General features: G+C 31.4%; 51 protein-coding genes. 21 read left to right on the top strand and 30 right to left on the bottom strand.

What is annotated here, in order from left to right; genetic code table 11:
• Window positions 1–187, top strand: a 187-nt coding sequence (locus tag IEW75_RS15755; protein WP_229714397.1) for an Fjoh_0651 family PID-CTERM protein, incomplete at its 5' end; no start/stop codon positions are given.
• Between the two features lie 96 nt (window positions 188–283).
• Window positions 284–652 carry a hypothetical protein gene (locus tag IEW75_RS04880; protein ID WP_134247211.1) on the top strand — a complete coding sequence of 123 codons (369 nt, stop codon included), beginning with the start codon at window positions 284–286 and terminating at the stop codon, window positions 650–652.
• A 5-nt stretch (window positions 653–657) separates the two neighbouring features.
• On the opposite strand, the gene IEW75_RS04875 is transcribed toward IEW75_RS04880, so the two are convergent.
• Window positions 658–1,977 carry a dipeptidase gene (locus tag IEW75_RS04875; protein WP_134247212.1) on the bottom strand — a complete coding sequence of 440 codons (1,320 nt, stop codon included), beginning with the start codon at window positions 1,975–1,977 and terminating at the stop codon, window positions 658–660.
• 259 nt (window positions 1,978–2,236) lie between these two features.
• Between IEW75_RS04875 and IEW75_RS04870 the strand changes: the two genes are divergently transcribed.
• The 3 genes from IEW75_RS04870 to IEW75_RS04860 are packed head-to-tail and all read left to right on the top strand — an operon-like array spanning window position 2,237 to window position 5,675.
• Window positions 2,237–4,057 carry a cation:proton antiporter gene (locus IEW75_RS04870; RefSeq protein WP_134247213.1) on the top strand — a complete coding sequence of 607 codons (1,821 nt, stop codon included), beginning with the start codon at window positions 2,237–2,239 and terminating at the stop codon, window positions 4,055–4,057.
• 23 nt (window positions 4,058–4,080) lie between these two features.
• Window positions 4,081–4,683, top strand: a complete 603-nt coding sequence (locus tag IEW75_RS04865) for an alpha-ketoglutarate-dependent dioxygenase AlkB family protein (protein WP_134247214.1) — start codon at window positions 4,081–4,083, stop codon at window positions 4,681–4,683.
• Window positions 4,680–5,675, top strand: a complete 996-nt coding sequence (locus IEW75_RS04860) for a Gfo/Idh/MocA family protein (protein WP_134247215.1) — start codon at window positions 4,680–4,682, stop codon at window positions 5,673–5,675. Before IEW75_RS04865 ends, IEW75_RS04860 begins: the two co-directional genes overlap by 4 nt.
• A gap of 25 nt (window positions 5,676–5,700) precedes the next feature.
• On the opposite strand, the gene IEW75_RS04855 is transcribed toward IEW75_RS04860, so the two are convergent.
• From IEW75_RS04855 to IEW75_RS04790, 14 genes are all read right to left on the bottom strand, one after another.
• Complete coding sequence (locus IEW75_RS04855) at window positions 5,701–6,027, bottom strand: hypothetical protein (protein ID WP_134247216.1); 327 nt, start codon at window positions 6,025–6,027, stop codon at window positions 5,701–5,703.
• Between the two features lie 6 nt (window positions 6,028–6,033).
• Entirely contained in the window at window positions 6,034–7,437 is a 1,404-nt protein-coding gene (locus IEW75_RS04850) for an NADH-quinone oxidoreductase subunit N (protein ID WP_229714396.1), read from the bottom strand.
• A 45-nt stretch (window positions 7,438–7,482) separates the two neighbouring features.
• Window positions 7,483–8,970, bottom strand: a complete 1,488-nt coding sequence (locus IEW75_RS04845; protein WP_134247218.1) for a complex I subunit 4 family protein — start codon at window positions 8,968–8,970, stop codon at window positions 7,483–7,485.
• Window positions 8,971–8,979: 9 nt separating this feature from the next.
• On the bottom strand, window positions 8,980–10,899 hold the full coding sequence (nuoL, locus tag IEW75_RS04840) for an NADH-quinone oxidoreductase subunit L (protein ID WP_134247219.1): 1,920 nt from the start codon (window positions 10,897–10,899) through the stop codon (window positions 8,980–8,982).
• A gap of 13 nt (window positions 10,900–10,912) precedes the next feature.
• Window positions 10,913–11,230 (bottom strand): NADH-quinone oxidoreductase subunit NuoK, encoded by a 318-nt coding sequence (gene nuoK / locus IEW75_RS04835; protein WP_089378982.1) that lies wholly within the window; start codon window positions 11,228–11,230, stop codon window positions 10,913–10,915.
• On the bottom strand, window positions 11,227–11,751 hold the full coding sequence (locus tag IEW75_RS04830) for an NADH-quinone oxidoreductase subunit J family protein (protein WP_134247220.1): 525 nt from the start codon (window positions 11,749–11,751) through the stop codon (window positions 11,227–11,229). The genes nuoK and IEW75_RS04830 overlap by 4 nt, the downstream gene beginning before the upstream one ends.
• Window positions 11,752–11,755: 4 nt before the next feature.
• Window positions 11,756–12,232, bottom strand: a complete 477-nt coding sequence (locus tag IEW75_RS04825; RefSeq protein ID WP_134247221.1) for a 4Fe-4S binding protein — start codon at window positions 12,230–12,232, stop codon at window positions 11,756–11,758.
• 5 nt (window positions 12,233–12,237) lie between these two features.
• Window positions 12,238–13,302, bottom strand: coding sequence for an NADH-quinone oxidoreductase subunit NuoH (nuoH, locus tag IEW75_RS04820; RefSeq protein WP_134247222.1), 1,065 nt, complete (start codon window positions 13,300–13,302; stop codon window positions 12,238–12,240).
• A gap of 10 nt (window positions 13,303–13,312) precedes the next feature.
• The gene (locus IEW75_RS04815) at window positions 13,313–14,434 is read right to left on the bottom strand and encodes an NADH-quinone oxidoreductase subunit D (RefSeq protein ID WP_134247223.1); all 1,122 of its coding nucleotides are present in this window, start codon (window positions 14,432–14,434) and stop codon (window positions 13,313–13,315) included.
• A 2-nt stretch (window positions 14,435–14,436) separates the two neighbouring features.
• Entirely contained in the window at window positions 14,437–14,898 is a 462-nt protein-coding gene (locus tag IEW75_RS04810; protein WP_134247971.1) for an NADH-quinone oxidoreductase subunit C, read from the bottom strand.
• A 10-nt stretch (window positions 14,899–14,908) separates the two neighbouring features.
• On the bottom strand, window positions 14,909–15,505 hold the full coding sequence (locus IEW75_RS04805) for an NADH-quinone oxidoreductase subunit B (protein WP_229714395.1): 597 nt from the start codon (window positions 15,503–15,505) through the stop codon (window positions 14,909–14,911).
• Complete coding sequence (locus IEW75_RS04800) at window positions 15,496–15,846, bottom strand: NADH-quinone oxidoreductase subunit A (RefSeq protein ID WP_134247224.1); 351 nt, start codon at window positions 15,844–15,846, stop codon at window positions 15,496–15,498. Before IEW75_RS04800 ends, IEW75_RS04805 begins: the two co-directional genes overlap by 10 nt.
• 139 nt (window positions 15,847–15,985) lie before the next feature.
• Window positions 15,986–16,996 carry a 2-oxoacid:ferredoxin oxidoreductase subunit beta gene (locus tag IEW75_RS04795; protein WP_134247225.1) on the bottom strand — a complete coding sequence of 337 codons (1,011 nt, stop codon included), beginning with the start codon at window positions 16,994–16,996 and terminating at the stop codon, window positions 15,986–15,988.
• Window positions 16,997–16,998: 2 nt separating this feature from the next.
• A complete protein-coding gene (locus tag IEW75_RS04790; RefSeq protein ID WP_134247226.1) occupies window positions 16,999–18,858 on the bottom strand; it encodes a 2-oxoacid:acceptor oxidoreductase subunit alpha in 1,860 nt (619 codons plus the stop codon).
• A 167-nt stretch (window positions 18,859–19,025) separates the two neighbouring features.
• On the opposite strand from IEW75_RS04790, the gene IEW75_RS04785 reads away from it, so the two are divergent.
• Entirely contained in the window at window positions 19,026–19,376 is a 351-nt protein-coding gene (locus tag IEW75_RS04785) for a 4Fe-4S binding protein (protein WP_134247227.1), read from the top strand.
• A 67-nt stretch (window positions 19,377–19,443) separates the two neighbouring features.
• Here IEW75_RS04785 and lepA read toward each other — a convergent pair whose 3' ends face one another.
• Window positions 19,444–21,240 carry a translation elongation factor 4 gene (gene lepA, locus IEW75_RS04780; protein ID WP_134247228.1) on the bottom strand — a complete coding sequence of 599 codons (1,797 nt, stop codon included), beginning with the start codon at window positions 21,238–21,240 and terminating at the stop codon, window positions 19,444–19,446.
• Window positions 21,241–21,311: 71 nt separating this feature from the next.
• Window positions 21,312–22,292, bottom strand: coding sequence for a Gfo/Idh/MocA family protein (locus tag IEW75_RS04775; protein WP_158283772.1), 981 nt, complete (start codon window positions 22,290–22,292; stop codon window positions 21,312–21,314).
• 243 nt (window positions 22,293–22,535) lie between these two features.
• On the opposite strand from IEW75_RS04775, the gene dusB reads away from it, so the two are divergent.
• Entirely contained in the window at window positions 22,536–23,516 is a 981-nt protein-coding gene (gene dusB / locus IEW75_RS04770) for a tRNA dihydrouridine synthase DusB (protein ID WP_134247230.1), read from the top strand.
• A 55-nt stretch (window positions 23,517–23,571) separates the two neighbouring features.
• Here the strand turns inward: dusB and katG are convergent, their stop codons facing one another.
• The 3 genes from katG to rbfA all read right to left on the bottom strand — a co-directional run bounded on the left by katG (window position 23,572) and on the right by rbfA (window position 27,592).
• On the bottom strand, window positions 23,572–25,794 hold the full coding sequence (gene katG / locus IEW75_RS04765; protein ID WP_134247231.1) for a catalase/peroxidase HPI: 2,223 nt from the start codon (window positions 25,792–25,794) through the stop codon (window positions 23,572–23,574).
• A gap of 201 nt (window positions 25,795–25,995) precedes the next feature.
• Window positions 25,996–27,198 carry an ABC transporter permease gene (locus IEW75_RS04760; RefSeq protein WP_134247232.1) on the bottom strand — a complete coding sequence of 401 codons (1,203 nt, stop codon included), beginning with the start codon at window positions 27,196–27,198 and terminating at the stop codon, window positions 25,996–25,998.
• 1 nt (window position 27,199) lies between these two features.
• The gene (gene rbfA, locus IEW75_RS04755; protein ID WP_134247233.1) at window positions 27,200–27,592 is read right to left on the bottom strand and encodes a 30S ribosome-binding factor RbfA; all 393 of its coding nucleotides are present in this window, start codon (window positions 27,590–27,592) and stop codon (window positions 27,200–27,202) included.
• A 243-nt stretch (window positions 27,593–27,835) separates the two neighbouring features.
• Between rbfA and IEW75_RS04750 the strand changes: the two genes are divergently transcribed.
• Genes IEW75_RS04750 through IEW75_RS04730 form a run of 5 tightly spaced genes read left to right on the top strand, consistent with a single transcriptional unit; the run spans window position 27,836 to window position 30,998 of the window.
• Window positions 27,836–28,714 (top strand): cell division protein FtsX, encoded by an 879-nt coding sequence (locus IEW75_RS04750; RefSeq protein ID WP_134247234.1) that lies wholly within the window; start codon window positions 27,836–27,838, stop codon window positions 28,712–28,714.
• 4 nt (window positions 28,715–28,718) lie between these two features.
• A complete protein-coding gene (locus IEW75_RS04745) occupies window positions 28,719–28,964 on the top strand; it encodes a DUF3098 domain-containing protein (protein WP_134247235.1) in 246 nt (81 codons plus the stop codon).
• A gap of 3 nt (window positions 28,965–28,967) precedes the next feature.
• Complete coding sequence (locus IEW75_RS04740; RefSeq protein ID WP_134247236.1) at window positions 28,968–29,765, top strand: undecaprenyl-diphosphate phosphatase; 798 nt, start codon at window positions 28,968–28,970, stop codon at window positions 29,763–29,765.
• Entirely contained in the window at window positions 29,765–30,454 is a 690-nt protein-coding gene (gene truB, locus IEW75_RS04735; protein WP_134247237.1) for a tRNA pseudouridine(55) synthase TruB, read from the top strand. Before IEW75_RS04740 ends, truB begins: the two co-directional genes overlap by 1 nt.
• A 7-nt stretch (window positions 30,455–30,461) precedes the next feature.
• Entirely contained in the window at window positions 30,462–30,998 is a 537-nt protein-coding gene (locus IEW75_RS04730; RefSeq protein WP_134247238.1) for a hypothetical protein, read from the top strand.
• Here the strand turns inward: IEW75_RS04730 and IEW75_RS04725 are convergent.
• Window positions 30,993–31,475 carry an ABC transporter ATPase gene (locus IEW75_RS04725; protein ID WP_134247239.1) on the bottom strand — a complete coding sequence of 161 codons (483 nt, stop codon included), beginning with the start codon at window positions 31,473–31,475 and terminating at the stop codon, window positions 30,993–30,995. The two genes, IEW75_RS04730 and IEW75_RS04725, sit on opposite strands and share 6 nt — an antisense overlap.
• Window positions 31,476–31,507: 32 nt before the next feature.
• Complete coding sequence (locus tag IEW75_RS04720; protein WP_188703974.1) at window positions 31,508–32,122, bottom strand: thioredoxin family protein; 615 nt, start codon at window positions 32,120–32,122, stop codon at window positions 31,508–31,510.
• 237 nt (window positions 32,123–32,359) lie between these two features.
• On the opposite strand from IEW75_RS04720, the gene IEW75_RS04715 reads away from it, so the two are divergent.
• The 9 genes from IEW75_RS04715 to meaB all read left to right on the top strand — a co-directional run bounded on the left by IEW75_RS04715 (window position 32,360) and on the right by meaB (window position 40,691).
• Window positions 32,360–32,947 carry a fasciclin domain-containing protein gene (locus IEW75_RS04715; protein ID WP_134247240.1) on the top strand — a complete coding sequence of 196 codons (588 nt, stop codon included), beginning with the start codon at window positions 32,360–32,362 and terminating at the stop codon, window positions 32,945–32,947.
• Window positions 32,948–32,982: 35 nt separating this feature from the next.
• Window positions 32,983–33,447: a c-type cytochrome gene (locus IEW75_RS04710; RefSeq protein WP_134247241.1), complete on the top strand. Its 465-nt coding sequence runs from the start codon at window positions 32,983–32,985 to the stop codon at window positions 33,445–33,447.
• A gap of 47 nt (window positions 33,448–33,494) precedes the next feature.
• On the top strand, window positions 33,495–35,471 hold the full coding sequence (gene nosZ, locus IEW75_RS04705; RefSeq protein ID WP_134247242.1) for a Sec-dependent nitrous-oxide reductase: 1,977 nt from the start codon (window positions 33,495–33,497) through the stop codon (window positions 35,469–35,471).
• Window positions 35,472–35,662: 191 nt separating this feature from the next.
• On the top strand, window positions 35,663–36,250 hold the full coding sequence (locus tag IEW75_RS04700; protein WP_134247243.1) for a lysophospholipid acyltransferase family protein: 588 nt from the start codon (window positions 35,663–35,665) through the stop codon (window positions 36,248–36,250).
• 99 nt (window positions 36,251–36,349) lie between these two features.
• Window positions 36,350–36,796, top strand: coding sequence for a nitrous oxide reductase accessory protein NosL (locus tag IEW75_RS04695; RefSeq protein WP_134247244.1), 447 nt, complete (start codon window positions 36,350–36,352; stop codon window positions 36,794–36,796).
• On the top strand, window positions 36,796–38,034 hold the full coding sequence (locus IEW75_RS04690; protein WP_134247245.1) for a nitrous oxide reductase family maturation protein NosD: 1,239 nt from the start codon (window positions 36,796–36,798) through the stop codon (window positions 38,032–38,034). Before IEW75_RS04695 ends, IEW75_RS04690 begins: the two co-directional genes overlap by 1 nt.
• Complete coding sequence (locus IEW75_RS04685) at window positions 38,021–38,728, top strand: ABC transporter ATP-binding protein (protein ID WP_134247246.1); 708 nt, start codon at window positions 38,021–38,023, stop codon at window positions 38,726–38,728. The genes IEW75_RS04690 and IEW75_RS04685 overlap by 14 nt, the downstream gene beginning before the upstream one ends.
• Window positions 38,721–39,503 (top strand): ABC transporter permease, encoded by a 783-nt coding sequence (locus IEW75_RS04680; protein WP_134247247.1) that lies wholly within the window; start codon window positions 38,721–38,723, stop codon window positions 39,501–39,503. Before IEW75_RS04685 ends, IEW75_RS04680 begins: the two co-directional genes overlap by 8 nt.
• Before the next feature lie 183 nt (window positions 39,504–39,686).
• Complete coding sequence (meaB, locus tag IEW75_RS04675; RefSeq protein ID WP_134247248.1) at window positions 39,687–40,691, top strand: methylmalonyl Co-A mutase-associated GTPase MeaB; 1,005 nt, start codon at window positions 39,687–39,689, stop codon at window positions 40,689–40,691.
• 106 nt (window positions 40,692–40,797) lie between these two features.
• Here the strand turns inward: meaB and IEW75_RS04670 are convergent, their stop codons facing one another.
• The 8 genes from IEW75_RS04670 to IEW75_RS04635 form a co-directional block, all read right to left on the bottom strand.
• The gene (locus tag IEW75_RS04670; RefSeq protein ID WP_134247249.1) at window positions 40,798–41,607 is read right to left on the bottom strand and encodes an HAD family hydrolase; all 810 of its coding nucleotides are present in this window, start codon (window positions 41,605–41,607) and stop codon (window positions 40,798–40,800) included.
• Between the two features lie 243 nt (window positions 41,608–41,850).
• On the bottom strand, window positions 41,851–43,983 hold the full coding sequence (gene scpA / locus IEW75_RS04665) for a methylmalonyl-CoA mutase (protein WP_134247250.1): 2,133 nt from the start codon (window positions 43,981–43,983) through the stop codon (window positions 41,851–41,853).
• Window positions 43,984–43,987: 4 nt separating this feature from the next.
• Window positions 43,988–45,778: a methylmalonyl-CoA mutase family protein gene (locus IEW75_RS04660; protein WP_134247251.1), complete on the bottom strand. Its 1,791-nt coding sequence runs from the start codon at window positions 45,776–45,778 to the stop codon at window positions 43,988–43,990.
• An 18-nt stretch (window positions 45,779–45,796) separates the two neighbouring features.
• On the bottom strand, window positions 45,797–47,086 hold the full coding sequence (locus IEW75_RS04655; RefSeq protein WP_134247252.1) for an acetyl-CoA hydrolase/transferase family protein: 1,290 nt from the start codon (window positions 47,084–47,086) through the stop codon (window positions 45,797–45,799).
• A 39-nt stretch (window positions 47,087–47,125) separates the two neighbouring features.
• Complete coding sequence (locus IEW75_RS04650; protein WP_134247253.1) at window positions 47,126–48,451, bottom strand: sodium ion-translocating decarboxylase subunit beta; 1,326 nt, start codon at window positions 48,449–48,451, stop codon at window positions 47,126–47,128.
• A 61-nt stretch (window positions 48,452–48,512) separates the two neighbouring features.
• Window positions 48,513–48,932 carry a biotin/lipoyl-containing protein gene (locus IEW75_RS04645; RefSeq protein WP_134247254.1) on the bottom strand — a complete coding sequence of 140 codons (420 nt, stop codon included), beginning with the start codon at window positions 48,930–48,932 and terminating at the stop codon, window positions 48,513–48,515.
• 3 nt (window positions 48,933–48,935) lie between these two features.
• On the bottom strand, window positions 48,936–49,292 hold the full coding sequence (locus IEW75_RS04640) for an OadG family protein (RefSeq protein WP_134247255.1): 357 nt from the start codon (window positions 49,290–49,292) through the stop codon (window positions 48,936–48,938).
• Between the two features lie 2 nt (window positions 49,293–49,294).
• Window positions 49,295–50,854: an acyl-CoA carboxylase subunit beta gene (locus IEW75_RS04635; protein WP_134247256.1), complete on the bottom strand. Its 1,560-nt coding sequence runs from the start codon at window positions 50,852–50,854 to the stop codon at window positions 49,295–49,297.
• Window positions 50,855–50,867: the final 13 nt, after the last annotated feature.

The raw sequence follows: 50,867 nt of genomic DNA, 5'->3' as shown, positions 1-50,867 counted from the left end.
AATGAGAAATAAGATAATTAAACATATATTATTCGTTGCGTTTTTATTAATGTTTAATAATGTCCTTGCGCAAGATCCACCAATACCGGATGATCAGGCACCTGAATTGCCAGTTGACGGAGGAATCTCTTTTCTACTAGCTGTAGGAGCTTTGTATGGTACATATAAACTAAAGAGAAGCAAATAGTTAAAAATAGTTGCTTTTCTTTAGTTATTATAATATTAATGTTTTAGAATTTAATGTAACTTGTTATCTTAAATTATTAAAATATAAATCCTAATAATGAATAACTTAACCCATAAATTAGTTCATAATTTTTTTATTTTACTTCTTTGTTCCAGTTTAATAATAAGTTGCAAGGTTTTTCACGATCCAATTTCGTTAAATGAAGCAGCCAATAATACTGAAAAAGGGTATTATAAGGTTACTATGCATAATGGAGATGAATATATTTATGAAAGAATTGAACTTAATAGCGATAATAATTATATTGGTTTTTTAATGAAAAACAAGAAGCCTACTGAAACGATTTTGAAAAATGAAGAAATTAAATCAATTCAAAAACAAAATAAAAAATCTTCAGGGTTTTCAAATATTTTAGGTTTTGGAGTTGGAATTGGGTCTATCCTTTTAGGAATTTATATGTTTTAAAACATCTATAAGTTCTGAATTTTTTGAGCAACCTCCTGTACTTCATCCAAAACACGAAATAAATTTCCACCCCAAAGCAGTTCAATTTGATCTTCTTTATAACCGCGTTTTACCAACTCTATAGTTACGTTTAAAGTTTCAGAAGCATGGTTCCAACCTTGAACACCACCACCTCCATCAAAATCGGAACTAATACCAACATGTTCTATTCCAATTTTTTCAACCAAATAATCTATATGATCCACAAAATCGGAAACATTTACGGGATCCAATGTTTTTGAAACTTCATCTATTTTTGGTTTTGCAAGTTTTTTAATTTCACTATATTTTGAATAATAAGCTTCTTTAGCCTCTTTATCTAATGCTCTATAATCGTTCCAAGATATTATTTCAAAATTCTTACTAGCTGCTACTTCCTTTAAAATTACATTTGTAGCTTCTTTAAATTTGTTGTTTTTTTCGGTATTAACATAGGCACTAAAAGCAACAGTTTGTATTACACCACCGTTTTGCTTTAACCATTGTAATTGTTCATCGTCTAAGTTTCTACTATGATCGCATAAAGCTCGACAAGATGAATGTGAAGCAATTATTGGTGCTTTAGAAAGCTCTATCATATCTCGCATGGACTCTTTTGAAGGGTGAGAAACATCTATCATCATTCCCCATTTATTCATTTCAGCAATTACTTCTTTTCCTAATTCGCTAACTCCATTATGCAACCAAACATTATCTTCTTCTCCAGTATTTGAGTCGCATAATTGACTGTGACCATTGTGGCTTAAAGACATATAACGTGCGCCTAAATCGTAAAATTCTTTTACACGGTTTATATCCGTACCAATTGGATACCCATTTTCAATTCCAATCATTGCAACTTTTTTACCAGTTTTATTAATATTTTTGGCTTCTTCTGAAGTTACCGCTAACTCTATTTGATCTGGAGCTATTTCTTTTGTTAATTTATGAATGGCTTCAAATTTTGCAATGGCTTCTTTATAAGCATTGGCATAACCTTCATTGGTTAACTCACCTTGACCAGTATATACAATTAACCAAGAAATATCCAATCCTCCTTTTTTCATTTTAGGTAAATTTACCTGATTGTCAAGTTCTTGTGTGTAATTTACGTCGTTTGTAAAGTTTTTTAAATTAATATCGTTATGAGTATCAACAGTTAAAACTCGTTTATGAATTTCTGTAGCCTTGGTTATTAAATCTTTTTCTAGTTGCGGTGTTGTATTATCATCGATTTTTTTTTCAGAAACATGTTTACAAGAAATCAATGCAAAAATTAATAGAAATAGAATTTGTGATGCTTTCATAAGTTTTATAAAATTTAGAAGTTTTAAATTTACAAAACTTATGAATACAATTAGAAGAATTTTTTTAGTACTTGTTTTATAAAAAATTGCTTAAAATGACAACTATTTATCTTTTAAAAAGATATTTTTAAAGTGGATTGTATTGTTGCATTGAATTGGGATAAATTTTCATTATTAAAAAAACCATCTAGAAAATGGTAAATTATATTTATCTTGCTACTTTTACATCTTTTAATAAATTAATATTCTAAAAATAACTATGTTAGAACTAGCCGGAATAATTATTTTAGGAATTTTAGCACAATGGGTAGCATGGAGATTTAAAATACCCGCAATTTTACCTTTAATTTTAATTGGATTGTTAGTAGGTCCGATTGCTGCTGAGTTTTTATCAGAAGATGGTACAAAATGGATTGAACCTATTTGGAATGGTAAAAAAGGATTATTTCCTGGTGAAGGACTGTATTATTTTGTTTCCTTAGCAATTAGTATTATTTTATTTGAAGGTGGTTTAACACTAAAACGAAATGAAATTAAATCAGTTGGACCTGTTATTACCAAACTAATTACATTAGGTTCTGCAATTACATTTTTTGGAGCAGGTCTTGCTTCGCATTATGTATTTGATTTGAGTTGGGAAATGTCATTTTTATTTGCAGCATTAATTATTGTTACAGGCCCAACGGTAATAACGCCTATTTTAAGAAATATTCCATTAAAAAAGGATGTTTCAGCAGTTTTAAAATGGGAAGGAATACTTATAGATCCAATTGGAGCGCTGGTAGCTGTATTGGTATTTGAATTTATTAGTGTTGGAGGGGGAAGTGGCTTTACAAGAACTGCATTGATTGAATTTGGTAAAATTCTGCTGTTTGGTACCACATTTGGTTTTACGTTTGCACATGCGTTGGCTTTTGCCATAAATAAAAATATGATTCCACATTATTTATTAAATGTAGTTTCATTATCTACAGTATTATTGGTTTTTGTAGAATCTGAAGTTTTTGCTCATGAATCTGGCTTATTAGCTGTAGTTGTTATGGGAATGGTTTTAGGGAATAACAAATTAGATAATATTAAAGATCTACTTTATTTTAAAGAATCTATAAGTGTATTACTTATTTCCATCTTGTTTATTTTATTGGCGGCAAATATCAATATAGAAGATATGTTGTTGTTGTATAACTGGAAAACAGCAATTTTGTTTGGTATAGTTATATTTGTTATCAGACCTTTGGCGGTGTTTTTAAGTACAACAGGATCAAAACTTAAAACCAATGAAAAAATATTTATAAGTTGGGTAGGGCCGCGTGGTATTGTAGCCGCTGGTATTGCTTCTTTATTTGGGAGTAAGTTGTTAAAGGCAGGCGTAGAAGGTGCCGAATATATCACCCCTTTAGTTTTTATGATTGTACTGGGAACGGTATTATTAAACGCAACTACAGCCCGCTTATTTGCAAAATTAGTTGGTGTGTTTTTAAAAACCTCCAATGGAATCCTTATAATTGGAGCATCAGATTTTGCTCGATTAATAGCAACTTACCTTAAAAAGAACAATAGAAGAGTAGTTTTAATTGATAGCAATCTAGATAATATAAATAAAGCAAAGAGTCTAGGTTTAGAAGCTATTGAAGGTAACATATATTCTGAAGAACTGTTGGAAGACGTAGAATTAAATGATATAGGTTTTCTACTGGCTTTAACTGGTGGCGCAGCTGTAAATGAATATGCCTTAGAAAAATTTACACCAATATTTGGCGAAAATGGTGCTTTTAGAATTATTTCAACAGATGAAATGCAAAACAGAGATTTAAAACCGAAAGGCAATCTATTTACTCATAATGATGATTATTTAAATCTTAGTGAAGTAGTGCGCGATTTTCCTTTAGTAAATGAAGTTTTAGTTAATTCTAACGAAGATTATAAAAATTTACTGAAACAACTAAATGATGAAGAGCATGCAATACCTATGTTTGTAAAAGATAATAATGATGAAATTCATATTATTTCTTCCTTATCGAAAGATTATGAAATTAAAAAAGATACAACATTAATGTATCTTGGTAAAACTATTATTTGATTTTATAAAATAGTAGTATTGCAATGGATTTATTTACTTCCAATCGCCTTCAAAACATCATTCCTTTTGAAGGTGAAGTTCTTAATTATGGTTTAATTTTAAATAACGATGAATGCCAGTATTATTTAAAGAAACTCTTAAATGCCGATTTTTGGAAATACGATGAATTAATACTTTTTGGTAAACAAATTAGAACCAAAAGAAAAGTAGCTTGGTTTGGAGATAAAAATATAGAATACTCTTATTCAAATACCAAAAAAATAGGGTTGGCGTGGACTTCTGAAATTTTAAAACTTAAACAGCTTGTGGAATTAAAAGCAGGTGAGAATTTTAATTCTTGTTTGTTAAATTTGTATCATAATGGAGACGAAGGAATGTCTTGGCATTCTGATAATGAAAAAGAATTAGGTGTAAATCCTACAATTGCTTCGCTTAGTTTTGGTGCAACCAGAAAGTTTTCATTAAAACATAAAGTAACAAAACAAAAAGTAGATGTGCAGTTACAATCTGGTAATTTATTAGTTATGAAAGGCGAAACACAACATAAATGGATACATAGTTTGCCAAAAACTAAAAAAGTGAAAACACCGAGAATAAACTTAACATTTAGAAATATTATTAAATGAGTAATAACAGCAAGAATAAAAACAATATTAGTTGGGGAATTATTGGATGTGGAAATGTAACCGAACTAAAAAGTGGACCACCATATTATAAAATAGAGGGTTTTGAATTGTCTGCTGTTATGAGAAGAGATAAAGAGAAAGCAGAGGATTATGCAAAAAGACATAATGTTAATAAGTACTACACAAATGCAGATGCTTTAATAGACGATCCAGATATTGATGCGGTTTATATTGCGACCCCACCAGACAGTCATAAATTGCTTGGGTTAAAAGTTGCTGCAGCAGGAAAACCTTGTTGTATTGAAAAACCTTTAGCACCTAATTATGCTGATAGTTTAAAAATTTTTCAAGCTTTTGAAAGCGCTAAAATTCCATTGTTTGTTGCCTATTATCGTCGTAGTTTACCGAGGTTTACAAAAATAAAAGAATGGATTGATGCTGATTTAATAGGAGAAATAAGACATGTTAATTGGCATTTAAGTAAACCTGCTAATGTGCAAGATTTATCAAAAGAGTATAATTGGAGAACAGATGTAACAATTGCGCCTGGAGGTTATTTTGATGATTTGGCAAGTCACGGCCTTGATTTATTTACGTTTTTATTAGGCTCGATAGCAACAGCAAAAGGAATTAGTTTAAATCAACAAAATTTGTACTCAGCTAAAGATGCAATTACGGCATGCTGGCTACATGAAAATGGTATTACTGGAGCTGGAAGTTGGAATTTCGGATGTAATTTAAGGGAAGATAGGGTAGAAATATATGGAAGTAAAGGAAAAATAATTTTTTCTGTTTTTGATGAAAGCCCTATTCATTTAATTTCAGATGAAGAAAATAAAACCTTGAATATTGAGCATCCAGAAAACGTACAATTTTATCATGTTCAAAATATGAGAGATTTCTTTTTTGAAGATAAAAAAAACCATCCTTCAACAGGAAAATCAGCCTTACACACGAGTTGGGTTATGGATAAAATATTAGGGTATATTTAATATAAAACACATGCTTGGCTTCAAATTAATCCGCAAATTTCCAATAATGAGGGTTGGTATCTTCAGAAACTTGATTCCAATAATCTTGCGTGACTTTATGTCCATCAAATGTTTTTAATTTTCGTTGGAATACCCATACAGTTGGATTAAAAACCATATCAGTTACGCCAACAGTATACAATTGAGGTTCTTCTTCCGATTTTCTTTTTTCTTCCTGAATTATAACTTCGAAACCATTGTGTTCCAATAATTTTTTTAGAAAATCTTTACGGTTTTCATCTATCTTTTTTTCAACAAAAGTCACTCTAGTATCTCCAATACTTCCAAAAGTGTGTTTTCCTACTAAACCCATAATTTCTTAATTATAAATGCTACTTAATTCATAAATGTAATCGTACAGCGGGCTGTATAGTCCTAATACCAAAATACCAATTACGGTAATTAATAACCCTAAACGCATATATAGTTTATTTTTAAAGAATGGAATTGGATCCTCACTTTTTCTAATAAACATAGCTCTAACAACTAATAAATAGTAATATAAGGATATAGTTACGTTTACAACAGCTAAGAACACTAGTAAATAAAAACCTTTACTTGCTGCTGCAGTAAATAGGAAAAATTTACCAAAAAATCCCGCAACTGGAGGTATTCCAGCTAATGAAAATAATGCCAACATCATAATTAAGCTTAAACCAGGATTGGTTCGATAGAGACCATTATAATCATCCATATTTTCTTTGCCAGTTTTTAATGAGATAGCTTGTACAACTCCGAATGCAGCTAGGTTCGAAAATATATAAATCATTACAAAATAAACTATAGTAGCTGTTCCTAATTGCGTTCCTGTAATAAGACCAAGTAAAATAAAACCAGCTTGTGCAATAGATGAAAATGCTAAAAAGCGCTTCATATTTTGTTGACGTAAAGCAAATAAATTACCAATAAACATGGTAGCTAATGCAATAACATAAACTACATTTTCCCAAATATGCATTAAAGGTTTAAAAACTGTAAACATTAAAATCATTAAAATAAAAACAGCTGCTCCTTTAGAAATAACTGATAAATACGAAGCAACACTAATTGGTGCTCCTTCATAAACATCGGCAGTCCAAAAATGAAACGGAACTAATGATATTTTAAATGATAATCCTGCAAAAAATAAAATAAATCCTAAAATTGTTAAGTTCGTTGAAGTAATAACTTCAATAATATCATTAAAAAAGATGGATCCAGATGTTGCGTATAATAATGAAATTCCAAATAACGAAACACCTGATGCTAATGCAGCTGAAAGTATTAATTTAATACCTGCTTCACTAGATTTTCTTTTAGTAGTCTCATATGCTGCCAATGCTGCAACTGGTAAAGTTGATAATTCTAACCCAATATAGAACATTAAGAAGTCACCAGAAGAAATCATAAAATACATTCCTAATAAAGAAGTAAATAATAAGATAAAAAATTCTGTACCCCTATCTTGATTTACAATCTTTTCTTGAATCCAATCGGCAGATTGTAATAATAAAATAAACACTCCAATATTTAATACATTTTTAAAGAAATGAATTAAATTATTTGTTTGAAATGAACCTCCAAAAAGACTTGATTCATCCATTTGAAAAAATCCAACTGCAGTATGAATTCCAAATAAAAAGATGGCCAAATGTACCAAGCTACTTTTTTTGGATTTGCTTATAAAAATTTCACCAACCAATAACAATAATGTAATTGCTAACAGCAAAATTTCGTGTCTCATTAATAAAAAGTTACTAAAATTCATTTTAGTTATCTGTTTTAATTTTTATAATACTCCTTGAATAAACGGTTGTAAACTTTCTTGAATCATATCACTTAACCAAAGTGGTGCAACACCCATTCCTATAATTGGAATAAGTAATAATAAAATACCAGTTTTCTCGTACCACGTTGCTTTTGGTAAATTTTCACAATCATTGGTAACTAATGGTCCCATCATAATTTTCCCAACTAACCTAAGAATATATACTGCTGTAATAACGATTGATGATACAACAAGCACAGTTAAAATCCTTTGAAACATATCTGGATTTTCAAAAGCACCAACAAAAATATTCATCTCTGCTACAAAGCCACTAAAACCAGGTAATCCTAAATAGGCTAAACCAGTAATTACATAAATGGCACCTATAAAAGGTAAAATTTTCATCATACCTCCCAATTTACTAATATCTCTGGTGTGTGTTCTTCCATAAATCATTCCTATTAAGGCGAAAAATAGGGCAGTTAATAACCCATGTGACAGCGATTGAAGTATTGCTCCGTTCCAGGCTATTTTATTAAGTGTCATTAACGCAAATAATACTAAACCTAAGTGACTAACAGATGCATATGCATTAATGTATTTTAAATCAGTTTGTCTAATGGCTCCAAATGCACCGTAAACTACACCAATGGCGGCTAAAATAATAAAGAACCAAGACCAATAGATTGCTCCTGCAGGTAATAAAAACATAGCAATTCTAAAAATACCATATCCACCCAATTTCATTAAAACACCTGCGTGAAGCATAGAAACTGCTGTTGGTGCAGAAGCATGACCATCAGGTGACCAAGTATGAAATGGAAATAAAGCTCCTAATACTGCGAAACCAACAAAAGTTAAAGGGAAAAATAATTTTTGGGCTTCAAAAGGAATATTTACTTGAGCAATTTCTAATATATTGAAAGTTAAAGCACCTCCATCAGCATTTGAATTAAAGTAAATTCCTAAAATTCCAACTAATAAAACTGCTGAGGCACCCATTAACATTAACGTTAATTTCATTGCTGAATATTCTTTTGGACCAGATCCCCAAATTCCTATTAATAAATACATTGGAATTACAGCTATTTCATAGAAAACGAACATTGTAAATAAATCTAATGAAATAAAGAAACCGTATACCCCTGATGCTAATACCAAAAGTGATATAAAAAATTCTTTTGGTAAATCAGAAATTTTCCAAGAAATGAAAACACCAGCTAAAACTATAATAGCCGTTAAAAGTAATAAGGCAACTGAAATTCCATCAACACCAATTGTATAATGGATATTAAATTGTTCAAACCAAACATAATCTTTGGTGAAAACCATTATTTCCTTATTAATAGCTCTTTCTTTGAAATAAGCGAAAACTAAATTTATTGCCATTCCTAGTTGAATAATGCTTCCAACCATTGAAACCAAACGTGCCTGTTTTAAACCTTTAGTAAAAACTAAGGCAACAATTGTTAAAACTGGAATTATGACAAAGAGTGTTAAAATATCCATATTAATTTGTTAGTTTGTCCATAAATAAATAAAAACCAATGCTAAAATAACTACACCAGCAATAAAACCAAAAGCGTAATCTTGTACTTTTCCTGACTGAATTCCTTTAATTTTTTCAGAAATTACTACTGTTTTATTTCCTATTCCTTCCATAGTTCCGTCAACAACTTTTTTATCGAACCAAGCAATAGGTGCAGCGATTCTATTAAAAATTATATTTTTTGTAACGAATAAATAGATTTCATCAAAATAAAATTTGTTAAACGTCCATTTGTAAAAAACTCCAAAGGCATTTGAAAATCTATCTGCTAAATCATTTTCTTTTTTATAGAAAACATAAGCTAATCCAATTCCTGTTAAGCCAACAATAGTAGCAACAATTGCTAAAGGAATATTTAAATGCGCTTCAAAACCAGCTTTATCAGGAGTAATTAATTCACTAAAAGGAATAAATCCACCAACCATACTTATAAAGGCTAAAATCATTAATGGAAAAGTCATTGAAATTGGAGACTCATGCGGTGCGTGTTTGTATTGTTTATCTTTTCCCCAGAAAATTCCAAAATACAATCTAAACATATAAAATGCAGTTAAACCGGCAACAAAAACACCAACTCCATAAATTAATTTATTATGTTCAAAAGCAGCCACTAAAATTTCATCTTTACTCCAAAACCCTGATAAAGGAAACACTCCAGAAATTGCCAAAGCCGCAATTAAAAAAGTAATATTTGTAATAGGCATATACTTACGTAAACCACCCATATCTTTTAAATAATTACTATGTACAGCGTGTATTACTGAACCTGCTCCTAAGAACAATAAAGCTTTAAACATAGCGTGCGTAAACAAATGGAACATTGAAGCCATATAACCAACGCCTTCGTGACCATCATATCCAGAAACTCCCAAAGCTAACATCATATAACCTAATTGTGACATAGTTGAGAATGCCAAAACTCGTTTTATATCGGTTTGTGTAATTGCTATTATTGCAGCGAATAATGAAGAAAATGCACCCACATAAGCTACTATATTAAGAGCAAAGCCATCTTCAACAAAATAATACATTGGAAAGAGTCGTGCTACTAAATAAACACCAGCAACAACCATAGTTGCCGCGTGAATTAATGCAGAAACTGGTGTTGGACCTTCCATTGCGTCAGGTAACCAAATATGTAATGGGAACATTGCAGATTTACCTGCACCACCAATAAAAATTAGAATTAATGCCCAAGTAATTACTGATAATCCTATAAATGATGTAGATGCCCAATTTAAAATAGCACTTCCTTCAGGATTATTTAAGGTTTCAAAATCGAATGTTCCTGTGTAATAACCTATAATTAAAATTCCAACTAGGAAACCTAGATCAGCAAAACGTGTTACAATAAATGCTTTTTTTGCAGCAGAAACCGCTGATGGTTTTGTGTAATAATATCCTATTAATAAGAATGAAGAAACTCCAACTAACTCCCAAAAAATATAGATTTGGAATAAGTTTGTGGCTAAAACCAAACCAAACATAGAGAAGGAAAATAAACCTAAAAAAGCAAAAAATCTAGTATATCCATCATCACCTTTCATATAACCTCTACTGTAAATATGAACCATTAATGAAATAACGGATACTACAATTAACATCATAACTGATATTGGATCAATCAAAATACCCATATCAATTGCTAAGGTATCTGTAAAATTCATCCAGGTTGTTTTCTCAACAAATGTTTGATAAACTCCGTTAACTTTTCCAATAGCAAAAAAGTATTGATAAGCTGTATAAAATGATAAAGCAGTTGAAGTGCTTAATGCAGCAACTCCAAGATAGCCCGATACACTAGGTTTAATTTTTTTATTAAAAATACCCAACACTAAAAAAGATAGTAGTGGAATTAATGGTATTAATATAACGTAAGTAAAATTCATAATTTCTTAACTATTAATATTTCATAATTTCAGTGTCCTTAACTTCAACAGAGGCAATTTGTCTGTACAAATTTATTATTATAGAAACGGCTAGTGCAGTCTCTGCAGCAGCTACCGCAATAATAAATATTGAAAAGAAAACGCCCTGTAACATATCTGGGTATAAATATTTGTTGATAACAACAAAATTGATAACCGATGCGTTTAAAATCAATTCAATTGACATTAAAATTGAAATCAAGTTTTTTCTGGTAATAAAACCGTACACTCCTATAAAAAATAGGATAGAGGTTACAGTTAAAATTTCATATATGCTAATTCCGGCTATCATAATGTAGTATCATTTTTGTCGGTTAGTTTTTTTCCTTTTGCAATTACAATTGCACCAATCATTGAGGCTAATAGAAGCACACTTATTACTTCAAATGGTAAAATAAATCCACCAGTTTCATAACTTAATAAGCCTAATCCAATTTCTTCTGTACTTGTAGTTACAGAATTTTCAACCACATTAAATTCGTGCGAATGTATAGTAGTTAAAAAGACACCCAATCCAACTAAACAAGCCAAACCAACTAATAGTTGTTTAGAACGTTTTGCTAATTCCAATTCCATTTCAATATGATGCACCAATACTACTGAAAAGATGATTAATACAATAATTCCTCCTGCATAAACTGTTAATTGAATGGCTGCTAAAAAGTTATAGTCAATTAAAAAGTAAATTCCGGCGATTCCACACAATACAAATAATAAGTAAATAACAGATCGAAGCATTTTTTTACTTGTTACCGAGGCAATTGCAAAAACAATTAATATCAATGCTAAAATGTAAAATATAATTTTTTCCATATGCTTATTCTTCTACACCGGCTTTTAATTTAGAGCCTGGTTGATTTAAAACTTTGGTCAAAGAAGATCTGTCGTACACCGAGTTTTCAAAATTTTGAGCCCAAACAATGGCATCAGTAGGACAAGCTTCAATACATAAACCACACATTGTACACATACCTAAATGGTAAATGTGTTGGTCTATCATTTTTTTCTTTTTACCACTTTCAGGATCAATTTGTCGGTCCCAAATAATTTCAATAGTACCGTTTGGGCAGGCAATTTCACATTTCTGACAACCAGTGCAACGGTGTTCATTATTTTCATCGTGCGGCATTACAACTTCACCACGAAAACGCTCAAACATTTTTAAGGTTTCTCTATTATCGGGATATTGCTGTGTAATAGCTCCTTTTCTTGAAGTGATAAAATACTTTCCGGTAACACTCATACCAGTAAGTAATGTTTTTATCCCTTTAACTATGTCTCCAAAATAACTCATAATCTTTAAAATTGAATTGTTAGGTTTAGCCAAACAATTAATGCCATTAAAATGATGTTTAGTAAGTTTAATGGTAATAAGTATTTCCACTCAAGTGTTAATAATTGGTCAACTCTTAATCTTGGGAACGTCCAGCGAAACCACATCATTAAAAATACTAACATAAATGTTTTACCTATAAACCAAAATACACCTAACCAAGGAATAGATTCTGTTATTCCAAAAGGTGAAAGCCAACCACCAAAAAAGACGGTTGTAGCTACTGCTGCTATAATAAACATGTTTATAAATTCAGCTAAAAAGAAATAAGCGAATTTCATTCCTGAGTACTCTGTATGAAAACCTGCTCCAAGTTCACTTTCGGCTTCCACCATATCAAAAGGAGCTCTGTTTGTTTCTGCAGTACCTGCAATCATATAAATCATAAATGCAATTATTGCTGGAATATGACCTTGAACAATTAGCCAACCATTTTTTTGAACTTCTATTATTTCTGAAAGTTGAAGCGTTCCTGTAAGCAAAACCATTGTAATTAATGACAATCCAACAGAAAGTTCGTAACTTATAGTTTGAACTCCACTACGCATTGCTCCAATTAAAGCAAATTTATTATTACTTGCCCAACCTCCTAATAAGATTCCAATAACACCTATAGATGAAATAGCAATTAAAAAGAAGAGTCCAATATTGATGTCAAACGCTTGAAATTCTTTAGTGAAAGGAAAAACAGCCAATGCCATTAATGACGATACAATTACAAAATAAGGTGCTAAATTGTATAAAAATTTATCAGCTTTTACGGTTCCAGTTAATTCTTTTGAAACTAATTTTAAAGCATCTGCCATTGTTTGTAATAAACCCCAAGGCCCAACTCTATTAGGCCCTAAGCGCAATTGAAACCATGCAGCTACTTTTCTTTCTAATAAAACCAAGTACAAACCTGCTACAGCAAAAATAGCTAGGTAAATTAGTGCAATTACAACCATTGTACCAATATTTGCTGCTCCTTCAGACATAAATCCTGATAGAAATTCAGTAATGGTTGTTGTTATATTTAATGATATATTCATTGTGTTAATTTTATCTGTCAATATCTGGAATTACAAGATCTAAGGTTGCCATAGAAGCAACTAAATCACCAATTTTACCGCCAACAGCAATATGATTTAATAATGAAAGGTTTGAAAACCCAGGAGAACGGAATTTAACTCGGTAAGGGTTTTTAGTACCTGTACTATTAATATAAACACCTAACTCACCACGTGCAGTTTCAACTTTTTGATAAAATTCACCTTTTGGTAATTTTATAACAGCATTGGTAGCAACTTGAACATCGCCTTCAGGAATATTGTCAATTAATTGTTCTATAATAGACATTGATTCCCACATTTCTTGAATTCTAACTTGGTATCGTGCAAAACTATCTCCATCAGTTTTTAAGGCTTCATTAAAAGTAACTTTATCGTAAGCACTATATGTATGGTATTTTCTAACATCACAAGAATATCCAGAACCACGACCAACAGGGCCAGAAGCTCCAAATGAGATAGCATCTTCTTTGGTTAAAATTCCAACACCTTTCATTCGTTTTTGAAAAATTACGTTTCCAGTTAATAAGGTGTCGTATTCAGGTAATTTTGTTTTAAAATGGGCAATAAACTCTTTAGTTCTTTTTACAAAATTAGGATGAATATCAAACATTAAACCACCGGGAATGTTGTAGTTCATTGTTAAACGAGCCCCACAAGTTTCCTCAAAAATATCGTTAATCATTTCACGGTCTCTAAAACCGTAAAAGTAAGTTGTTAATGCACCAACATCCATTCCCATAACTCCCCACCAAAGACAATGTGAAGCTATTCTGGTTAATTCACCAATTATAGTTCTTATAACTTTAACACGGTCTGGAATTTCTAATTGCAATGCATTTTCAACTGTTAAACAAACAGCTTCATTATTTATATGTGAAGACAAATAATCCATTCTATCTGTTAAATGCACAATTTGCTGGTAGCTATCGCGTTCACACATTTTTTCAATAGAGCGATGAATATAGCCTAAATCTGGTTCAACTTTTTTAATAATTTCACCATCAATGGTTAATAATAAACGCAAAACACCGTGAGTTGCAGGGTGTTGAGGTCCCATATTTATGAAATATTCTTCCGATTTTAAGTTGCTGTTTTTTATAGTTGTATCCATAATTACTTAATAACCATATTAATTTCATCTACATAGTCTTTTCTTAAAGGAAATCCTTCCCATTCATCAGTTAAAAACAAACGTTTTAAATTTGGATGGTTAATAAATTTTATTCCGAAGAAATCGTATACTTCTCGTTCGTGAAAATCAGCAGTTTTCCAAATATCACAAACAGAGTCTAATGTTGGATTTTCTCTATCTTCAGTTTGAACCTTTACAACAATAATATGTCTGTGTGAGGTAGATTCTAAATGATAAATAACACCTAATTCTTTCCCCCAGTCCATTCCTGTTAGACAAAATAAATAATCGAAACTAGTTTCGTTATTGCTTTTTAATTGAGATAATAATTGGTGTAATTGTTCAGGTTTTACAGAAATATTTAAAAATTGTGAACCTTCTTCAGTAAATTCCAAATCTGGAATCCAGATGCTTATTAAGTTTTGTAATGCTTGGTTGGTCATAACTTCAGTTTTATAATCCTTCATCAAACCCATCAATAGGATTTTCTTTTTGTTTCATGTTTTCGGTTCGAATCTTATCTTGAAGCATTAACATACCTTCTAATAAAGATTCAGGACGTGGTGGACAACCAGGAACATAAACATCTACAGGAATTACGTGATCAGCACCTTTTACTACGGAATATGAATTGTAGAAGAACGGACCTCCAGATATTGCACAGGCACCCATTGCAATTACGTACTTTGGTTCTGCCATTTGATCGTATAAACGACGTAAAACAGGTGCCATTTTATTAACTATGGTTCCAGCAATAATAATTAAATCTGCTTGACGTGGAGAAGGTCTTGCAACCTCAAATCCGAATCTTGAATAATCGTGTCGTGCTGCACCAGTTTGCATCATTTCAATAGCACAACAACTTGTACCAAAATACAAAGACCACAAAGAATTAGATCTTCCCCAATTAATTATTTGATCTAATGAAGTAACTATTACGTTTGCTCCATTACCAGCAGGAATTACTTTTCCAGGAAAATCTGCAGGTACTTTTGGAACAGACTCATTCGGTTCCATTTGACTAACATATCGTTTTTTTTCTACTCCCATTTTAATGCTCCTTTTTTCCAAGCGTATAATAATCCCAATCCTAAAATAACTAAAAAGATAGTGATTTCAATAAAAGCAACTGTTCCAACGTCCTTAAACACAACAGCCCAAGGAATTAAAAAAGCAACTTCTACATCAAAAATTAAGAATAAGATTGCAAAAAGGTAATAACCTACTTTAAATTGAACCCAAGTTGGTCCAACAGTAGTCATACCACTTTCATAAGGTTCTCTTTTTTGAGGATTGTCTGATTTATGTGAAATTAAATTCGATAAAAAGTTTGCGCCAGCAACTAATGCAATGCCAGCTAACAGAAATACAATAATTGCTTCTGAGCCCATTTTTTATGTTTTTTTAGTTAGTCTACAAATGTAGTAGATTAATTAAATTAAATACTTAATAATTTAAAAATTTATTGCAAATATAAATGTACATAAAAAAAAGATAGCTGATAAAAATCAGCTATCTATGTCACTTTTATTACTTAACCTTATAGGTTTCACCAGAAAAGAAGAGATCGTCTGTTTTTTTGAAGTTAGAATTTGCTTTTACTTGAGCAGTAAGTGCATCTTCTTGTTCTTCTAAGGTAACATCGTTAAAACTTCTGATAATTCCTGTTGCTAAAGGATATTCTAATCGAACAAGCATTTGATGTAGTGTTGGGTCTTTTTCTTTGGCATTATGAACTAATAAGTCTTCTTGTGTAATTCCGTTTTCACCAATAGTGACAACCTCTAGTTTAAGTCCGTTTAAAACCAATCCTTTATCTCTGTTTTTACCAAAAATCATAGGTTTACCATGTTCTAGGTAGATTTGTTTATCTTCTTTAACAGCTTTATCGGTAACATTAGTAAAACATCCGTCGTTAAAAATCACACAGTTTTGTAAAACTTCGATTAAAGAAGTTCCTTTAAATTTTTCTGCTTCAATAAATATTTGAGTCATATCCTTTGGATTGTTCCCACCTATTCTAGCAAAAAATCGCGCTTGTGCACCAATAGCTAATTCACCAGGTTGAAAAGGAGGTTGCGTATTTCCATAAGGAGAAGATTTTGTTTTTTGACCGACTAATGAAGTAGGAGAAAACTGTCCTTTGGTTAAACCATAAATTTCATTATTAAAAAGGATAATATTTAAATCGATGTTTCTTCGTAAAACATGGATAAAATGATTCCCTCCAATTGCCATGGCATCACCGTCACCCGTTACTACCCAAACGCTTAAATTAGGATTGGCTAATTTTACACCTGAAGCAATTCCAGGAGCTCTACCGTGAATTCCATGCATCCCATAAGTATCCATATAATATGGAAAACGAGACGAGCATCCAATACCAGAAATAAAGACAACGTCTTCTTTTTTAACACCCATTTCTGGAAGTGCTTTTTGCATAGAACGCAAAATAACATAATCGTCACAACCAGGACACCATCTTACTTCTTGGTCACTTGCAAAATCTTTAAATGTATATTTTTTTACAGCTGTTTCCATAATTATTTTACTAGTTGTTTAAATTTTTCAGTTAATTCGGTATTTCCAAATGGTAATCCTTGAACTTTATTATGTTGTAAAAATTCAAACCCATTAAAGTTTATTTTTAATACTTTCGAGAATTGACCGTTGTTTAATTCACAAACAACAATTTTTTTAAATTTTGTTAATATTTCTTCTGTGTTTTTTGGAAGTGGATTTATATAATTAAAATGAGCAAAACCAATATTTGTATATCCTTCTTCCTCATACAAATGTTTTACAGCAGAATGTAAAGATCCATAAGTACCACCCCACCCAATTACTAATAAATCTCCAGTTTCGGCAAATTCAGTTTCTAAATTAGGAATGTAATTTTGTACACGCTTTACTTTTTCAGCTCTTATTTTGGTCATGTACTCATGGTTTTCAGGAACATAAGATACGTTACCAGTAATTTTATCTTTTTCTAATCCACCAACTCTATGTTCAAAACCAGGAGTCCCAGGGACTGCCCAATTTCTTGCTAAAGAGTCTTCATTTCTGTTGTAAGGATGCCAATTTTCTGTTACTTCATTAACAAGATTACTTTTAATTTCAGGCATGTCATTTACTGATTGTACTTTCCATGGAGCAGAACCATTTGCAATATAACCATCTGTAAGTAAGATTACCGGAGTCATATGTTCTAAGGCTAATTTTGCGGCATTGTAAGCATAATTAAAACAGTTTGCAGGTGTGCTTGCAGCAACTACAATTACTGGGCTTTCTCCATTTCGTCCATAAAGTGCTTGTAATAAATCTGATTGTTCTGTTTTTGTTGGCAATCCTGTTGAAGGACCTCCACGTTGCACGTTTACCACAACTAAAGGTAATTCAATCATCATAGCCAAGCCTAATGCTTCACCTTTTAAAGCCAATCCAGGCCCAGATGTCGTTGTAATTGCCAAATCACCAGCAAATGAAGCACCAATAGCAGAAGCAATACCTGCAATTTCATCTTCTGCCTGAAATGCTTTAACACCAAAGTGTTTATGTTTTACCAATTCGTGCAAAATATCTGTAGCCGGAGTAATAGGGTAGGATCCTAAAAATAATTCTAAACCAGATTTTTCAGCTGCAGCTAGAAATCCCCAGGCTGTTGCCGTATTACCCATAATTATTCTATAGGTTCCAGGATCCATTTTTGCAGGTGAAATAGTGTATGCTGTTGGAATTAACTCCAGTGTATTTGCATAATTATAACCCGCTTTTAAAACTCTTGTATTAGCTTCAATAACACTAGGTTTCGATTTAAATTTTTTATTGAAAAATTCTTCAGTATGCTCTGTGGATCTATCATACATCCAATAAACCATACCTAAAGCAAACATGTTTTTACTTCGTGTAATAGATTTATTATCAAGTCCTTCAACACCCTTTAAAGATTCTTTTGTTAAAGAAGTCATAGAAACTTGAATAACACGATAATTTTCTAAACTATCATCTTCTAATGGATTCGTTTCATATTGTGCTTTTTCTAAATTTTTTTTAGTGAAAGCATCAGTATCAACAATAATCGTATGACCTGGTTTTACGGCATGTAAATTGGTTTTTAAACCAGCAGGATTCATTGCCACAAGTAAATCAACCTCATCACCTGGGGTGCTAATCTCTACACTACCAATATGAACCTGAAACCCCGAAACCCCATATAAACTTCCTTGTGGAGCTCTAATTTCTGATGGGTAATTAGGGAATGTGGCAATATCGTTACCAAACATAGCTGACGTATCTGAAAACTGTGTTCCTGTAAGCTGCATTCCGTCTCCAGAATCACCAACAAACCTAATAATTACTGCTTCCAGTACTTCAAGTTGTGGTTTTGTTTTTGTTGTAATCATAATTTATGATAATTAAAAAATTTTATTTAAATTTATGAATAATTTCTATACAAATAATTTAAATCAAATTTAAATTTACTTTTTAGAATAGTAAATGACTTTTGTCACATTGATTTGTATAATTTTTTTTAATTTTGTATATAATTAAATATTTAAATTAAGTAAACATGGCTATTAAAATAACAGATGAATGTATTAATTGTGATGCTTGTATTTCTGAGTGTCCAAACAATGCGATTTACGAACCAGATAGTGAGTGGGCGTATGCAGATGAAACTTCTTTAAGTGGAACTATAACTTTACCAAATGGAGAAGAAGCTGATGCAGACGAAATGAACGAACCAATATCTGATGAATTTTACTTTATTGTAACTGATAAATGTACAGAGTGTAAAGGTTTCCACGATGAACCACAATGTGCTTCTGTTTGTCCAGTTGATTGTTGTGTTCCAGATGAGGACCACGAAGAGACTGAAGAGCAGTTATTAGCTAAAAAAGCTTGGATGCACGGAGAGTAATTTTCATTCAATCATAAAAAAAAGCACCGAATTTCGGTGCTTTTTTTTATGAATTATATTTCAGTTTTTAATCATTTAATTTCAAAACTGCCATAAATGCTTCTTGTGGAATTTCTACATTCCCAACCTGACGCATCCGTTTTTTACCTTTCTTTTGTTTTTCTAATAATTTACGTTTACGAGAAATATCACCACCATAACATTTTGCTGTTACATCTTTTCTAAGTGCTTTTACAGTTTCTCTAGAAATTATTTTGGCACCAATTGCCGCTTGAATTGGAATGTCAAATTGTTGACGAGGGATTAATTGACGTAATTTTTCGCACATTTTTTTACCAATACTATAAGCATTATCTGCGTGGATTAATGCAGAAAGTGCATCTACGGATTGTCCATTTAATAAAATATCAACTTTTACTAATTTTGAAGCTTTTAAACCTGTTGGATGGTAATCAAAAGAGGCATAACCTTTAGAAACTGTTTTTAAACGATCGTAAAAATCGAATACAATTTCAGCTAAAGGCATATCAAAAGTTAATTCAACACGTTCTGGTGTTAAATACGTTTGATTCACAATTTGGCCACGCTTTTCTATACACAAACTCATTACGGGTCCTACAAAATCGGATTTAGTAATAATAGTTGCTTTTATAAAAGGCTCTTCAACCCTGTTTAATTTTGATGGTTCAGGTAAATCCGAAGGATTATTTACCAATAATATAGTATCAGGATTTTTATTAGTAAAAGCGTGGTAAGATACGTTTGGTACAGTTGTAATAACTGTCATATCAAACTCACGTTCTAAACGTTCTTGTATAATCTCTAAATGCAGCATTCCCAAGAAGCCACATCTAAAACCAAATCCTAACGCTGCAGAACTTTCAGGAATAAATACTAAAGAAGCATCATTTAATTGCAGTTTTTCCATAGAATTACGCAACTCTTCATAATCTTCTGTATCTACTGGATAAATTCCAGCAAACACCATTGGTTTAACATCTTCAAAGCCTTCAATTCTGTTTTTAGTTGGGTTTTCAACAGTTGTAATAGTATCTCCAACTTTAATTTCACTGGCTGTTTTAACTCCTGTAATTAAATAACCAACATCACCTGCTTTTAGACTTTGTTTAGGAACTTGTTTTAATTTTAAAGTGCCAACTTCATCAGCAAAGTATTCGTTGTTAGTAGCCATAAATTTAATGCGCTGTCCTTTTTTTATTTCGCCATTAAAAACTCTAAAATAGGTTTCAACACCTCTATATGAATTGTAAACCGAATCAAATATTAAGGCTTGCAATGGAGCGTTTTCATCTCCTTTAGGAGCAGGAACTCTTTCAATAATAGCTTTTAAAATATTTTCAACCCCAAAACCAGTTTTTCCACTTGCATGAATCACTTCATCAGGATCACAACCTAATAAATCAACAATATCATCTGTAACTTCTTCTGGATTAGCCCCTGGTAAATCAACTTTATTAAGAACTGGAATTATTTCCAAATCGTTTTCCAAAGCCAAATATAAATTTGAAATTGTTTGAGCTTGTATGCTTTGTGCTGCATCTACAATTAACAATGCGCCTTCACAGGCAGCGATTGAACGAGAAACTTCGTAAGAAAAGTCAACGTGGCCAGGAGTGTCAATTAAATTTAAGACATATTTTTCTCCTTCAAATATATAATCCATTTGTATGGCGTGACTTTTTATGGTAATACCACGTTCACGCTCTAGATCCATACTATCTAATAATTGTGCTTGTTCTTCACGAGCGGTTGTAGTTCCTGTAAAACTCAACAATCTATCAGCTAATGTGCTTTTACCGTGATCAATATGAGCTATAATGCAAAAATTTCTTATTCTTTTCATACTTCGTATTCCTTTCTACTTTATTTGCCGCAAAGATAACTAAATATTTGTTCCAAAAATGAAAATAAAATCTAGTCGTGATTTGGAAAAATAATACCTGCATCTTTTCTAACATCATCTAAAATATTCATTAATTTTAAACTTAAAGAAAGAGGTAGAATAGGACTTTCTTTTAGATTCTTGCCCAAACATTCCATTACGTGAATCGCTTCAAATTGATAACCTAAATTTGGTCCATTTTCAAAAGATATTTCAGTAGTTTTTTTGTTTGTAATTAATAAGATTGGGTCCTTAGAAAAACGATCGTATTTTATAATTCCATTTTCAAAACACAGCTCAGATTCATTTTTGTATTCCGAATCAAAACTTGATGTTAATACTGCGGTTGCACCATTTTTATAACCAAATAGCATAGAAATACTTTCTTCGGAACCTGTTGGACTAAAATGGGGTATGGATTTAACTTGATCTGGAACGCCTAAAAACATAAGTGCCGTAAAAATTGAATAAATTCCAATATCTAATAAAGATCCACCTCCTAAGTCAACATTATACAACCTATTTTGTGGATTGTATTCTCCGTTGAACATAAAATCTGATTTTACAAATTTTAGTTTTCCTAAATTTTCTGAAGCTATAATTTCCTGTACTTTTAAATACTTTGGTCTAAAGATCACCCAGAAAGCTTCCATTAAAAAGGTGTTATTTTCTTTTGAAGAAGTAATCATTTGCTCAACTTCTTTAGAATTTATAGCAAAAGCTTTTTCGCATAACACTGCTTTTTTATATTTTAAACATAATAAGGTATGCTCTAAATGAAAATTATGGGGTGTTGCAATATACACAATGTCAACATTTGGGTCTTCAACCATTTCTTGATAAGAACCATAAGCTTTTTCAAATCCAAATTGATTGGCAAAGTTTTGAGCGTTTTCTATATTCCTTGAAGCAGTTGCATATAAATTAGCGTTTGGCAACATTTTTAATTCTGTAGAAAATTTTTTAGCAATATTTCCACAGCCTAAAATTGCCCAGTTGTATTTTTTTGACATTTTATTCATTTTGAATGTAAAAATACAGATTATTTCAAAGTTCGAAAATGAAGATTAACAGTTTTTTAATCAAATTTATGGTTATAGATCATTATTTTAGGCTAGTGATTTAGATAATACCTTTTTTTAAAATGTTATAAGGCGAAACATCAAAAACAGATTTAACGGAAAATAAAATCTGAAAGGTAACGCTCGAATGATAAAAAATATTTATGTATTTTTGCACACTTAATTTTTTTTGTTTTGGTAAAAATTGGAGATATAGAATTGAACGACTTTCCGTTGTTGTTAGCGCCAATGGAAGATGTGAGTGATCCGCCGTTTAGAGCTTTGTGCAAAGAACAAGGCGCTGATGTTGTATATACCGAATTTATTTCTAGTGAAGGGTTGATTCGTGATGCTGCAAAAAGCAAAAAAAAATTGGATATTTATGAAAAAGAACGTCCGGTTGGAATTCAAATTTTTGGGGCAAATTTAGAATCGATGTTGCGCACTGTTGAAATTGTAGAGAAATCGAAACCAGATATTATTGATATAAATTTTGGATGTCCTGTAAAAAAAGTAGTAAGTAAAGGTGCTGGAGCTGGAATTTTAAAGGATATAGATTTAATGGTAAGTTTAACAGAAGCCATGGTTAAACATACCAATTTACCTATTACCGTAAAAACGCGTTTAGGCTGGGACGAAAGTTCTATAAAAATTGTAGAGGTTGCGGAACGCCTACAAGATGTTGGATGTGCGGCTATTTCGATTCACGGAAGAACACGAGCGCAAATGTATAAAGGAAATGCTACTTGGGCGCCAATTGCTGAGGTGAAAAACAATTCTAGAATGCATATTCCTGTATTTGGTAATGGAGATGTAAATACGCCAGAACGCGCCGTGGAAATGCGCGATAAATATGGTTTAGATGGTGCAATGATTGGAAGGGCAAGTATAGGAAATCCATGGTTTTTTAAACAAGTAAAGCACTTTATTGAAACTGGATCGCATTTGCCGGAAATTAGTATTCCTGAAAGAGTAAAAATGGCAAAACGCCACTTGCAAATGTCTATAGATTGGAAGGAAAGTGAAATTGTTGGTGTTATGGAAATGAGAAGGCATTATACCAATTATTTTAGAGCAATTCCACATTTTAAAGAATACCGTTTAAAAATGGTGACTTCTGATAAGTTAGAAGATGTTTACAATGTTTTTGATGAAGTGTTGCAAAAATTTGCGTAATAATAAAAAAGCAGTTTGAAACTATCAAACTGCTTTTTTTGAATTATGCTTTTATTTATTTTAAATCGAATCTATCTGCATTCATTACTTTTACCCAAGCATCCACAAAATCTTGCACAAACCTTTCTTTATTGTCATCTTGTGCGTAAAATTCAGCATAAGATCGTAAAATTGAGTTTGAACCAAAGACTAAATCAATGCGTGTAGCAGTATATTTTACTTTTCCAGTTTTTTTAGAACGAATATTATACAATCCCTTTTCTGAAGGTTCCCAATCGTAACCCATATCTGTTAGGTTTACAAAAAAGTCGTTGGTTAAGGCTCCAACAGAATCAGTAAATACACCGTATTTTGTTCCGCCATAGTTTGTTCCTATAACGCGCATTCCACCTAATAAAACGGTCATTTCAGGAGCTGTTAAGCCCATTAACTGCGTGCGATCAAGCATCAGCTCTTCTGGACTTACAATGTATTCTTTTTTCAACCAGTTTCTATAACCGTCAGCTAATGGCTCTAATGGTTCAAAAGATTCTATATCTGTCATTTCATTTGTTGCATCGCCACGTCCAGGAGCAAAAGGGACTTTAAGATTTATCCCTGCATTTTTTGCTGCTTTCTCAATACCCACATTTCCTGCCAATACAATAGTATCTGCAATGCTTATACCAAATTCGGCAGCAATTGGCTCTAAAACTGAAAGTACTTTTGCTAATTTTTCTGGCTCGTTACCTTCCCAATCTTTCTGAGGAATTAATCTAATTCTTGCGCCATTTGCACCTCCACGCTTGTCTGAACCTCTAAATGTTCTAGCACTATCCCAAGCGGTTGTAACCATTTCAGAAATATTCAATCCAGAATTTGTAATTTTTTCTTTAACAGCAGTAATATCATATGCTCCTTTTCCTATGGGAATAGAATCCTGCCAAATTAAATCTTCTTTGGGGACATCTGGTCCAAAATAACAAGATTTAGGGCCCATATCACGGTGTGTTAATTTAAACCAGGCACGTGCAAAAGCATCAGAAAAAGCATCAAAATCATTCATAAATTTTAATGAGATTTCTTTATAAGCTGGATCAACTTTCATCGCCATATCTGCATCAGTCATCATAGGATTTTGATGAATGGTAAAATCTTCAACATCTACAGGTTTATCTTCTTCTTTTATCGCTTTAGGTTCCCATTGCCAAGCTCCTGCAGGACTTTTACATAATTCCCATTCGTGGTTAAATAACATTTCAAAGAAACCATTATCCCATTTTGTTGGATGAGAAGTCCAAGCGCCTTCTAATCCACTTGTTACTGTATAACGACCTTTACCAGATTTATTTGGGTTCGACCAACCTAAACCTTGCTCTTCAACACCAGCAGATTCTGGGTCTGGACCAAGAATACTAGCATCTCCATTTCCATGAGCTTTTCCAACGGTATGTCCACCTGCAGTTAAAGCAACAGTTTCTTCATCGTTCATGGCCATTCTTTTGAATGTTTCACGAACTTGCTCTGCCGTTTTTGATGGATCAGGAACTCCATTTACACCTTCAGGATTCACATAAATCAATCCCATTTGTACCGCTGCCAACGGATTTTCCATAGTTGCAGGGTCTTCTAAATTTTCATAACGACTATCGCTTGGTGCTAACCATTCTTTTTCAGCTCCCCAATAAATATCTTGTTCAGGATGCCAAATATCTTCTCTACCAAAAGCAAAACCAAAGGTTTTTAATCCCATATTTTCATAGGCAATGGTTCCTGCCAAAATAATTAAATCGGCCCAACTTATTTTGTTTCCATATTTTTTCTTAATTGGCCAAAGTAAGCGTCTTGCTTTATCTAAATTGACATTATCTGGCCAAGAGTTAAGAGGTGCAAAACGTTGATTTCCTGTTCCACCTCCACCGCGTCCATCGGCAGTTCTATATGTTCCTGCAGAGTGCCAAGCCATGCGAATCATTAATCCGCCATAATGACCCCAATCTGCAGGCCACCATTCTTGACTATCCGTCATTAAGTTATGCACATCTTTTTTTAATGCTTCAATATCTAATTTTTTTAATTCTTCACGATAGTTAAAATTGGATTGTAAAGGATTTGTCTTTGTATCGTGTTGGTGTAAAATATCTAAATTTAATGCTTTGGGCCACCAATCCATTACAGATTGATTTGACGAAGTATTTCCTCCGTGCATTACAGGACATCTTCCTTCAGAATTCGGTTCTTCTTTTTTAGAATTTTGATTGTGATCAACTGGGCATTTATCATCTTTTGAATTGCTCATGATTTTTATCTTTTAAGTTTAATTCAAATTAAATATAAGTAGTAACTATTATAAATGTATCTTAATAGTAATTATTTATAATAAAAATAAAGGTTTTACCTTTTGAGTCATGTAAATAATGAATTATATTACTGTAACTCTTTTAAATGTCATAGTAAATTTAACAGAATAATTCTTTATTTAAAAATAAAGGAAGAAATATTATTCAACTAATTTTTTGGAAATTCTACTACTCGCAATGAGAGCCGCTAAATAACCTAATATTAATATAGTAATAACCACAGAAATTACATTATAAAGTTTAAGTTCAACAGGATAGGCAAGATGTTGTGTTATCATAAATAACGCATATTTTTTTTGTAGCAGTACTAAAATTACACCTATAGAAAGACCAATAAACAAACCAAATAGCGATAATAAAAAACCTTGTAAAATAAAAACACGCTTAATATCTTTTATAGTTGCACCTAAATTATAAAGTGTTTTTAAATTATCTTTTTTGTCCAAAATCATCATTATAATTGCTCCAATAACATTGAATAATGCGATTATTAAAATGAGTGTAAAAATTAAATAGGATGCTAAATTTTCGGTATTCAACATTTTGTAAAAAACTGCATTCAATTGTTCTCTGGTTTCAATATTAAATTCGCTTCCTAAGTTGTTTTTTAATGCGGCAATAGTTTCATCTCTATTTTTTAGATTTTCAACTTTTAGTTCAATTGCGGAAACTTGTTCAGGTTTGTAATTCAATAAAATTTGAGCTAATTCTAAAGAAATAAACGTGTATTTTTTGTCAACTTCTTCAGTTAAAGAATAAACACCAATTGGTTGTGTTTTAATTTGGTTAAAGGCATCTGTTGGATTTGTAGCATAGCCTTTTCCTGGTTTTGGAACATATATTTTTAGAGGTTCCAGAAAATCAAAAACGCCAACAGATAATAAATTAGAAATACCATTTCCGACAATTGCTCCATTTGGAATTTTTTGGTCTAACCAAGTTCCAACATATACTGTTGAATCTATACTGTTAACTTTTGTGTAATTGGAATCAACTCCTTTAATATAAGCAATATGTGTTTTTTTATTGAATTCAAAAAAAGCACGTTCCTCAATTACCTTTGTATAAGAAACGATATTGCTTTGAGCGTTAATATTATCTTTAATTTTAGCATTAAAAAGAAAAGATTTGCCTTTTACCGATGTAATTTTTATGTCGGGATCTGCAGTGTTTAAAAAACCAATACTAAAAGTTCTTAGCCCAGAAAATCCAGACAACACTATAAACAAAGCCAATGTGCCAATAATTACACCAATTGTTGCAATTATGGTAATAATATTTATGGTGTTATTACTACTTTTTGAAAATAAATAACGTTTGGCTATGTATAAAGGAAAATTCAAGCTATCGTTTTTGACGTTTGTCTAAAATATCAGGATTTTTAATTGGATTTTCTTTTTTGCCTTTTAAAGCATTGTCAATATCTTCAATATAATCTAACGTATCATCAATATAAAATAAAAGTTCAGGCATACGTCTTAATTGGTTGCGTGTTCGTTTGGCCATTTCATAGCGAATTGTAGCTGTATTTTCTTGAACACCTTTTAAAATTATATCTCGTTTTATTTGAGGGAAAACACTAATAAAAACTTTTGCTTGCCCTAAATCTGATGTAACTTGCACTTTAGTAACAGAAATAATAACTCCTTTCATTCCATCTCGTGCTGCATTTTGTAACACATCTGCCAAGTCTTTTTGTAAAACTCCTGCTATTTTTTTTTGTCTGTTTGTTTCCATAGTGCAAAAATAAGATTTAAATGTACATAATATAAGTTTTAAGTAAGCATTGTTTTAAAATAATAAATAAGTAAGTAACTTTAATATGTTTTTATAAGATATTTACTGGTAAGGTTTAATACAATGCTTCTTTTTATATCATAACTAAAAAGAGGTTAAGTTGTTTTACAAAAAACCAATAAATTACGCTTAATAGCTATAAACAAAATTTGTATATTGCAAACTCTATAATACATATAACTTTTGAATAATTCTTTCGATAAATATCAAAAAAGAAGATTAAGATCTTCCTATCTTTCAGTAATTATTAGTATTGCCTTAGTACTTTTTTTAGTGGGCTTTTTAGGTGTTATTTTACTAAAAACCAATACAATATCCAATCATTTTAAAGAAAAAGTAGCCATTACTATATTTTTAAATGACAATGCCAAATCTAATGATGTTGAGATTCTAGAAGCAGAATTGAAACAAGCAGAGTATTCGAAAGAGGTTGTATATATATCAAAAAAAGAAGCAGCTGAAATCTATGCGGAAGAAATTGGCGAAGATTTTGTGGAATTTTTAGGAGACAATCCGTTAAAAAATGCTATTGATGTAACATTAAAATCGGATTTTGTTACACCAGAACAAATGGGTGAGATTGAAAAAAACCTGCTGATAAGAAGTATTGTTGCTGAAGTTGTGTATGATAAGCCTTTGATTGAATTATTGACAAAAAATATTAACCGTATTAGTTTCTGGATGTTGCTTCTGAGTGCCTTATTTACCTTAATTGCAGTGGTGCTTATAAATAGTTCTATCCGTATTTCTATTTATTCTAAAAGATTTACAATCAAGACTATGCAGATGGTAGGTGCGACAAAAGGATTTATTAGAAGGCCCTTTATTTGGAAAAGTATAAAACTTGGAATTATAGGTGCTTTAGTATCCAATGCAGCCTTAGTTGGTTTTATTATTTACATTAATAAAATGGTGCCAGAAATAGAGTTACTTTCAGACTATAAAGCGTTAGGCTTTTTATTTTTATTTATTATCATAATGGGGATTTTAATAACTTGGTTAAGTACATTTTTTGCAACTCAACGATTTTTAAATTTAAGAACAGACGAACTTTATTACTAAAAAAATGAATAAGAAAAAAGAAGAAAATAAAAGCAAATTTTTATTCGGTAAAAAAAATTATGTACTCATGCTAATTGGTATTGCTTTTATAAGTTTAGGCTTTATATTAATGGCTGGTGGCGGTAGTGATGATCCTGCTATTTTTAATGAAGAAATCTATAATTTTAGAAGAATTAGGCTAGCTCCTACACTTGTTCTTATTGGTTTAGGTATTGAAATTTATGCTATTATGGCGAAATCTTCAAAATAAACTATGGGGTATATTGAAGCAATAATCTTAGGGATTATTCAAGGATTAACAGAATTTTTACCCGTTTCGTCGAGTGGACATTTAGAATTAGCAAAAGCTCTTTTTGGAGATAATTCCTTGCCAAATGAAAGTTTAACTTTTACTGTTGTATTGCATTTTGCAACAGCCCTAAGTACCTTGTTTGTTTTTAGAGTTGAAGTTATTGAAATATTTAAAGGATTATTCCAGTTTAAATGGAATGAAGAATTGAAATTTTCATTGAAAATAATTTTGTCAATGATTCCTGCTGTAATTGCGGGTGTTTTTTTTGAAGAACAATTTGAATCTTTTTTTAGTGGACAAATATTATTAGTTGGTTTTATGCTAATAGTAACATCGCTTTTATTGTTATTTGCCGATAAAGCCAAAATCACAACAAAGAATGTATCTTTTTTTAATGCTATAGTTGTCGGAATTTCACAAGCATTGGCAATTTTACCTGGAATTTCTAGATCTGGAGCAACAATTTCTTCATCTGTTTTATTAGGAATTGATAGAACAAAAGCTGCGCGCTTTTCATTTTTAATGGTAGTGCCACTAATTTTTGGAAAAATAGCAAAAGATGTAGTGTCGGGTTCTATAAATTTTCAAAGCAATCAAATTGGAGTTTTAAGTGTTGGTTTTATTGCTTCATTTATCGCAGGTTTATTTGCGTGTAAATGGATGCTTGCAATTGTTAAAAAAAGTAAACTTTCTTACTTTGCATTATATTGTTTTATTGTTGGAATAATTGCAATTGCTATAACTTTATTAAATAACTAATGACTTTAGAAGATTATAAAGACGGACAAGTTTTATTGATTGATAAACCTTTAAACTGGACTTCCTTTCAGGTGGTAAATAAATTACGCTGGGAAATTAAACAACGTTTTAAAATTAAAAATATAAAGGTAGGTCACGCAGGGACATTAGATCCTTTGGCTAGTGGTTTATTAATACTTTGTACGGGTAAATTTACCAAAAAGATTGAAGAATATCAAGGTCAAATAAAAGAATATACGGGAGAAATTACTATAGGAGCTACAACTCCAAGTTTCGATTTAGAAACCGAAATAAACCAAACCTTTCCAATTGAGCATATTACTGAAGATTTAATTCAACAAACCACACATCAATTTATTGGAGAAATAGACCAAGTTCCGCCAATTTTTTCAGCCTTGAAAAAAGATGGAAAACGTTTGTATGAACTTGCAAGGGCAGGAGAAACCACCGAAATTAAATCAAGAAAAATTATTATTTCAGAATTTGAAATAACAAAAATTGACTTGCCAAAGATTGAGTTTAGAGTTGTGTGCAGTAAAGGCACTTACATTCGTTCTTTAGCAAACGATTTTGGTGCTGCATTAAATTCAGGAGGACATCTAACAGCGTTAAGAAGAACTAAGATTGGAAATTTTAATGTGGATAATGGTATGAAAATTGATGACTTTATAGCCAGTTTGAAGCTATAAATGTTTTATGAAAAAAATTCTGTTGGTTATAATTTTGTTTGGAAGTGTTCTTTGTTATTCTCAAAGAGCTGTAAATTATAATTTTACTTTAAATGTTACATTTACTGCCAATGAGAATTTTGGTGAATACGACGATTATTTAGAAAAAACAGATTGGTCTCCAATTGCACCAAATGCTATTTTTTTAAGAAACGGAATAGATGTAAAAATAAATAATTTTATTACAACCGGTATTAATTTAGGTTTAGACGTGCATCCAGATGTTGATATTTTAGCAATTCCTTATTATGTAGATGCAAAATTCTCTATTTTTCAATCGGATGATGATAAGTTTTATGTTGGAGGTGGAGTAGGGAAGTTACTTAAATTAGGAAAAGCTTTTGAACGTGGAAAATATTATAAACTAGGTATGGGATATCATATTTCTTCAGAAAGAAACAACAGTGTTATATTAAGTATGGATTTTCATAATAAACAAATTGCAGATTTTGAAAATGGAAGACTAAATAGTTTTTCCTTCGGTATTGGAATGATTTTCTTATAAAAAACGTCCTAACCAGCTATCCATAATGTTAATTTCCCAATCGTTTTCTAATTCGGCTTTGGTTATAATCATATTATCAAAAACAATTGTTTTTTTAGAAACACCCTTACTCTTCATCATTTTTTTAAATTCTTTTAAATCTTTGTATTGCACAAACTCACCTTGTTTGTAACAAACATTAATTTTGTCTAATAAAACAACATCATAAAGTTTTTCTAACTCAAGTATAAAAGCAGTTAAAGTATCATGTGCTTTCAAACTCAAACTTATTTCAGAATTGTCAACAGAAATTATAATAAACCGATCGTATTTTAATTGATAAGAACATGCTAAAGATTGCCCTTCATTTGTCCAATTTGTTAAAAACTCTTCGATACGTTCTTTTAAACCTTCAATTTCTTGAGGATAAAATTTTCTACTTGAAGGAAAAACCCACAATTTACACCAATTAGGAATTTTTTTAAAATCTACAATCATTTCTTTAAATTAGAGTGTAAAGGTAGACTAAATTAGCTCACTTCAACAGCGGAAGTTTCTAAGATATTTAACAAGTCTTTTTGGGTATTATTTCCCTTGTCTTTATTATACCAAATTTGTAAATCTTTTTTAAAAGTGTCATCTAAACCACCATGAGCAACTTTATAATCATTTACCATTTTTGTAGCTACAGAAGGTCTTGGGCCCCAGGAATTCACAACTTCATTTTTGTTATTAACTACAATTACTTTTGGAATAGCTTTACCACCATTTGTTAAAAACTGATTCATTAAGCCTTCATTTTCGTCTCTGCAAACAATTTTTAATTCAATTTTAGAAGAAGATTCAGCAATTTTATTAATTACAGGGAGTATTTGAGCAGCATCTCCACACCAACCTTCGGCCAATACTAATAAAGTAAAATTATCGGTTAGTTTATTTAAAGCATTGGAGGTTTCTTCTGAAATTTTCAATGTTTTATCCAGCCTATCCATGCGTTTATCATTCAAAATACTATACTCTAAAAGTGCTTCAGATTGCTCGTTACCGGTAGATTTTCCTTCAACTAATAAGCCTTTTATTAAAGTTCTATAGGTTGAATAAGAAACTCCCTTTTTTATACTACTCGAAATTAATTTGCTAATCATAAATTTTTATTTTTTTATAATAGAACATTGGACGTTCTTAAATACAAATACTTACACCATTTTTAGATAAGTATTATTATGCAAAAATAACTTGAGATTCCGGATAAAAAGTGTTACTTTTGTTACAATGAAATAAAAGACAATTTTGTCTTTTATTTTGAAATAAAAATATAACTTTGCATTTTTAAAATGGATTGCTGTATTTAAAAATAAAACTTAAATATTAAATAATCAATTATGAAAACCAAACAAACAAATCAATTATTTATTTCATTTTTCACCCTAATTCTTGTCCTTTTAGTATCTTGTGGTGAGGCTGAAAAGAAAGGGCAAGCTGCAGAAACTAACTCCACAGAAATAGAAGAAGCACAAGGTCAATCTACTGTTGTAGATGAAGAATCAGCTGCAAACGCATTACAGGTAGCTAAATCTTTACCAGATTTTTCAACTTTAGTAGCTGCAATTGACGCAGCAGGTGTTGATGATGCATTAGTAAATGTGGGTCCACTAACAGTTTTTGCACCTTTAAATAGTGCGTTTGCTAAACTACCTGAAGGTACTGTTGAGACTCTTGTAAAACCAGAAAACAAAGAGCAATTAGCATTTATATTAAAAAATCATGTAGCACCAGCAAATTATCCTGATACACAACTTAAAAAAGAAGCTAAAAAAGGACGTAAGTTGTATATGGCTTCAGGTAAATATTTGGTTGTAGAAAATAGAGAAGATGGTTTATATGTTGGTGGAACAAAAGTATTAAAAACAGTACAAGTAAGTAATGGCTGGATTCACGTAATAGACGATGTGTTGGTCCCAGCTGAATAATTAAGAAAAAAATAGCATAAATAATTAAGAAACGAATGAAACTAAAAGTATTAGTATTAGCAATAGCTGTAGCAATTATGTCAAGTTGCGGTGGTGACGAAAAGAAAAAAGATAAAGTTGAAGCTCCTAAAGAAGCGGAAAAAGAAGTGGTTGAATTAGACCCAATGAAAGATAAAGGAATTGGTCCTATTTCAAGTATAACCTTAGGAGAAATTGATGAAGCAATGGCAGCTGAGGGAAAAGAAGTTTTTAAAGCTAAATGTTCTGCTTGTCATAAAATGAGTAAGCGTTTTGTGGGACCTGGTTTAGCTGGTGTTACAGAAAGACGTACTCCAGAATGGATTATGAATATGATTTTAAATCCAGAAGAAATGGTTGAAAAAAACCCAGCAGCTAAACAATTATTAGCAGAGTATTTATCTCCAATGGCAAATCAAAGTTTAACAGAAAAAGAAGCTAGATTAATATTAGAATATTTTAGAACAGTAAAAGCCGAATAGGTTTTTAAATAAACATTGAACAAACAACAAATAATAATCAAATAATTATGAAAACAATTTTTAAATCTTTATTTGCAATTACAGTACTTTCATTAGTATTTAGTAGTTGTGGTAATGGAGGCTCAGACAAAAAAAGTGGTGCTTTATCAAGTAGTGCTGCTGAGAAAGTTTATGTTGCACCAGGTGAACACGATGAATTCTATGCATTTGTATCTGGTGGATTTAGCGGTCAATTAGCGGTTTATGGTCTTCCTTCGGGTAGATTATTTAAAGTTATTCCAGTTTTTTCAGTAGATGCTGAAAAAGCGTATGGTTTTAACGAAGAAACAAAACCAATGTTAAACACTTCTCACGGTTTTATTCCTTGGGATGATTCACATCACCCAGACATATCTCAAACTGCTGGTGAATTAGATGGTCGTTGGGTTTTTATTAATGGAAACAATACACCTCGTATTGCAAAAATTGATTTAACAACATTTGAAACTACTGAAATTATTGAAATTCCTAATTCTGCGGGTAATCACAGTTCTTCATTTGTAACTGAAAACACTGAATATGTGGTTGCAGGTACACGTTTTTCTGTGCCTTATCCTCAAAAAGATATGCCAATTGCTGAGTATAAAGGAAACTTTAAAGGAGCATTAACTTTTATTTCTGTTGACCCAGAAGATGGAGGAATGGATATTAAGTTTCAAATTATGATGCCAGGTTTTAATTATGATTTATCGCATCCTGGAAGAGGAAAATCTCACGGATGGTTCTTCTTTACAACGTATAATACCGAAGAGGCAAACTCTTTATTAGAAGTAAATGCATCTCAAAACGATAAAGATTTTATTGCAGCAATTAACTGGAAAAAAATTGAAGAATATGTAAATAATGGTGGTGGAACAAAAGCACCAACAAATTATGCGCATAATGTTTACGACGAGCATACACATACTGCAACTTCAACAATGAAAGATGAGATTTTAATTGTAAATCCTTCTGATGTTCCTGGAGCAATCTATTTCTTACCAACACCAAAATCTCCTCACGGTTGTGATGTTGACCCATCAGGTGAATATATTATTGGTAGTGGTAAATTAGCTGCAGAACTAACTGCCCATTCATTTACTAAAATGCTTGCTGCAATTGAAGGAGAAAAATTCGATGGAGAAGCTTATGGTATTCCAATTTTACAATACGAAGAAATTTTAGCTGGTGCAGTAAAGCAACCAGGGTTAGGTCCTTTACATACAGAGTTTGATGGAAAAGGGAATGCATATACTACTTTCTTTATCTCTTCTGAAGTTGTAAAATGGAAATTAGGAACTTGGGAAGTAATTGATAGAAAACCTACATATTACTCAGTTGGTCACTTAATGATTCCTGGAGGAAATTCAAGAAAACCTTTTGGAAAGTACGTATTGGCAATGAATAAAATTACAAAAGACCGTTATTTACCAACAGGTCCTGAAGTAACACAATCTGCACAATTATATGATATAACAGGTGAAAAAATGGAATTATTGCTAGACTTTCCAACAATTGGAGAACCACATTATGCTGCAGGTATTCCAGCTGATATTATAAAAGCTAATTCTAAAAAATTCTTTAAGTTAGAAGAGAATAAACATAAGTATGTTACAAAATCCGAGGCTGATGCTAAAGTTGTGAGAGATGGAAACGAAGTACATATTTATATGACAATGATTCGTTCTCACTTTGCACCAGATAATATTGAAGGTATACAAGTTGGAGATGAAGTATTTTTCCACGTAACAAACTTAGAACAAGATTATGATGTTCCACACGGAATTTCTATGATTGGAGCACAAACATCTGAATTGTTAATTATGCCAGGCCAAACGGAAACGTTTAAATGGTATCCTAAAAATGTTGGTGTATGGCCATTCTATTGTACCGATTTCTGTTCTGCATTGCATCAAGAAATGCAAGGTTATGTTAGAGTTTCACCTAAAGGATCAAGCGTTCCTATAACATTTACGTTAGATGGTGATGCTGTTGATGCTGAATAAGTTAGAATTATAAAAATGAATTTTTAATTGAAAACGGGCAGCATTAATTGTTGCTCGTTTTTTATTAAAAATAAATAAGACAATTTTATCTTTTTTATGTATGTTTTATTACATAGATATACAAACAGTTTTGTAAATTTATAGTTTATTTTAATTGAATTATAACCATAATCTAAACATCAAAAAAAATAATGAAAAAATCTAAAATTTTAATGATAATCGGTTCCCTTTTATTGTTAGGCTTGTTTGCATTCCCTTTGTGGAATATAACTTTGGAAGCACCTCAGTATCCTATTCCATTAGGTATGGATATTTATATAAATAAATTTTCTGATACCCACGAATTTGATATAAAAAACATCAATTTAATGAACCATTATGTTGGAATGCAATATATTCCAAAAACTATTCCTGAGTTTAAAATATTTCCAATTGCTATTTTGGCAATGTCTGCTTTAGGAGTAATAATTGGTTTTTTAGGTAAACACAAACTGTTTTTAGCGTGGTTTATTTTAATGACGATATTGGGAACTGCAGGAATGTACGATTTTTACTTATGGGAATACGATTACGGTCATAATTTAGATCCTAAAGCAATTATGAATTTTAAAAATCCAGATGGCTCTGTGATGGGATTTCAACCTCCGCTATTTGGCACAAAAGATATTCTTAATTTTAAAGCACATTCATATCCTAGACTTGGAGCGTACTTTTTATTTACAGGTATGTTTTTAACTTTAGTTGCATTTTTTATCGGAAAAAAGGAAGCTAAGACCTAAAAAAAATACAAAAGCTATTCAAATACATGTTAAAACGGATATAACCATTTTAATATATCCGTTTTAATGTATATTTACGGTACTATTAAAATCAAAAAAATGAAATCAAAACTTCTAAAACCATTTACTGGTATCTTTATACTATTGCTTACAATTTCATGTAAAGTTGAGCCTCAACCGATAGAATATGGGAAAGATCAATGTAGTTTTTGCAAAATGAATGTTGTTGATAAAACACATGCTGCACAGTATGTTACTTCAAAAGGAAAGCAATTTAAATTTGATGCTATAGAATGTATGGTGAATGATTTAATTGAAAAAAATGAAGATAATATTGCTATATTGTTAGTCGCTAATTATGGTAACCCCGGAGAAATGATTGATGCAACTACTGCAGCATTTTTAATTTCAAAAGAAATAAAAAGTCCAATGGGAGCAAATTTATCTGCATTTTCTTCAAAAAATAAAGCTGAAGAGTTACAACAAAAACATGGCGGTGCAATTTATACTTGGGAAACTTTAAAACAAAAATTTTCTGATAAATAATGCATACTAAAATTCTATTATTTTTCCTTTTTATAACGTTTACTATTTCTGCTAAACAAATAGAAGTTTGTAGTAATTGTACTATTAAAACAATTAAGGAAGCTATTGAAATTGCTGAAGATGGCGATGAAATTTACCTAAAAAAAGGCATTTATAAAGAAAACAACATTATCATAAATAAATCTATATCGCTAATAGGTGAAGAAGGAGCTGTTATAGATGGTGAAGATGCTGGCGGAATTATAATTTTTGAAGCTGATAATTTTACAATTAGAAATCTAAAAATTATAAATGTTGGAATGAGCTATACAATAGATTATGCCGCAATAAAAGTTATAAAAGCCACAAATTTTACTATTGAAGATTGTATTTTAGAAAATGTGTTTTTTGGTTTGTTAATTGAAAAATCAAAAAAAGGAATTATTAGAAATAATAGTATATCGGGCACTAGAAAAAGTGAAGCTAGTTCTGGAAACGGAATTCATATTTGGGACGGAAGTGAAATGGAAGTTTACAATAATGAATTGTATGGTTTACGAGATGGAATTTATTTCGAATTTGTTAAAAAAAGTGTTGTTTTCGAAAATACAAGCCGAGAAAATATTCGTTATGGACTGCATTTTATGTTTTCAAATAATAATATTTACCATCACAATATATTTAGAAATAACGGAGCAGGTGTAGCAGTTATGTTTTCTAAATTTATTACAATGCATAATAATATTTTTGAGCTTAATTGGGGATCTGCATCCTATGGACTTCTGCTGAAAGAAATTTATGATGCCGAAATTTACGACAATCTTTTTCAAGAAAATACCATAGGAATAAATGGTGAAGGATGTACCCGAATTAATTACACAAATAATACATTTTTAAGAAACGGTTGGGCAATTAAAATTGCAGGTGCGTGTTATACTAATATTTTTGTGAATAACGATTTTATGCATAATTCACTCGATTTATCATACAATACAAAAATACATGATAACAAATTTGATAATAATTATTGGAGTGAATATACAGGATACGATTTAGATAATGATGGCATTGGAGATGTACCATATCGCCCCGTAAAATTATTCTCTTATGTTGTAAATCAAACCCCCGAAGCGTTGGTGCTTTTGAGAAGTTTATTTGTTGATATTATAAATTTCTCAGAAAAAGTTTCACCAGTTTTTACACCAGATAATCTCATGGATTCAAATCCTTTAATGAAAAAAAATAATGATTCAATTTAACAATATTCATAAACGTTTTGGCAAATTAACCGTTTTAGATGGTTTAGATTTGGACATAAAAAAAGGTGGTATTTTTGCTGTTCTAGGTCCAAATGGTTCAGGAAAAACTACCCTAATAAAATGTTTGTTAGGAATGGTAATTCCAAATAAGGGAGATATTAGGTTTGAAGGTAAAAGCGTACTTAAAAAATGGGAATACAGAGATAACCTAAATTATTTGCCTCAAATTGCTAATTTTCCTCCAAATTTATCAGTAATTGAACTGATTAATATGGTGAAAAATTTACGACCTAAAAATTCTAATGAAGAAGAATTAATTCAGCTTTTTGGTCTCAAAAGTTTTTTAAATAAAAAATTAGGAAACCTTTCTGGCGGAACAAAACAAAAGGTAAATATTGTATTAACCTTTATGTTTGATAGTGATTTAATTATTTTAGATGAACCAACTACAGGTTTAGATCCAATTGCATTAATTCATTTAAAAGAGTTAATTCAAAAAGAAAAAGATAACGGAAAAACTATTTTAATTACAACCCATATTATGAGTGTTGTAGAAGAACTAGCCGATGAAATTGTGTTTCTGTTAGATGGTAAAATTTACTTTAAAGGAAGTATAGATGCTTTAAAAAAGCAGACTGATAATGAAAATTTAGAACACGCAATAGCTAATTTAATATCGAAACAATATGCTTAAAATATTAAAATATAGTTTTTACGATCTAATGCGTAGCCGTTGGAGTTATGTTTATTTTATATTTTATTTAATACTGGGTTTTGTATTGTTATTTTTAAATAACGATGTTAACAAAGCAGTAATTACTTTAATGAATATTATAATTGTTTTAACACCTTTAATCGGGACAATTTTTGGAGTGATGTATTATTATAATTCAAGAGAATTTACCGAACTACTTTTGGCACAACCTATAAATAGAAAAAAAATATTTATGGGTCAATACTTAGGCATTTCAATATCTTTAACATTAAGTTTAGTGCTTGGTTTAGGAATTCCATTTTTATTATACGGTTTATTGAAATCTGCTGCAATTTTTAATTTTAGTTTACTTTTAATAGTAGGTGCTTTTTTAAATTTTATTTTTGTTGCACTTTCATACAACATTGCACTTTCTACAGAAAATAAAATAAAGGGTTTTGGTTATGCAATTTTAATGTGGTTATTTTTAGCTGTAATTTATGATGGTATTTTTCTAATTTCATTAGTAATATTTAACGATTATCCTTTAGATAAATTTTCATTAATAGCGACAATGCTAAACCCGATTGATTTGTCTAGAATTTTAATTTTATTAAAATTAGATATTTCAGCATTATTGGGTTATACAGGTGCAGTTTTTAGAAAGTTTTTTGGAACAGGTTTTGGTATGCTTGTATCAATGTCTATATTAATTTTTTGGGTAATTATTCCTGTTTTTAGAATCAATCAGAAATTAAAGAAAAAGGATTTTTAGTTTTTTCTGTAAATGCCAAAAGCTGTTTTTTGTAAAAAAATTAGACCTTCTTACCAAACAATTTTAGTAATATGTGTATCTTTGTTAGTATAATTAACAGCATGTTTTGTTGTTATATTTAATAACAGATGGAAGGTTTTTTTAGAATTAAAAAAGCTCCATCTTTTTATTTATTGATAAGTGATGAAAAATTACAAGCCAAAAAACAGATTAGCGGCTCAAACATATATTCAAGGAATTTTAAAAGGAGATAGAGTTTTACTTTCTAGAGCCATAACTATTATTGAAAGTAATTTAGAAAGTGATAAAACACTTGCTAAAGAGATAATTCAAGCTATTTTACCATATTCAGGAAATTCAATTCGTATTGGTATTACAGGAGTTCCAGGTGTTGGTAAAAGCACATTTATAGAAGTTTTTGGGAAGCATTTAGTTAATAAAGGGCATAGAGTTGCTATTTTATCAATCGATCCAAGTAGCCAGCGTTCAAGAGGAAGTATTTTAGGAGATAAAACCAGAATGGAAGAATTAGCAAATATAGATGAAGCTTATATTCGTCCTTCTGCTTCTGGAGACACTTTGGGAGGTGTTGCCAATAAAACTGGTGAAACAATGTTGCTTTGTGAAGCTGCAGGTTACGATGTTGTTCTAATTGAAACTGTTGGAGTAGGGCAGTCGGAAACTGCTGTTCACGGAATGACAGATTTCTTTTTATTATTAATGCTTGCTGGTGCTGGAGACGAACTGCAAGGCATTAAAAAAGGCATTATGGAAATGGCAGATATGGTGGTGATAAATAAAGCTGATGGTGATAATATTACTATGAGTAAATTAGCGAAACGTCAATACCAAAATGCATTACATATTTTTCCGCAATCAGAATCTGGTTGGAGTCCTGTGGTTAGTACAGCTTCAGCAATAAAAAACATTGGAATTTCTAATGTTTGGGATGAAATAGAGAAATTTAAAAGGCTAGTTGATGAAAATGGTTATTTTAAAAAGAACAGGAATCATCAGCAAATACAATGGATGTATAATAATATTAATGAAGAATTAAAGAACCTTTTTTACGGTTCAAAAAATATTAAAGAACATCTTTCTGTTATGGAAAAAGACATTGTTTCAGCTAAAATCTCACCTGTAAAAGCAGCTGAGATAATGATTCAGGAATTTAAAGATTCATTCTAATAAAGATTGCGTCATGCTGAACTAGTTTCAGCATAAACACAATTATCCTAAAATATGATGAGATTCTTAAACAAGTTCAGCATGACGTTAAAACAAAAATTAGGGTTTATTCTCTCGAATTTATTAATTGTTCAAGAATAAACTCAACTCCTTTGTCATCATTACTTTTTGTTAGAAATTTTGCTGCCTTTTTCACATTCGGATGTGCATTTTCCATGGCGTAACTAAAATCTGCAAGTTCAATCATTTTTAGGTCGTTGTTATAATCTCCAAAAACCATGGTTTCTTCTTTTGAAATATTTAAATCCTTTTGAAGAATATTCAGGGCATAACCTTTATTTGCATTTGAATGAGAAATATCTAACCAATGTTCGCCAGATACAATTACTTGCAATTCATTTTCTAAGTGTTTTACAGCTGGGTAAATATGTTTTTCTGAACAATCAAAATGATAAGCTGCAATCTTAAAAAAGGTATCGTTGGTAATTTCAGTTAAATCGTCAACAAGTCTATATTCAGAGTAGTAGTTTTTAAACATATTGATGAATTTTTCATCTTTTGTTTCAATATAAGCTGCATTTTTTCCACATAAAACAATGTATACACTATCTAATTCACGCAATGTGTTAATGCATTTTTTAATGTATTCAAAAGGAAGCTCTGAAGTGAATAACTCGTTAGCTCCATGCATTGCAAAAGCACCATTTTCAGCAATAATGGTAATTTCATTTTGAATACTTTTATCAAATCTATCTACAATACTAAAATACTGCCTGCCACTTGCTGCAATAAATTTAATTTTATGTTTTTTTAATTGATTGTAAATTTCCGGAAACTGAGAGCTAACTTTACTCTTAGAGTTCAGTAAAGTTCCATCCATATCTGTTACAACTAATTTTACTTTTGAAAAATCCATAGTTTATTTTGAAGGAGCAAAAATAGTGTTATTGTATTAATTTTCGCGTTTAATTAAATGATAATAAAACAAAAAACCCAAACCTAACAGGTTTCAAAAATCTGGTAGGTTTATTAAATTCCAGATTCCTGCCTTCGCAAGAATGACAGGTTTATTGACAAAGTATTTTTGATTCATTCTAAATGATAACAAAAAAGCCCAAACAATTTAATGTTTGAGCCTTAAATATTAATATTTTAGAACTTATTCTTGCTCTAAATATTTTTCCATAATAGTAATCGCTGATTCTGAAATAACAGTTCCAGGACCAAAAATGGCTGCTACCTTTCTTTCTAATAAGTAATCATAATCTTGCGCTGGAATAACTCCACCTGCAAAAACCATAATATCTGGTCGTCCTAATTTTTCTAATTCACCAATTAATTGAGGAATTAAAGTTTTATGACCGGCAGCTAAACTTGAAGCTCCAACAAAATGCACATCGTTTTCAATAGCTTGTTTTGCAACTTCTTCTGGAGTTTGGAATAAAGATCCCATATCCACATCAAAACCTAAATCAGCGAAACTAGATGCAACAACTTTTGCACCTCTATCGTGACCATCCTGACCCATTTTTGCAATCATAACTCTTGGTCTGCGACCTTCAATTTCTGCAAATTTATCAGCTAATTGCTGTGCTTTTGCAAACGTACTATCGTTATTTACTTCTTTTCCGTACACACCACTTATTAATTTAGTTTCAGCTTTATGTCTTCCAAAATGAACCTCTAAAGCATCAGATATTTCACCTAAAGTAGCAAAATTTTCAGCAGCTTCAACAGCTAAAGCTAATAAATTACCTTTTCCTGATCCAGCACAATCTTCTAAAGCTTTTAAATTAGCAGCAACAACTTCTTGGTTACGTTCAGCTTTCATTTTATTTAAACGAGCAATTTGAGAATCTCTTACAACTGTGTTGTCAACTTCTAAAATTTCAATGTTAGATTTTTCTGTAGTTTGGAATTTATTAACTCCAACTAAAATATCTTGACAAGAATCTAAACGAGCTTGTTTACGTGCAGAAGCTTCTTCGATACGTAATTTTGGAACTCCAGTTTCAATAGCTTTTGCCATTCCACCTAATTCTTCAACTTCTTCAATTAATTTCCAAGCTTTTTTCGCTATTTCTTGAGTTAAGTACTCAACATAGTAAGAACCAGCCCAAGGATCAACAGCTTTAGTCATTTGAGTTTCATCTTGAATAAAGATTTGCGTATTACGTGCAATTCTCGCAGAGAAATCTGTTGGTAAAGCAATGGCTTCATCTAAAGCATTTGTGTGTAAAGATTGCGTTCCACCTAATCCAGCAGCCATAGCTTCAATACAAGTTCTAGCTACGTTGTTGAAAGGATCTTGCTCACTTAAACTCCATCCTGAAGTTTGACTATGCGTACGCAATGCCATTGATTTAGGATTTGTTGGGTTGAAAGACTTAATGATTTTAGCCCAAAGCATACGTGCAGCACGCATTTTTGCAATTTCCATAAAGTGATTCATTCCAACTGCCCAGAAGAATGATAAACGAGGAGCAAACTCATCAATTTTTAAACCAGATTTTAAACCAGTTCTAATGTACTCCATACCATCGGCTAATGTATAAGCCAATTCAATATCTGCAGTTGCACCAGCTTCCTGCATATGGTAACCACTAATTGAAATTGAGTTAAACTTAGGCATATTTTTAGTGGTGTAATCAAAAATATCACCAATAATTTTCATTGAAGGTAATGGTGGATAAATGTAAGTATTACGCACCATAAATTCTTTTAAAATATCATTCTGAATTGTTCCAGAAAGTTTATCTAAAGCAACACCTTGTTTTCTTGCAGCAGCAATATAAAAGGCCATAATTGGTAATACTGCTCCGTTCATTGTCATAGAAACAGACATTTTATCCAATGGAATTTGATCGAACAAAATTTCCATATCTAAAATAGAATCTATGGCAACCCCGGCTTTACCAACATCACCAGTTACACGTGGATGATCTGAATCGTATCCACGGTGTGTAGCTAAATCAAAAGCAACTGAAAGTCCTTTTTGACCTGCGGCTAAATTTCTTCTGTAAAAAGCATTTGACTCTTCGGCAGTTGAGAAACCGGCGTATTGACGAACCGTCCACGGACGCATAGCGTACATAGCACTATATGGTCCTCTTAAAAACGGAGGCAACCCAGCAGCATACCCTAAATGTTCTGCTTCTGAAATGTCTTCTTTAGTAAATTGTTTTTTTACAGGAATTCCTTCAGGAGTATTCCAAACGTCTTGATTCTCTGAAGTTGCAGCTGTTTGTTTTACAGCTGAATTTAATTTTATATCTGAAAAATCTGGTTTCATATCCTTAGGCTTTTAATGTTTTTTGAACTTTATTCTGAATTTTAGAAAGTGTTACCAGTACATCTGATCTCATATTTACAACACCATCTAAACCAACTTCAGTTAATTCATCAATATTTTTTGGAGCACCAGCTAATAACAATACTTTATCGTTATTTAGTGCTCTAAATGCTTTTACAAAATCAACCGCTGTTGCGTCGTAATCCTCATCGGAACTACAAATAACAACCACGTTTGAATTTGATTTTGCACTTTCTGTTGCAGCTACTTCAGCACTATTAAAACTTTGTTCTTGATGCACGTCAAAACCACTTACACCAATAAAGTCGTACGCAAAAGCTGCTCTGGCTTTTCGCATATTTAAGTTTCCGTAACTAGCTAATTGTACAATTGGACGAACGTTTGTTTCTGCAACAAATTCTTCAGTTTTTCTTCTTAAAGCTTCAATTTCTAAAGAAGCTCTTCTTGGAGTTAATACTTTCGAATTATCAATAGCGCCTTCTGAAAGAATATCAGCAGCAACAGTTTCCATTAAGTTAGGGTATTTGTTAACACCTACTAATGGAGTTCTACGTTGGCTGATTAATTTTAATTTTTGAAGTCGAATTTCAGCAATTTGTTGTTGAATTGTTTCGTTTTCAAAAGCAGTATAAAAACCACCTGCGGCTTCAATAGATTTAAATAATTCCAACGCTTTTTCAGCTATTTTTGAAGAAACTTCTTCAATATAGTAAGATCCATCAACTGGATTTGAAACTTTTCCGAAGTAAGATTCTTCTCTTAAAATTGTAGTAATGTTACCAGCAATTCTACTTGAGAAATCTGAAGGGTTTTTAAATTCTTTATCGTAAGCATCAATTAAAATTCCATCTACATTTCCTAAAATTGCAGACATTGCCTCGGTGGTACAACGTAACAAATTAGTTTCAGCATCTGTAATTGATTTACTCCAAATTGAAGTTTTTGCTGTAATTGTATTTGAAAAATCAGCAACTCCGTATTTTGCAGCAACTTCAGCTAATAAACTGTTGAATGCTCTAAATTTACCAATTTCAACAAAATATTCTAAACCAATTGCCAGTTTAAAGTTTAAGTTGTTAAATATTGTTTGTGCCTCAACACCTTTTTCTGAAAGTTTTTCAATTAAGAAAACCAACGAATTTAAAGTGTATGCAATTTCTTGAACTTGGTTTGCACCTGAATCTAAATATTCAGTTCCTGAAATTGTGATTGCCTTAAAGTTTGGGAAATCTGCAGTTAATTTAACCAATTCTGAAGCAACTTCAATTTGATGGTTGTCAAAAGAACCAGTTGTAACGTAATTAGAAATAATTCCAGTGTTTACAAAACCTTTTAAATCACTTCCTTTTGCAAAGGAAACAAGATCTATAGTAAATGCTACTGCGTTAGAAGCTATTTCAAATGAGACACTTGTTTTATTTAAATTTATTCCATTTAAAAGTTCTGCAACGGCAACTTTATTTTCTAAAGTGAAAATAATTCCGTTCATTCCTTCTTCAACAGCTTTAATTGCCAGCTTATTTCCGTTTTCGGCGGTTGTTACTTTAACAGTGCGGTAATTTACTAACGTTTGTGAATTTTCTCCTGTATTTTGAAGCTGTTCAATCTTATTTTCATTATTATAACAAGGTTGAATATTGATACCACTTAAGTTTTTCCAAACTAGTTTTTTATCAAAATCAGCACCTTTTAAATCTGCTGTCACTCTTTCCATCCATTGTTCAGTAGTTACTGAAGGAAATTCAGAAAAAAGCGCTTTATTTTTTTTGCTCATAATTTAATATTTATGAAATTATTTAATTGCTAAACTACTTCCGAAACGCTCAAAAATAGCTTTGTCTAATTCTTCTCTATGATCTGGATGTGCAACATTTCTTAAGGCTACAGCACGTTGTTTCAGTGTTTTACCAAATAGTTCTGCTACACCATATTCTGTTGCTACATAACGGGCATGAGCACGCGTTGTTACAACGCCAGCTCCAGGTTTTAAAGCTGGAACAATTTTAGAAACACCTTTTAATGTTGTTGATGTAACTGCAATAATTGGTTTACCGCCTTTTGATAACGCAGCACCACGCATAAAGTCCATTTGACCACCAACACCAGAGAACATTCTAGTTCCAATTGAATCTGCACAAACCTGACCAGTAAAATCAATTTCAATGGCAGAATTTATAGCAGTTACTTTAGGGTTTTGACGAATGATAGCTGTATCATTTACATAGGCAATGTCTAACATTTCAATTTCAGGATTGTCATCCATAAAATCGTATAAACGACGAGTTCCCATAGCAAAACCAGATATAATTTTATAAGGGTTTACTTTTTTCTGCGAGCCATTTACAACGCCAGTTTCAACTAAATCTACAATTCCTTCAGAAAACATTTCTGTATGAATTCCTAAATTTTTATGATTTGTTAAATACGTTAGAACGGCATTTGGAATACCACCAATTCCCATTTGAAGCGTAGAACCATCATCAATAATTTCAGCAATATTTTTACCTATCGCTTTTTCTGCTTCTGTTGGTGCAACAAATTTCATTTCGTGAATTTCTTCATCAACCATTACACAAGCACTAAAATGATTTAAATGTACTAAAGCATCACCAAAAGTACGTGGCATTTTAGGGTTTATTTGTGCAATCACTTTTTTTCCTTTTTCAATACCTGCAATTACAATATCTACAGATACGCCTAAAGAACAAAAACCATGTTTATCTGGCGGAGAAACATTTACAAGCACCACATCTAAATCCATATATCCTTCACGGAATAAACTTGGAATATCACTTAAAAATATTGGAATATAATCAACGGTATCACCTACCATTTTTCTAACATTCCCGCCAATAAAGAAAGCACTTGTATGAAAACTTTCTCGTAATTCTGGAGCTGCATATCCACATTCTCCTTCGGTATGTAAGTGGCAAACTTCAACACCCTTTAGTTCAGGGCCACGTGCTGCCATGGCACGAATTAACGTTTGAGGGGTTGCTGAACCTCCTTGAATTAAAACTCTATCTCCAGACTTGATTAATTTAACAGCCTCACTTGCTGTCATAACATTTGGTATTTTCATTTTACTAATAATTTGTAATATTATTTTATATTTATTTTTTTATCCTAAGAAACTTAATATAATACCTGCAGCAATTGCAGAGCCAATAACCCCTGAAACATTAGGAGCCATTGCATGCATTAATAAGTAATTACTTGGGTCGGATTTTAATCCTTCATGATGTACAACTCTTGCACTATCAGGTACTGCCGAAACTCCTGCCGCACCAATTAATGGGTTTATTTTATTATCTCCTTTTAAGAATAAATTCATAAGTTTTGCAAACATTAAACCACCACAGGTTGCAATAATAAATGAGATAGCACCTAATCCAAATATTAGCATAGAATCTTTTGTTATAAAGATATCTGCTTGAGTAGAAGCACCTACAGTAACACCTAATAAAATTGTTACTATGTCAATTAATTTTGTGCGTGCTGTATCTGCTAATCTTTCAGTTCTTCCAGACTCTTTTAATAAGTTTCCAAAGAATAACATACCTAGTAATGGTAATGCGCTAGGAGAGATAAACAAGGTTAAAATTAAAGCTACAATTGGAAAAATCATTTTTTCCTTTTGAGTTACAGCTCTTGGCGGTTTCATTTTAATTTTTCTATCCTTTTTTGAAATTAATAAACGCATTAAAGGAGGTTGAATTACCGGAACTAAAGCCATATATGAATATGCGGCAATTGCAATAGGTCCAATTAAGTTTTTAACGGTTGTTCCATCTGCAAGTATGTTTATTCCGTTTGCTAATTTAGATGAAAGGAAAATTGCAGTAGGGCCATCAGCTCCACCAATAATTCCAATTGCACCAGCTTCAGGAAGACTAAACCCTAAATAAAGTGCTCCTAAAAAGGTTGCAAATACACCGATTTGAGCTGCAGCCCCTAAAAGCATTAATTTTGGATTTGCAATTAAGGATGAAAAATCGGTCATTGCTCCAATTCCTAAAAATATTAATGGAGGATAAATCCCTTTTACTACTCCAAAATATAAATAATTTAGAACGGATCCAGTTTCGTAGATTCCAGTTTGATTTCCCGCAACAAAAGGTATATTCCCAAGAATTACACCTGTTCCAATAGGAATCAAAAGAAGAGGTTCGTAATCATATTTGATTCCTAAAAATATAAATATAATCCCTATAAGAATCATAATTGCATGTCCAGATGTTACATTGGCAAAACCTGTATAATTGTAAAATTGTTGCAGCCCTTCAAAGGCTCCGCTATAAGAATTAGATTCTTCAATAGTATCAACTTGTTCAGTTGTTTTAGAAGAATTAATGTTATTTGAGTTTGTATTTGTGCCTAAACCGAGTGCTGGTCTGATAAAAATCAACAATGATAAAACACAAAATATTACTATTACTTTTTTCATTTTTTTTCTTTTAAAGAATTATTTGCATGTTATAATTTTAAAACAAATAATTCAGAAATTTTTATTCTAGTTCTATCATTAATTCGTCTTGTAATACTTGTTGTCCAACATTAATTTTAATTGAAGTTATTGTACCAGCTGTTTCACAAACAATATTGTTTTCCATTTTCATTGCTTCCAGCACTAACATTCTATCTCCAACTTTAAGTTCATCGCCCACTTTTACATCAATTGACAATATTACTCCAGGAATTGGTGCAACAATTTTAGTTGTTTGAGATTTTGGGTTTACTTTTATAGGTTCGGTTGGTCTTTTAGATGCTGAGCGCACTAATGTAGGCGTTTTTATTTTTTTAAATTCCTCACTCATTTTTACGGCATAACTAGTACCATTTACCTCTAAATTGATAATGTTATCTTCGTGAGATTTTATATGAACGGTATAACCGTTTTCGTTTACTTTAAATTTATAAGTTTTCATGTTTTACAATCTATTTTGTGTTCCATAAATTTTAGAACTCCAAGGTGAATATGGTTTTTTAACTTGTTTTATTGTTAAAATAGCACTTTCGTGATCGTGTTGTTCACGTAAATACATATGAACCGCAGCTCCAATAGCGGCAGACATTTCTCCAGTAAAATCTCGATCAGCTACTACTTTAATTTCACTAATTTTCTTTTCTTTTCCCTTGGTAATTATTTTGTAGGTATAAAGCATTAGTGGAAGTCCGTATTTAAAGAATAACATTAATGTTACTAAAGCACTAAAAACTATTAATAATCCCGTCATCAATATAACGTATCCTTCGCTAATTTGATCTGTCATTAAAGGTATAAACATAGTTATAATGGTATATTTGAGTGTTTTTTAGGAGGGTTTACTTCCTTTTTATTTTTTAACAACTCTAAAGCTCTAATAATTCTAAAACGAGTGTTTCTTGGCTCGATAACATCATCAATAAACCCATATTTTGCAGCTTCATAAGGATTTGCAAACTTTTTAGTGTATTCTTCTTCTTTTTTATCGATGTATTCTTGTTTTTCTTCAGCATCTTCAATTTTTCTAATATTAGATCCTTCTAAAACTTCAACAGCTCCTTTAGCTCCCATTACCGCAATTTCGGCAGTTGGCCAAGCATAATTAACATCGCCACGTAGTTGTTTACAACTCATTACATCATGAGCTCCACCATAAGATTTTCGTAGCGTAATTGTTACTTTAGGAACCGTTGCTTCTCCATATGCAAATAGTAATTTTGCTCCGTGTAAAATAATTCCTCCATATTCTTGACCCGTTCCAGGTAAGAATCCAGGTACGTCAACTAAAGTTACAATAGGGATGTTGAACGCATCGCAAAAACGAACAAACCTTGCAGCCTTTCTAGATGCCTCAATATCTAATACTCCAGCGTAATATTTTGGTTGATTTGCAACAATACCAACAGGATGCCCATTAAATCGTGCAAAACCTACACAAATATTACGAGCGTAGTTTCTGTGTACTTCTGTAAATTCACCGTTATCGGTAAGTATGGAAATTACATCAACAATATCGTAAGGTTGATTTGGATTTTCAGGGATAATTTCATTTAAAGCATCCTCTAATCTGTCAATTGGATCGTTACACGTAATAACTGGAGCCTCTTCTAAATTATTAGAAGGTAAATAACTTAATATTTTACGAACTAATAATAAATTTTCTTCATCATTTGCAGCTAAGAAATGTGATACACCTGATCTAGTTGAGTGAATCTTTGCGCCTCCTAATTGTTCTGTAGTTACAACTTCACCTGTTACCGTTTGCACTACTTTTGGACCTGTAACAAACATATAACTAGTCTTATCAGTCATAATTGTAAAATCGGTAAGCGCAGGAGAATAAACTGCTCCACCAGCACAAGGGCCTAAAATTGACGAAATTTGAGGGATTACCCCAGATGCCATAATATTTCTTTGGAAAATTTCTGCATAACCAGCTAAGGATCTTACACCTTCTTGAATACGTGCTCCTCCACTGTCATTTAACCCAATAACTGGAACTCCAATTTTCATGGCCATATCCATTACTTTACATATTTTTAAAGCATATGTTTCTGATAATGAACCTCCAAATACTGTAAAATCTTGTGCAAAAATGTAAACGATACGTCCGTCTATAGTACCATGTCCAGTAACAACACCATCAGAAAGATAGACTTGTTTATCTAGTCCAAAAGATTTTGTTCTGTGAGTTACAAACATATCAAATTCTTCGAAACTATCTTCGTCTAAAAGAATATCAATACGCTCACGGGCTGTTAATTTCCCTTTAGCATGTTGTGAATCAATGCGTTTTTCACCACCACCTAATTTCGCTTTGGCTCTTTTTTCAATGAGCTCATTAATTTTATCTTGATTTGCCATTTTTATGCGCTTA

The sequence above is a fragment of the Lutibacter litoralis genome, from assembly GCF_014646675.1.
Taxonomy (GTDB): Bacteria; Bacteroidota; Bacteroidia; order Flavobacteriales; family Flavobacteriaceae; genus Lutibacter; species Lutibacter litoralis.
Note: the sequence above shows the minus strand (reverse complement) of the source record. Positions and strands in the feature narration are given on the sequence as shown.

Excerpts from the sequence above, each read along its gene's own strand:
- IEW75_RS04880 (WP_134247211.1), top strand. The coding sequence starts at position 284 with ATGAATAACTTAACCCATAAATTAGTTCATAATTTTTTTATTTTACTT.
- IEW75_RS04875 (WP_134247212.1), bottom strand. The coding sequence starts at position 1,977 with ATGAAAGCATCACAAATTCTATTTCTATTAATTTTTGCATTGATTTCT.
- IEW75_RS04870 (WP_134247213.1), top strand. The coding sequence starts at position 2,237 with ATGTTAGAACTAGCCGGAATAATTATTTTAGGAATTTTAGCACAATGG.
- IEW75_RS04865 (WP_134247214.1), top strand. The coding sequence starts at position 4,081 with ATGGATTTATTTACTTCCAATCGCCTTCAAAACATCATTCCTTTTGAA.
- IEW75_RS04860 (WP_134247215.1), top strand. The coding sequence starts at position 4,680 with ATGAGTAATAACAGCAAGAATAAAAACAATATTAGTTGGGGAATTATT.
- IEW75_RS04855 (WP_134247216.1), bottom strand. The coding sequence starts at position 6,027 with ATGGGTTTAGTAGGAAAACACACTTTTGGAAGTATTGGAGATACTAGA.
- IEW75_RS04850 (WP_229714396.1), bottom strand. The coding sequence starts at position 7,437 with ATGAGACACGAAATTTTGCTGTTAGCAATTACATTATTGTTATTGGTT.
- IEW75_RS04845 (WP_134247218.1), bottom strand. The coding sequence starts at position 8,970 with ATGGATATTTTAACACTCTTTGTCATAATTCCAGTTTTAACAATTGTT.
- nuoL (WP_134247219.1), bottom strand. The coding sequence starts at position 10,899 with ATGAATTTTACTTACGTTATATTAATACCATTAATTCCACTACTATCT.
- nuoK (WP_089378982.1), bottom strand. The coding sequence starts at position 11,230 with ATGATAGCCGGAATTAGCATATATGAAATTTTAACTGTAACCTCTATC.
- IEW75_RS04830 (WP_134247220.1), bottom strand. The coding sequence starts at position 11,751 with ATGGAAAAAATTATATTTTACATTTTAGCATTGATATTAATTGTTTTT.
- IEW75_RS04825 (WP_134247221.1), bottom strand. The coding sequence starts at position 12,232 with ATGAGTTATTTTGGAGACATAGTTAAAGGGATAAAAACATTACTTACT.
- nuoH (WP_134247222.1), bottom strand. The coding sequence starts at position 13,302 with ATGAATATATCATTAAATATAACAACAACCATTACTGAATTTCTATCA.
- IEW75_RS04815 (WP_134247223.1), bottom strand. The coding sequence starts at position 14,434 with ATGGATACAACTATAAAAAACAGCAACTTAAAATCGGAAGAATATTTC.
- IEW75_RS04810 (WP_134247971.1), bottom strand. The coding sequence starts at position 14,898 with ATGACCAACCAAGCATTACAAAACTTAATAAGCATCTGGATTCCAGAT.
- IEW75_RS04805 (WP_229714395.1), bottom strand. The coding sequence starts at position 15,505 with ATGGGAGTAGAAAAAAAACGATATGTTAGTCAAATGGAACCGAATGAG.
- IEW75_RS04800 (WP_134247224.1), bottom strand. The coding sequence starts at position 15,846 with ATGGGCTCAGAAGCAATTATTGTATTTCTGTTAGCTGGCATTGCATTA.
- IEW75_RS04795 (WP_134247225.1), bottom strand. The coding sequence starts at position 16,996 with ATGGAAACAGCTGTAAAAAAATATACATTTAAAGATTTTGCAAGTGAC.
- IEW75_RS04790 (WP_134247226.1), bottom strand. The coding sequence starts at position 18,858 with ATGATTACAACAAAAACAAAACCACAACTTGAAGTACTGGAAGCAGTA.
- IEW75_RS04785 (WP_134247227.1), top strand. The coding sequence starts at position 19,026 with ATGGCTATTAAAATAACAGATGAATGTATTAATTGTGATGCTTGTATT.
- lepA (WP_134247228.1), bottom strand. The coding sequence starts at position 21,240 with ATGAAAAGAATAAGAAATTTTTGCATTATAGCTCATATTGATCACGGT.
- IEW75_RS04775 (WP_158283772.1), bottom strand. The coding sequence starts at position 22,292 with ATGTCAAAAAAATACAACTGGGCAATTTTAGGCTGTGGAAATATTGCT.
- katG (WP_134247231.1), bottom strand. The coding sequence starts at position 25,794 with ATGAGCAATTCAAAAGATGATAAATGCCCAGTTGATCACAATCAAAAT.
- rbfA (WP_134247233.1), bottom strand. The coding sequence starts at position 27,592 with ATGGAAACAAACAGACAAAAAAAAATAGCAGGAGTTTTACAAAAAGAC.
- IEW75_RS04745 (WP_134247235.1), top strand. The coding sequence starts at position 28,719 with ATGAATAAGAAAAAAGAAGAAAATAAAAGCAAATTTTTATTCGGTAAA.
- IEW75_RS04740 (WP_134247236.1), top strand. The coding sequence starts at position 28,968 with ATGGGGTATATTGAAGCAATAATCTTAGGGATTATTCAAGGATTAACA.
- truB (WP_134247237.1), top strand. The coding sequence starts at position 29,765 with ATGACTTTAGAAGATTATAAAGACGGACAAGTTTTATTGATTGATAAA.
- IEW75_RS04730 (WP_134247238.1), top strand. The coding sequence starts at position 30,462 with ATGAAAAAAATTCTGTTGGTTATAATTTTGTTTGGAAGTGTTCTTTGT.
- IEW75_RS04725 (WP_134247239.1), bottom strand. The coding sequence starts at position 31,475 with ATGATTGTAGATTTTAAAAAAATTCCTAATTGGTGTAAATTGTGGGTT.
- IEW75_RS04720 (WP_188703974.1), bottom strand. The coding sequence starts at position 32,122 with ATGATTAGCAAATTAATTTCGAGTAGTATAAAAAAGGGAGTTTCTTAT.
- IEW75_RS04715 (WP_134247240.1), top strand. The coding sequence starts at position 32,360 with ATGAAAACCAAACAAACAAATCAATTATTTATTTCATTTTTCACCCTA.
- IEW75_RS04710 (WP_134247241.1), top strand. The coding sequence starts at position 32,983 with ATGAAACTAAAAGTATTAGTATTAGCAATAGCTGTAGCAATTATGTCA.
- nosZ (WP_134247242.1), top strand. The coding sequence starts at position 33,495 with ATGAAAACAATTTTTAAATCTTTATTTGCAATTACAGTACTTTCATTA.
- IEW75_RS04700 (WP_134247243.1), top strand. The coding sequence starts at position 35,663 with ATGAAAAAATCTAAAATTTTAATGATAATCGGTTCCCTTTTATTGTTA.
- IEW75_RS04695 (WP_134247244.1), top strand. The coding sequence starts at position 36,350 with ATGAAATCAAAACTTCTAAAACCATTTACTGGTATCTTTATACTATTG.
- IEW75_RS04690 (WP_134247245.1), top strand. The coding sequence starts at position 36,796 with ATGCATACTAAAATTCTATTATTTTTCCTTTTTATAACGTTTACTATT.
- IEW75_RS04685 (WP_134247246.1), top strand. The coding sequence starts at position 38,021 with ATGATTCAATTTAACAATATTCATAAACGTTTTGGCAAATTAACCGTT.
- IEW75_RS04680 (WP_134247247.1), top strand. The coding sequence starts at position 38,721 with ATGCTTAAAATATTAAAATATAGTTTTTACGATCTAATGCGTAGCCGT.
- meaB (WP_134247248.1), top strand. The coding sequence starts at position 39,687 with ATGAAAAATTACAAGCCAAAAAACAGATTAGCGGCTCAAACATATATT.
- IEW75_RS04670 (WP_134247249.1), bottom strand. The coding sequence starts at position 41,607 with ATGGATTTTTCAAAAGTAAAATTAGTTGTAACAGATATGGATGGAACT.
- scpA (WP_134247250.1), bottom strand. The coding sequence starts at position 43,983 with ATGAAACCAGATTTTTCAGATATAAAATTAAATTCAGCTGTAAAACAA.
- IEW75_RS04660 (WP_134247251.1), bottom strand. The coding sequence starts at position 45,778 with ATGAGCAAAAAAAATAAAGCGCTTTTTTCTGAATTTCCTTCAGTAACT.
- IEW75_RS04655 (WP_134247252.1), bottom strand. The coding sequence starts at position 47,086 with ATGAAAATACCAAATGTTATGACAGCAAGTGAGGCTGTTAAATTAATC.
- IEW75_RS04650 (WP_134247253.1), bottom strand. The coding sequence starts at position 48,451 with ATGAAAAAAGTAATAGTAATATTTTGTGTTTTATCATTGTTGATTTTT.
- IEW75_RS04645 (WP_134247254.1), bottom strand. The coding sequence starts at position 48,932 with ATGAAAACTTATAAATTTAAAGTAAACGAAAACGGTTATACCGTTCAT.
- IEW75_RS04640 (WP_134247255.1), bottom strand. The coding sequence starts at position 49,292 with ATGTTTATACCTTTAATGACAGATCAAATTAGCGAAGGATACGTTATA.
- IEW75_RS04635 (WP_134247256.1), bottom strand. The coding sequence starts at position 50,854 with ATGGCAAATCAAGATAAAATTAATGAGCTCATTGAAAAAAGAGCCAAA.